The sequence below is a fragment of the Nostoc sp. FACHB-152 genome (assembly GCF_014697475.1).
In the GTDB taxonomy this organism is placed as follows: domain Bacteria; phylum Cyanobacteriota; class Cyanobacteriia; order Cyanobacteriales; family Nostocaceae; genus Nostoc_B.
Window position 1 is genome coordinate 1 of record NZ_JACJRV010000055.1, and the last position, 47,081, is coordinate 47,081.

39 protein-coding genes and 1 pseudogene are annotated in these 47,081 nt (G+C 39.7%); 21 read left to right on the top strand and 19 right to left on the bottom strand.

What is annotated here, in order from left to right; all coding sequences use genetic code 11:
* Positions 1–20: 20 nt before the first annotated feature.
* The gene (locus tag H6G76_RS25770; RefSeq protein ID WP_190707496.1) at positions 21–4,742 is read right to left on the bottom strand and encodes a hypothetical protein; all 4,722 of its coding nucleotides are present in this window, start codon (positions 4,740–4,742) and stop codon (positions 21–23) included.
* A gap of 61 nt (positions 4,743–4,803) precedes the next feature.
* Between H6G76_RS25770 and H6G76_RS25775 the strand changes: the two genes are divergently transcribed.
* The gene (locus H6G76_RS25775; protein WP_190707499.1) at positions 4,804–5,340 is read left to right on the top strand and encodes a hypothetical protein; all 537 of its coding nucleotides are present in this window, start codon (positions 4,804–4,806) and stop codon (positions 5,338–5,340) included.
* On the opposite strand, the gene H6G76_RS38130 is transcribed toward H6G76_RS25775, so the two are convergent.
* From H6G76_RS38130 to H6G76_RS25815, 8 genes are all read right to left on the bottom strand, one after another.
* Positions 5,337–5,930, bottom strand: coding sequence for a restriction endonuclease (locus tag H6G76_RS38130; RefSeq protein WP_190707503.1), 594 nt, complete (start codon positions 5,928–5,930; stop codon positions 5,337–5,339). The genes H6G76_RS25775 and H6G76_RS38130 overlap by 4 nt on opposite strands.
* Before the next feature lie 38 nt (positions 5,931–5,968).
* A complete protein-coding gene (locus tag H6G76_RS25785) occupies positions 5,969–6,415 on the bottom strand; it encodes a hypothetical protein (protein WP_190707506.1) in 447 nt (148 codons plus the stop codon).
* A gap of 205 nt (positions 6,416–6,620) precedes the next feature.
* A complete protein-coding gene (locus H6G76_RS25790) occupies positions 6,621–7,016 on the bottom strand; it encodes a hypothetical protein (RefSeq protein WP_190707510.1) in 396 nt (131 codons plus the stop codon).
* A 5-nt stretch (positions 7,017–7,021) separates the two neighbouring features.
* Positions 7,022–8,221, bottom strand: a complete 1,200-nt coding sequence (locus tag H6G76_RS25795) for an AIPR family protein (protein ID WP_190707512.1) — start codon at positions 8,219–8,221, stop codon at positions 7,022–7,024.
* Between the two features lie 170 nt (positions 8,222–8,391).
* Positions 8,392–10,590, bottom strand: coding sequence for an ATP-binding cassette domain-containing protein (locus H6G76_RS25800; protein WP_190707515.1), 2,199 nt, complete (start codon positions 10,588–10,590; stop codon positions 8,392–8,394).
* Between the two features lie 197 nt (positions 10,591–10,787).
* On the bottom strand, positions 10,788–12,029 hold the full coding sequence (locus H6G76_RS25805) for a ParM/StbA family protein (protein WP_190707518.1): 1,242 nt from the start codon (positions 12,027–12,029) through the stop codon (positions 10,788–10,790).
* A 15-nt stretch (positions 12,030–12,044) separates the two neighbouring features.
* Positions 12,045–12,515 (bottom strand): hypothetical protein, encoded by a 471-nt coding sequence (locus H6G76_RS25810; RefSeq protein WP_190707521.1) that lies wholly within the window; start codon positions 12,513–12,515, stop codon positions 12,045–12,047.
* Positions 12,516–13,294: 779 nt separating this feature from the next.
* Positions 13,295–13,432, bottom strand: a complete 138-nt coding sequence (locus H6G76_RS25815; RefSeq protein WP_190707522.1) for a hypothetical protein — start codon at positions 13,430–13,432, stop codon at positions 13,295–13,297.
* Positions 13,433–13,563: 131 nt separating this feature from the next.
* On the opposite strand from H6G76_RS25815, the gene mobV reads away from it, so the two are divergent.
* The 17 genes from mobV to H6G76_RS25900 all read left to right on the top strand — a co-directional run bounded on the left by mobV (position 13,564) and on the right by H6G76_RS25900 (position 36,641).
* The gene (mobV, locus tag H6G76_RS25820; RefSeq protein ID WP_190707525.1) at positions 13,564–15,288 is read left to right on the top strand and encodes a MobV family relaxase; all 1,725 of its coding nucleotides are present in this window, start codon (positions 13,564–13,566) and stop codon (positions 15,286–15,288) included.
* Between the two features lie 107 nt (positions 15,289–15,395).
* Entirely contained in the window at positions 15,396–17,012 is a 1,617-nt protein-coding gene (locus H6G76_RS25825; protein ID WP_190707528.1) for an ATP-binding protein, read from the top strand.
* A gap of 3 nt (positions 17,013–17,015) precedes the next feature.
* Positions 17,016–17,570 carry a DUF192 domain-containing protein gene (locus H6G76_RS25830; RefSeq protein ID WP_190707531.1) on the top strand — a complete coding sequence of 185 codons (555 nt, stop codon included), beginning with the start codon at positions 17,016–17,018 and terminating at the stop codon, positions 17,568–17,570.
* 542 nt (positions 17,571–18,112) lie between these two features.
* On the top strand, positions 18,113–19,072 hold the full coding sequence (locus H6G76_RS25835; protein WP_190707533.1) for a site-specific integrase: 960 nt from the start codon (positions 18,113–18,115) through the stop codon (positions 19,070–19,072).
* 271 nt (positions 19,073–19,343) lie between these two features.
* A complete protein-coding gene (locus H6G76_RS25840) occupies positions 19,344–19,952 on the top strand; it encodes a hypothetical protein (RefSeq protein ID WP_190707536.1) in 609 nt (202 codons plus the stop codon).
* Positions 19,953–20,079: 127 nt separating this feature from the next.
* Entirely contained in the window at positions 20,080–20,382 is a 303-nt protein-coding gene (locus tag H6G76_RS25845; RefSeq protein WP_190707539.1) for a hypothetical protein, read from the top strand.
* Positions 20,383–20,587: 205 nt separating this feature from the next.
* Positions 20,588–23,392, top strand: coding sequence for a hypothetical protein (locus tag H6G76_RS25850; protein ID WP_190707543.1), 2,805 nt, complete (start codon positions 20,588–20,590; stop codon positions 23,390–23,392).
* Complete coding sequence (locus H6G76_RS25855; protein ID WP_190707546.1) at positions 23,389–24,069, top strand: hypothetical protein; 681 nt, start codon at positions 23,389–23,391, stop codon at positions 24,067–24,069. Before H6G76_RS25850 ends, H6G76_RS25855 begins: the two co-directional genes overlap by 4 nt.
* A gap of 86 nt (positions 24,070–24,155) precedes the next feature.
* A complete protein-coding gene (locus H6G76_RS25860) occupies positions 24,156–25,256 on the top strand; it encodes a hypothetical protein (protein WP_190707548.1) in 1,101 nt (366 codons plus the stop codon).
* An 83-nt stretch (positions 25,257–25,339) separates the two neighbouring features.
* Positions 25,340–26,134, top strand: a complete 795-nt coding sequence (locus tag H6G76_RS25865) for a hypothetical protein (RefSeq protein WP_190707551.1) — start codon at positions 25,340–25,342, stop codon at positions 26,132–26,134.
* Positions 26,131–27,738 (top strand): TrbI/VirB10 family protein, encoded by a 1,608-nt coding sequence (locus H6G76_RS25870; protein WP_190707554.1) that lies wholly within the window; start codon positions 26,131–26,133, stop codon positions 27,736–27,738. The genes H6G76_RS25865 and H6G76_RS25870 overlap by 4 nt, the downstream gene beginning before the upstream one ends.
* Positions 27,735–28,448, top strand: coding sequence for a hypothetical protein (locus tag H6G76_RS25875; RefSeq protein ID WP_190707557.1), 714 nt, complete (start codon positions 27,735–27,737; stop codon positions 28,446–28,448). Before H6G76_RS25870 ends, H6G76_RS25875 begins: the two co-directional genes overlap by 4 nt.
* Positions 28,449–28,478: 30 nt before the next feature.
* Complete coding sequence (locus H6G76_RS25880; protein WP_190707560.1) at positions 28,479–29,684, top strand: hypothetical protein; 1,206 nt, start codon at positions 28,479–28,481, stop codon at positions 29,682–29,684.
* Between the two features lie 50 nt (positions 29,685–29,734).
* A complete protein-coding gene (locus tag H6G76_RS25885; protein WP_190707563.1) occupies positions 29,735–31,519 on the top strand; it encodes a type IV secretory system conjugative DNA transfer family protein in 1,785 nt (594 codons plus the stop codon).
* Positions 31,520–31,553: 34 nt separating this feature from the next.
* A complete protein-coding gene (locus H6G76_RS25890; protein WP_190707566.1) occupies positions 31,554–32,030 on the top strand; it encodes a relaxase/mobilization nuclease domain-containing protein in 477 nt (158 codons plus the stop codon).
* Positions 32,031–32,104: 74 nt separating this feature from the next.
* The gene (locus H6G76_RS25895) at positions 32,105–35,779 is read left to right on the top strand and encodes a DUF3854 domain-containing protein (protein WP_190707569.1); all 3,675 of its coding nucleotides are present in this window, start codon (positions 32,105–32,107) and stop codon (positions 35,777–35,779) included.
* A 58-nt stretch (positions 35,780–35,837) separates the two neighbouring features.
* Positions 35,838–36,641, top strand: a complete 804-nt coding sequence (locus H6G76_RS25900; protein ID WP_190707571.1) for a hypothetical protein — start codon at positions 35,838–35,840, stop codon at positions 36,639–36,641.
* Here H6G76_RS25900 and H6G76_RS25905 read toward each other — a convergent pair.
* Together H6G76_RS25905 and H6G76_RS25910 are read right to left on the bottom strand one after the other, a co-directional pair.
* Complete coding sequence (locus tag H6G76_RS25905) at positions 36,638–36,880, bottom strand: hypothetical protein (RefSeq protein ID WP_190707574.1); 243 nt, start codon at positions 36,878–36,880, stop codon at positions 36,638–36,640. The genes H6G76_RS25900 and H6G76_RS25905 overlap by 4 nt on opposite strands.
* A complete protein-coding gene (locus H6G76_RS25910) occupies positions 36,868–37,632 on the bottom strand; it encodes a HAMP domain-containing sensor histidine kinase (protein WP_190707577.1) in 765 nt (254 codons plus the stop codon). The genes H6G76_RS25905 and H6G76_RS25910 overlap by 13 nt, the downstream gene beginning before the upstream one ends.
* A 438-nt stretch (positions 37,633–38,070) precedes the next feature.
* Here H6G76_RS25910 and H6G76_RS25915 point away from each other — a divergent pair, with 438 nt between their 5' ends.
* The gene (locus tag H6G76_RS25915; RefSeq protein WP_190707580.1) at positions 38,071–38,727 is read left to right on the top strand and encodes a response regulator transcription factor; all 657 of its coding nucleotides are present in this window, start codon (positions 38,071–38,073) and stop codon (positions 38,725–38,727) included.
* On the opposite strand, the gene H6G76_RS25920 is transcribed toward H6G76_RS25915, so the two are convergent.
* From H6G76_RS25920 to H6G76_RS25935, 4 genes are read right to left on the bottom strand one after another with little or no spacing between them, the layout of a single operon-like run.
* Positions 38,728–39,330, bottom strand: a complete 603-nt coding sequence (locus H6G76_RS25920) for a DUF6753 family protein (protein WP_190707582.1) — start codon at positions 39,328–39,330, stop codon at positions 38,728–38,730. It lies immediately after the preceding gene.
* Positions 39,327–40,229, bottom strand: coding sequence for a hypothetical protein (locus tag H6G76_RS25925; protein WP_242056518.1), 903 nt, complete (start codon positions 40,227–40,229; stop codon positions 39,327–39,329). The genes H6G76_RS25920 and H6G76_RS25925 overlap by 4 nt, the downstream gene beginning before the upstream one ends.
* Positions 40,213–41,070, bottom strand: a complete 858-nt coding sequence (locus H6G76_RS25930) for a hypothetical protein (protein WP_190707584.1) — start codon at positions 41,068–41,070, stop codon at positions 40,213–40,215. Before H6G76_RS25930 ends, H6G76_RS25925 begins: the two co-directional genes overlap by 17 nt.
* Before the next feature lie 36 nt (positions 41,071–41,106).
* On the bottom strand, positions 41,107–41,439 hold the full coding sequence (locus H6G76_RS25935) for a hypothetical protein (protein ID WP_190707587.1): 333 nt from the start codon (positions 41,437–41,439) through the stop codon (positions 41,107–41,109).
* Between the two features lie 383 nt (positions 41,440–41,822).
* Here H6G76_RS25935 and arr point away from each other — a divergent pair, with 383 nt between their 5' ends.
* Positions 41,823–42,542 carry an NAD(+)--rifampin ADP-ribosyltransferase gene (gene arr, locus H6G76_RS38290; protein ID WP_190707590.1) on the top strand — a complete coding sequence of 240 codons (720 nt, stop codon included), beginning with the start codon at positions 41,823–41,825 and terminating at the stop codon, positions 42,540–42,542.
* Positions 42,543–43,032: 490 nt separating this feature from the next.
* Here arr and H6G76_RS25945 read toward each other — a convergent pair whose 3' ends face one another.
* Positions 43,033–43,191: a hypothetical protein gene (locus tag H6G76_RS25945; protein WP_190707592.1), complete on the bottom strand. Its 159-nt coding sequence runs from the start codon at positions 43,189–43,191 to the stop codon at positions 43,033–43,035.
* 313 nt (positions 43,192–43,504) lie between these two features.
* On the opposite strand from H6G76_RS25945, the gene H6G76_RS25950 reads away from it, so the two are divergent.
* Positions 43,505–43,669: a hypothetical protein gene (locus H6G76_RS25950; protein ID WP_190707595.1), complete on the top strand. Its 165-nt coding sequence runs from the start codon at positions 43,505–43,507 to the stop codon at positions 43,667–43,669.
* Between the two features lie 134 nt (positions 43,670–43,803).
* On the opposite strand, the gene H6G76_RS25955 is transcribed toward H6G76_RS25950, so the two are convergent.
* The 3 genes and pseudogenes from H6G76_RS25955 to H6G76_RS25965 form a co-directional block, all read right to left on the bottom strand.
* A complete protein-coding gene (locus H6G76_RS25955; protein ID WP_190707598.1) occupies positions 43,804–44,370 on the bottom strand; it encodes a hypothetical protein in 567 nt (188 codons plus the stop codon).
* Between the two features lie 575 nt (positions 44,371–44,945).
* Positions 44,946–45,446 (bottom strand): GNAT family N-acetyltransferase, encoded by a 501-nt coding sequence (locus tag H6G76_RS25960; RefSeq protein ID WP_190707601.1) that lies wholly within the window; start codon positions 45,444–45,446, stop codon positions 44,946–44,948.
* Positions 45,447–45,542: 96 nt separating this feature from the next.
* Positions 45,543–47,081: pseudogene (locus tag H6G76_RS25965) on the bottom strand (bifunctional DNA primase/helicase); the annotation flags it as partial.

The window sequence follows — 47,081 nt, forward strand, 5'->3', positions numbered from 1 at the left end:
ATTTTTTCTCTTCAATTTATTTATCTTTGTATTCCTGCCGTTTGTTTTTTACTTTCTAAAGCCTCATCAAGTTTAGTGTTGGCACTCTCGAAGTCTTGCAAAACTTGAGGAGTAACTTTATTAATTTGCACTTGCCCAGCCTGCACACGCAAAATTACATCGCCATTTTTGTGTGCGATCACTAAATCTTGGCGTTCAGAATTCAAAGACAAATCATAGATTTTCCCGGCGACACGGGTAGTACCATCTTCTCCACGCTGACCCAAGTTTGATGCTATTTTCTGAGAAATTTGGGCAACTCGGCTGAGTGTATCTTGTTCCATTGCAGCCAGAGCTTTTGCTGATAATTGATTGGTAGCTTTAAATTCATTCGCAATTTCGACAATTCGTTGTTTGTATTCTTCAGGTTTACCCAGGTTGTTAGCCGCAATGTACCACGAGCGCAGATGGTCGATGGTTACGGTTTGAGATTCTTGGCTAGGTGGGGCAAAGTTTTGCTGCTGTGGTGGCGTTTGGGATAACGTTACTGAATGACGTGACTGTAGCGGTTTGAGATGCTTTGGTCTATCTGGCAGACTACGCACTTTCTGTTGATATTGTTCGGAAGACTCAATCACTTCCCCAAATTTTAGGGTCATCGCCTCAAAAACTGGTTCTGGGATGGACGAGTTAGCCAAGGTAAAAACAGCCAATCCCTTCTTAGTTTCTAGTGGGACTTCCTCTGGTGGCACTTGGGCAGTCGCTATGTTTTTGTCAGTCAGCCACTTAGTTACAGTCTCAACTTTATGATTATCGACTACCAATTGAGTTAGCCCCAGCATTTTATCTTCTGGCGTAGCAAACAACATAGTTGGACGTTCTTTGATTTGGTACAAAATCGCCGCAGTTTTTTCGATTTCTCTTTGTTGTTCTTGATTAGCTATCTGTTGACCAAACACTTGGTTTTCTTTCACCCAAACTTCAGGATATTCAATAGTAGTTGGGTCAATCTGAACCATCATTGTTGTTGAGATATTACTTTGCAATGTGGCTGGTACTAGAGTTAGCTTTCCAAAATTGAGAACCCCTAATTGTTTGAGTGCTTCTTTATCTTTCTTGAAATGTAAAACTCCTAGTGGTTCCCCATCCAAAAACACTGCATCTCTTATTTGAGATTGCGGTACATCTAAGGTAAGTCTTCGGAAATCAGTATCGTTAAATTTCTGGTCTTTAAAATTGTAAGAATTAGTTTTATCAATCTTTAGTAAATTGCCATTTGGAGATTCGGCAATCACAAAAGCATTATACTTGTCTGATATAGTTGTCAGTTTTAGGTTGAGTGGATTGCCATCTTTAATGTAATTTACTGCCTGAAGTTGTTTAATCGAATCTGCGTCTAGTTCACCTAAAGTTTTACCATCCAGTTGGATTTTCACTACCCCTGTGGGTACTGGTACTTTACCAATCTCTAAGGTCACAAATTCACCATGAAATATCCTGTCTGAGTGGGAGAATTTCTTGATTTCTCTGATAGTAAACTCTACTGGCTCTGTCCCTGTCAGAGAAATTGTTGCATTGGCTGTGTAAGTTTCCCCTGGTAACACATTAGCGATGGCCTTTGTCCCAATTGGTAATTGTCCCGTTCTTGGTTCTAGTGGCGCGAACTCTTTATATTCCCCATCCTTATCGGCAACAAACACTAATCTTAAGCCGTGGCGTTCATGTTCAGGTGGGTGGTGCGATGCCCTAATTTCAATTGAGCATTTCTCATCCTGATTCCACTCTTTGCCTTTGAAGTTGTTCGCCTCATTGCTTAAAGTCCCAACTCTTAGGTCGGTAAATTGCATTTCCCCTAACCGGGAGACAATCTCATCACCAAACGCCGCGAACACAAAGTTAGGATTTTTTTTGTAAATAGGGCTTTTATCAGACTGTCTATCCTCTAATTCATCTTGTCGTGCCGCCCCAACACTCCACGCTGCTGCCGCCGCCGACAATCTATCTTGCTCTGGTATGTTTTCTCGATATGCTTGGGCAAATTGGTACGCTTGCTGGAACATTAGTTTCGTCTGCCCTCGGCTGAGTTGGGGTTTAAATTCAACCAATGAAGCGTTGTTGGCCTTTGTACCTGGCTTGAAGTTGTATTCTTCAACCGACTGAAGGCTAAGAGTACCTAACTTACGGTATTGGGGTTGTCCATCATTCCCAACTTCATTATTTATTTGGGCGAGTGCCAATAATTTTGAGGAGCGCTTGTCCACCTCTAGTTTCAAATTAATAGTTTGAGCTTTCCACATGAGAGGATGCTCGTATCTAATTAAGTTTGTCATCTCCAGTTTTGACCCTTGCGGCGTTTGAATAATTGCACTGGGGCCACGCTCACTGTCCCTCCGCCGCTCCATTGCTACGGCAGCGTTGTACAAGCGGTCAAATTCGTACTTGGCAGCGATCGCACTAAATCTCTGCTGTGGAGTAAACTCGACCCCTTTAAATAAATCACCAAATTGAACTATGGGGCGTGATTCCAGTTTTGATTCTTGGAAATATTTATTTGTTTGGTTAATTAATAATTCTACTGGGGAATAGCCCTCAGTTTTTATTCCAGAATTTAAATACGCTGTCGGGGATTTTTTATCTTTAATATAATCAACTTGGCGATATAAATAACGGTTATTTTCTCTAATTAAACCCATTGCTGGCTTTTTAGAACTTTTAAATAAATCCACAGCAATTTGGTTGTGGTAACAAGCCTCCTCAATCATGCTCCTGTACATCAAGCGATTCTTATCCATTGCCTGAAAAATAATTTCAGGATTTCTGTTAGGATTTTGAGCCAATGCTACAAACTCTTGTATATATGGCTTATATTCTTCTCTAATTGGCTTGGGGTGTTCGTAATTTTCAGCTGATAATAGTTTTTGATAATGTGCTAATACTCGGTCTAAATATTGGGATTTCTGCTCAGGTGTTCCGTAAGTTTTTAAAATCTCAATTTCCGATTCTAATGCCTCTAATGCGGTCACTTGATTATTAATCACGCCCACGCTGATACTATCGCTCATGTGTATGGCGATTTCTTCAAATGGTGGTTGTTTACCATTTATATAAAATGATTGTTTCTTTTCTTTGACAGTAGGAAGATAAGCGTTGGCTGGCAGAGTCCTATACTCTGCTTCGGCTGTGAAGTTGGGATACTTACTCGCAAGTGCTACCCCTATACAATCACCATCAAAATCGCGTCCTTGGCGTTGGGATTCTGTTTCTAGTAGTGCTGTTTCATTTGCTTGTAATCTTGCTTTGATACGTTTATGGTCTTCATCATTGACAACAATAATTCCTTCTAGACGTGTACCATCTGGGCCTAAACAATCATCAATAAGTTTATTAGTAGATACACACAAACCATTAGAGTTAAGAAACGGAGAGCGGAAGTTTAAAACTTTCTCTCCTTCATCCAACCAAGGCACACAAATTTCTCCATTCTTCAAGTCCTTGGATGGAATAATCATGGCTCGGTCAAAACTCAGCGTCCGCCCCAGGGAAATATCACGCCACTCGCCTTGGACAAATTTACTAAGTTCTTTCCTAACTTTCTCCGTTTCTAAAAGCTGATTATGCCCTCCAACTAAATCAGCCTTAATCAGTTTATACATTAATAAATCATCTTTTTCTAATTTCTCATCTGAGTCATCACTTGCTTCAAATTGTTCTTCAGCGTGATTCCTAATGAGTAATTCTAATTGTTTAACAAGTGAACCATCAGCAACTTGCTCAAAAATCTCTGCTTTTAAAGATGATTTCTGTTCTTCAGTAAAAGCTTTGCGCTGTTCATACTTCTGACAGTAAGCTAAAGCAACTTTTCTAGGGTCATTTTGGGATTCGGCTAATTTTTGGGCTTGGGCTTCTAGTTCCTCCGCAAAGTCTTTAATTCCTTGAGGGAATGATGCTAATAGTTGTGAAATTGCTGTTTTACCACGCTCTGATTGTGATTTTTCGCCTAACCAGATTTTCTGTCTGTAGAGTCCTGGCTGAATTTGGGGTTTAATGGCTCCACCTGGGCGATCCTTATCTGTGCCTTTGAAGCTGGAGAGAGGGAGAATTAGGTCAATTTTAGGTTTATTATTTGAATCTAAATATTCTACATTACTTAAATTATTGGGGCGTAATGTCCCTTTACCAAACCTATACTTACTATCTTCTCTATCTCCTTCTTTCCAGCCAAAGCGATGCTGAATGACACGATAACTTTTGTCTTGCTGTTCTTCCCTTTTAGTTAATTTGTCATATAATTGAGTTGAAATTTGCCCATAACAGTCGCCTACTAATTTAAAGGCATCTTCCCTTTTAATTATTCCTCCATTTTCACCCGCTTCATCTGGTTCTGAATCATCATTAACCACTAGAATGTTTAGGGTTTCGTTAATAGAACTCTTACAAGACCCTAAAAATATTGAACCATAAGCACCCCGGTCTTTTCTATCAGGACATAACTTGTTAATTACTTCTAAACATTCTGGCAAACCATACAGTAATCTGGTTTTAGAAGATAATAAAAGAGTATATCCATCTGGATGATTTTTTAAGTCTTTTGGTGTACTATATTCATCTAAATGTCCAAAAGAAAATTTCTTGCCAGGAAAATAAAATTCTAGTAGAGTATTGTCCAGCTTTTCAGTTAAAATTGATTGAGGATTCTTGCTATCTCCATCCACATGAATCCAAGTATTCAATCTAGTGTCGAAGTGTTTAAATTCTAGAGTCATTTATCTTCAAATATTAAAAATTTATCAATTTTGCGAGATGTTACTTATGTCGAAAATAAATATGTCCAGAACCAAGCGATGGTTTAATATGCACAAAAAAGAATTTTTACCTGATGGGACAATGAGGGATGAAGTCAGGCAACAAAAAATATCTTCAGGGAGAAATCCGGCAGCTGTTGATGACTATGCTCATAGATTGAAGGCAGAATTTGATGAATGGAAACACCTAGACGAAACACAACCAGAAGAATGGATAGAGTACACTGCTTACGATTTCTTCACTCCTACAGAAAAACAACAGTTCAACCCTGATGGTTCTCTTAGAGCCGAATACCTTGAATCTGAACTTATAAAGGGGACTAGTCAAAGCTGGCTAGAAGAAATGGAAAGGCGCAAGAAAATTGATGTTGATAACTATAATCGGGTATCAGAGCGAGAAGCAGCAATCGGCATCAATTTTGGTCAGCAAGAAATGAATAGGTTACGTGCCTCAAGTCGAACCTACAAACAACGTCTAGAACAAATGCAGGTAGACTTGAGAAATAATGAAGAACTTAGCAGTTTGCCCTTCGATTTAGACACACCACCTTTCATCTAAATATCTTGAGATAACAGTGAGGTTGATGTTATTTTGATAGGCTTACCTAAAACAAAATCAACCAACCTCTGACCACTCACTAGAATTACTTGGGGACAGTCATTAATCATTTGTTTTGATTTGTCCCCAGTTTTTCCAGTATGAATAAAGAATCCACCACTAGCACTCCTTTGCTGAATAATTTGTTGAAACTGTTGGATGTGTTGTGAATTTATATAATCTGCATACCGTTTGGCTTGAATCAGATATAAACTGTCCGCAATCCAAACCCGACCGTCAACGCCACCATCGCCGCTATACTTAAGATTGCGTTCAATTTGCCAGCCTTGTTCTTGGCAGCAAGCCAACAGTAATTCTTCAAAAACGTAAGGATCAATCTTACGTAATGTCGCTATTACTGTTGGTAATTCAGCTTCAGGGTTTTTGCTGCGAAGCCATTGCCTAATAGCATTAGCGTGGTTAATATTACGCTGGTGTTTTGTTTGATTCTTAGGTGATTTCTTCCTCTTAGCTCGTCGTTTAAAGTTCTTGTTTGGACTTAATGCCCAAATAAGAACTACTACAACAATGATGGAAACGATTATTTCCACTTATCAACCTTCAACTTGATATTCACTATGGCAATTGATTAATGCGATCGTTCAACCCCAGATGGAGCATTGAAGGATGACGATGGCTTTGCATCTTTGAATGCCCCATGAAACAATGCAATCATTCCTAAGATGGAAAAGGCGGTGATAGCTACTCTTTGAAGAGCGTTAAACACTGACTTTTCTTTTACTGTTTGATTCCAAACCTTGGTTAATGTGTCACAGTCTCTGTGCTTATAAAGAAAGTAATACAAGGCCTCGGTACATCCAGAGACATCTTCTCCTTGTTGGGCTTTCTGACACAACAAGATTTCTAATTGTTCTTGACGTTCTTGGGATGTTGATGTTAAGAAGTCTACTTTGGCTAACTTTTGTGAATTAGTGCCATTTAATGTGTTGTTAAGTAGTTGTGTCATATTTTTCTCAATTTTGAGTAAAGGTGCAGAAGATTTTTCTGCACCTATGATCCTTGAGGGTGGAGCCACACAATACTGTTAGACGAGGATATCTGTTTGTTGAAGAAGCCTGACATTCTCAAACAAACTTTTTCTCCTAACCGTACTATGAGGGGAACACGTATCTGTATTTACATTCCAGCCAGAGTTTAAATGTTCTATCCTGACAAAATCAATAAACTATCGTACTGAAAAAATCAGTACGATAGTTTCTGGAAAAATTATTGATTTTATGCTAAATTTCTAGCTCAAAATCTTGGTCTTGAGAGTTATCAAAGTATTTTTGTGCTGCTGAGACTCCTGATGTATCTGCCTCGAAAGGATCTGTGCCATCCTGAAAGATTTTCTGTGCCAGAGTTCTACCATCGCCATCAATATCAGACTGCATAATATATTCCAAAACCTGGGATGGCATACCTTGTTGAATAGCTTGAAGCAACCATGCTTTGACAAATTCAACGGACGCTTCACTATCAGACAAAACCTGCATAGTACGCTCGGCATCTTTCATAGTCATTTTGGAAATATCTTCCACCTCAGCTTCTCGCCACACATCCCCAAAATATTCTAGATAACGCTCATCAAAATTCTGTTCTTGGGCGAATTTTACGAGTTCTTGAGCTTGTGTCATATAAATTACCGTGCAAGTTTCAATTCTTCGCGTTTAGTGTTGGAGCTAACCATTTTCATCAACTGTTGATTCAGGTAACTTTGGGCGCAAACATAGAGGTTATCCCAAATCACCGGATTGCGACAGATTTTGCTGCCGATTGTATTTCCTGCCAGCTTCTCTGATATCAAATACTTACGGTAATAATTCGTCCATAAATGCTGTAGAAAATCTTCGGCAAACTCCTCAAACGGTATTATCCAGTTGTATTTTTCATCCAAGAACACTCGGTAAGCGGCGATGATTGGCATAGCAATATCCGCAGGCGCACCAAACCCAAATGAATACCGGCTATCAGGCAAGAGTGTATTTTTGCGTGGGTCAATTGAGGCCAGGTCAACTATTCCTTTCTTCCTTCTGGGGTTGGTAATATGTTCTTCAATTGTTTTAAACAGTCGTTGCTCAATCCACAAAGCTTTGGGCAGTAACGGCAGTAATGAGGATAGCCTTTGCCTTTCCGCCTCACTCAAGGACGGTGTATTACTAACAGGAGGGTGTTTAGTTCTGCTTTTTGAGTCTGGGTTGTATTTATTTCTATCCAGGCAGTTCATCAACTTAATTAAATGGTTAACGTTACACTGGGGACTTTTCGGCGCACCGCTTTGGTTTTGGTAATAGGCAATGCGAAATTTTATGTCTTCTTCATGCTCTAGTTGAGCTAAAAACCGCTTGATAAATTTGTAATCACCCCTAGCATTTACTTTAGAACGCGCATCGACTGGGGCTGATGTGTTTGATGCTAGGGCTATGTCTTTGGCATCGTCTTCATTTAGCCCTATGTGAATTGTGACTTTAACACGCGCTTTGGATAGGTCATATTTGTTATTTCTAGCTTCTTCAAACGCTCTTACTGTATGTCCACCATTAACAATACCGTCGTTGCCACCTTCACAAGCTTCCAAAATTTCAAGTTCTAATTCAGTCTTATTTGCCTTAACTTTGTTGACACACAATACAATTCCGTTACTTCGCCCAAAGAACTTTTCAGGTTCACCCGTCAATGATTCAAAGATTTGTTTGTATGTTGTACTTTTACGGTTAGGTTCCCGAATATTTGGTTCTAGCGGCAAGTCGGCAGGAAAACTATCTACATGAGCAGTAGCAATAATACAGTTGGAATTTGCATGAAAAAACTGGTCTACTTTTAATGTCCAATTCTTAGGCATAGTCTTCTTGTTTGAGTCGTATTTTGGATGTTAACCATTTAACCTACTTCGGTTTATTTTTAGTAATAAATACCTGATAAACCAGAAGTAAAGTTCAATTTTATCTGCCACATTTCAGGATATTTATTTCTAGCAAATCTTGTTAATTATATTTAAACTATTTTCTATTTCTAATTTATTTTCATTAACAAAACTACAAATATAATACCAATCATCGCCGTAGCCAGCTTAATCAGGGCAAAGTTATTTTCATTAACATCGGTATAAAATACACTTTCATATCCATCTAAAATTCCCTGAATTAACAAGTTTACTTTCAAAAAATCATTATTCAATGATGATGACCTTTTGAATCTTCCTATCCCCGGAAATTTGCATTTGGTAAACACATTCTTTCCGTAACATTTACATTGTGCTATTTGCGCCAAAGGTAATGATTTTCTCTGATACTCTGATTTCTGCCAGCAGACATCATCTGCCACATCAGTACCTAATCCTGATAGCGATACCAAAGATTCAAACGAATATTTTGATACCATTAATTGGCTGAAAGATTTGGCATTATCATCTAAGTGATCTGTTGCTTTAATTCCACCGCCAAACACAATTTGCAACACTAAAGCAATCAGAATTAACAACGGGGCAACGCTTTGATTGGGAGCGATCGCAGAAATAATTAACCCCATCACACAGCTACTAAATGACGCTAAAAACAAGGTGAAGTACATCCCAGTTATGTTTGTAGCTGCACCCGGAATTTCTACTGCTGCCAGCATAAACCACAGCAATACTGCGGATTGGTAAATTGCTAATATCAATGCCACAAACAATTTTGATGCTAAGTATGGTGCTACCTCCAAACCAACACTTCGCTCTCTTTTGTAGATGGGTCTTTCTTTTGCTATCTCTGACATAGTGGCCAGTGAACCAGACATGACCGCCATGATTACCACCACAAATAGCATCGAGATTGCTTGTCCTGCATTCCCTGATTTGGTGCTGAATAAATCTGATTTCCACAATGCGAAATTCAGTGACCCTAAAATTGGCGCACCTAAAATCATCAATGCCAAACTCATCTTATTTTTGAGCAAAATCGCTAAATTGCGTCTGCATAAAACCGATACCTGCTGCATGAAGGAGAGCTTGAGAGCCGATGGTATGCTACTTCTTGGCGGCAACCCTTCAATGCGCTCACTAATAAATCTTTCGTAGTATGGCGATACGCGAAAATAATTTTCCCACTGCTGAGGAGTGCGTTGTCGCTCTACCTTGTCGTAAATGGCATCAAAATCCTGCACTTGGAAATATTTAAATGCTAATTTCGGTGGCCCTACGTATGCCAGCCGTCCACCCTTTGCTAAAAACACGACTAAATTCGCCAGTGCTACATTCTTGGTGGCATGAGTTATCAAAATTACTGTACTGCCAGCATCAGCTACATATCGCAGCACTTCCATAATTTGGCGTTCTGTACCAGGGTCTAGCCCAGTTGTCGCCTCATCTAGAAAAAATAAACTGGGATGGCTAATAAGTTCTACTCCAATGCTGACTCGCTTTCTCTGACCACCGCTAAGTCGTGCAATTGGCAGATTTTTTTGCACTGTTAATTGTAGTTGTTCAATTACTTCTTTTACACGCTCTTGTTGAAGATTAGTAGATGCAAAAGGGAGCCTCAGTTGGACAGCATAATTGAGTGCTTCTGATACCGTTAGGTCGAGATGAACAATGTCATCTTGCGGCACATAGCCTATTCTATTTTTGAATGCGTTGTAATTTTTATATAAGTCAGTACCATCAATCAAAACTTTTCCTTTAGCCCGACGTTGCCCATTGAGCGCGTTCATCAATGTTGACTTGCCACCGCCGCTAACTCCCGCAATTACGACAAATTCTCTCGGTAAGAACGACAGTGAGATATCGTTGAGTAAAGTCGTGCCAAACATCGGTCTAGAGCTTTTATTCAGCCCGATTGCATCTAACCTTAGCCCTGATGTTGTGATAAATGGTGAGCGCATTTTTACTTGGGCTGAACTGGGTTGTTGTAATGCTGGGGTGATAATTTCTACTTCAATAATTACATTGCCGACTTGTATTAAAGTTCCATGCGACAAGAGATAACCTTGCTTGGGTTGGAGTCTAATTCTTCCAATTCTTGTTCCCTGCCCACTGTCAAGATCCGCCAAATAGTATTTATTGTCTTGTCTGGCAACGATCGCGTGAAGTACATCCACACTCGGATCGTCTATCACTAAATTACAAGCTTTACCACTACCAATTACATAAGATTTATTATCCGCAAAACAAGCATTATCAATTGAATATTCTTGGACGGGATTCTTGTGGACGAGCAGATGTAGAGTCTCCATATATAGTTGGGGAGTATTTCTGTTTTTGTCCTCTGCCGATAATACAGCAACTCAAGCCATAAATCATCTATTGCCTAATTAAAAGGTCTTCAAATTTTAAAACTCCTACAGCAACAGCCTTTGAGGATGTTAGACAGAGCTTCTGTCTAACATCCCTATCTTGCGGTTTTAGATTTTTCGCACAACTACAAAGTTTTTCAAGTCTTTGAAGCTCTTTGTTTAGCTACTGAATACCTATTTTTTGGTAAAATCTCAGTCGGGGCAGCAGCATTGATTGGTTGAACATAATAGTCAGGAACTAAAGGTTTGCCCTTACGGTCGTATTTGAAACTCCCATCCAACATCTTGATATGACTGATATGAGATCCCCAAACATCAGCTACTCTATCGCCTAATCCTTTTGTATCTAGATATTTAGGAAGCTCCATACCTCCATTCCAACAGATGGGAATTCCTTCTTCTTCAAAATGTTGAGTTAACTCTTTACGTACAAATGTAGCTGTCCCACCGCAGATTATTACCTCATCCATGATGGCTATATTTTTCACCCATCTTAGTAAAGCACGGGTGTATTCTTCACGAACTACAGGTAAAACTTTGCGAAACAACTCTACATCCTGCTTAATTTCTTCCGGTTTAGTTTTGCGTGACAAACGGCGTAATGAATCATAATTCCCATTTCCGGCTTCGACTATTGCTGCAATTAAGCGTGAATCTTCTTTAGATAACCCTACAGCAGTTCGCTCTACAAACTGATCCACTACCCAATTCATCCCTAAATCTGTAGATTCAGCTTTTGATGAATTACCTTTGACAGCTAGTGTGAAACTAGCATTACGATAACCTAACATTAGCATTCCTACATTCTTTTGGAAATAGTTTATATTCTCGTTCCGACTGCGATATGCCAACAGTCCAGACCCTTCCAACGCAGCGTTATAACTTCGTACTTTGCATTTGAATTTCCCTGTTGGTGTTTTTACACCTGCTTTTAGCAACTGCGTCAGTTGTTTTCCTAAATTATTGGCAGTAGCTATTTCTCCTGGTGGTAGCAATATTTGTACATAAACTTCCAAATCATTTTTCACTCCTAAGCGTCGGATTGCCAGCCAAGTCAATGCTGCTATTTTTGGTAAAGCATACTTGTATTTCAAATCTCGAATCGCTGATGACCCAGCAAACATACTTCTTGATAGCGATCCCAAGACATAATATTCTTCCCCAATTCCAATCCACACTGTATTGTCTTGCAGAAGTTGACTCGATAAATACTCAATCGTCCCAGCCCCTACATCTGCTATCTCCGGCTCCATTGTTACTACTATTGGTACTCCGTCTGGATATATTTGGGCTATCTCTTTTGCTGTACTTGCTCCCAAATCCAGCGTCAGCACAACTTTTGTGTACTCTTTAGGAGCAGCATTAATACTTTTATTCATCTTTTTACCCTTCGTTTAACCGTTCCATCCCAACATCTGATTAGCCTGTTTCACTTCTTCTGGTACTTCCATTTCCATCCATTCATCATCCTCATCATCTTGATGCTCTCTAGAATTGAATTGCTCTTGGGACATATTTCCTAAGACAGGTACGTTTTCCGATGATGTCGTGATGGAAATTTGAGGCTTGAGTAACGATGTTATAGCTACTGGGTCTTGCTCGATTCCACAAATTCGTCTGATAGAGCTAATTTGTGCTTCCAATTGCCCAATTGCCCAAATCCCTGTTTGTCTAAGCTGTTCATCTCTCACCCCTAACGAAAGCATTACCAGAGGTAGCCAATATACTTTGAGCGTGAACATTACTAATTCGGGAAAATCCATTCCTATTTCAAATGGATGAGATTGTAAATAGTTAATTGTTTTCCCGTCTATACTCTCATTTGGTCGTTTAATTGAAATTACTTTCTGTTTCGGTTCGCCCATAGGTTATCAATTTCTAACTACCGCAACACAGATATTTAATAATTATGGCATTATTTATTCTTTAGCTTGGCTGCAATTAATTACTCTCTTATTAAAAGTTTTCAACTTTCTAACTTTAGCCGAACTAGTATTCAAAATTCTAACTGATTATTTAACTCTTTTTTTATCGAACAATTGTTATATATTATTTGGTTTCATAGCTTGAAAATTTTACTTTCAACTTTTTCGCAATCGTTACTAGCTCAAAACTTTTTTCATCATCTTAATTAGAGTTTATAAACACCACTTATTTACTGGTGTTTGTGTAGTTTTAAGTGTTGATTTTGTAGCTTTAATCACCCTATAAAAAAGGTCAGAAATAGCACCCCTGTAGGTGTTGTTCAACACCTTTCTTGGACTTTCAAAGTTGCTTTGTTATCTTTTCGTGACTTTTTTGAAAGTCCAAAATAGGTGTGGACAAACTGTTGTCTAGCACCTATTTTGGACGCTCTTTTTTGCTAACTGAATCGACATAAACCTTGTCAATAATACGCTGGAGCTACTTTTTTTGCTCTTTTTCATTCTCAATAACTCGAAAATTATTGAGAATGAATAATACAAAAGTGTTGCAAACATAATTCAAAAAACTGATTTTTGATTTTTTGTAATGCTACACACTACTAAAAGTTACAAATCAACACTAATTAACTTGATTAATTCTCATTAATTATTGCTTGTTGATAATAAAATAGCCCAAAGCCCTTGATTTTACGTTGTTCTTCTGTCGAAAACCTCAAAAACTAGCCTTTGTGTACGTAAGTGTTAGCCGTGCTGAAAACGACTAATTTGCTAGTGGTATTTAGGGTTAGCTGGTGAATTGCTGCTGGTTGGCTGTGGAATGTTTTAGAATAACCGTACTTACTACGGTTATTTTGCATTTTTTGTGTTTGAGCGATTTGTCTTTGAAAACAGGGATAACTAAAGGGAAACTGGTAATAAATTAGGTAGTAATTATTGCCGTGTAGCAAAGTCAGAAAGCTGTAATTTCAGATTTTAGCTTAGTAGAAAAATGGCATACGCGATCGCCAGATTAAAAAAATTAAAGCGGAGTAATATTACGGGAAGTGCATCTCATACAGCCCGTGAGAGAGAAACGCCCAACGCTGACCCGACCAAAGAGAATATTAGGTTCATTGGTAGTCTTGACTCTGAAGAAAGGCTAGAAGATTTGGTATTAGCCAAAATCACTGAACATGAGCAGAAGCGGAAGATTCGCACGGATGGAGTGTACTGTGTAGAGTTTTTGCTCTCAGCCTCGCCCAGTTACTTCCGCCCAGATTGCCCAACCCAAGCAGGATATTATGAACCCCAGAAGTTAAATGATTGGCTAGAAGCAACACACCAGTGGTTAGCTGATGAGTATGGAGAGCGCATAGTTCGGGCAGAGTTGCACTTAGATGAAGCCACACCCCATATTCATGCTTACTTTGTCCCGCTTGATGATGAGGGACAATTACGCTGTAGTCATTTTTTTGATGGCAGGCAGAAAATCCAACAATTTCAAGATTCTTACTCCCAGAGAATGCGCTCTGTTGGGCTAGAACGCGGTCTAAAAGGTAGCAGAGCGCAACACCTGGACATTAAAGACTTTTACCGCATTGTAGAACAAGGACGAGATTTAGATGTTGATACCCTCAATCCTCAACAGTTGAAAGCCAAAGCCGCTGACCGAGACAGGGCTACTCGCTTCCTTGAAGAAATGGAGGCCACTGCCAAAGCTTTAGCTCAAGAAAACGAACTGTTACAACAACGTATTCGGCAACTACAGCAAGATAACCAGAAATTAAGACAGCTTGCCGAATCCAGAATGGATTTATCACTTGTTGATGTCGCCTGGGAGTTAGGGCTATGGCGTGAGCAGCATGGTTGGGTTGGGCAGAATCACATCATTAATATAGATGGCGACAAATTTACTGACCTCGATCCTGGTTCTCCTTTGGGGGGCAATGGTGCGATTGATTTAGTGAAACACGTTAATGAGTGTAACGAAGCTCAAGCTTACGCATGGTTACGTGACCGATTTGGTGAAGCTGGCGCACAAAAAGCCGCGATTGCCCACGCTCGAAAGATAACTACTCTTATTATCCAAACCCAAGCGCGTCCCCAATTCCAGCGACCAGTTGAGGATAAAGCCCAATGGACAACAGTTTCTAACTACCTTACCCAAAAACGGAGCATCCCTAAAGATTTTGTGGAGGTTCTGCACAACGCTGGACTGGTTTATGCTGATCAACGAAAAAATGCTGTGTTTGTGATGCGGAATCTTGAGGGGATTCCTCAAGGAGCCTTCTTGCAAGGGACACAGAACAATACTTTTAAAGGCTATGTGAAAGGGACTTTTAGGCGTGATAGCTGGTTTCATTTTCACTTAGGCGGACAGCCGACTGATGAAGTCAAAAAAGTAGTTCTGTGTCAGTCTCCGATTGATGTTATCTCCTTTGCCATGCTGGAATATCAAGCTCAGGGTGATGTGCCTCCCAATAGAACCCTGTATATGGCTGTTGATGATCCCAATTGCTTGCCTGTAAAACAATTACAAAATATTTCTCATATACAAGTGGCATTTGGTAACGATAAAACCCAACAAGCTGCGGCACAGACTGTTAAGGAATTGTTGCCACAGTCCAAAAAGCTTAAGTGCAAAGCTAGTAATTGGAATGAGGAATTAGTTAATTTTTCTCCTCAATTGCAACATAATCATTCCTCAAATCAAAACCATGAATTAGAGTTGTAAATCACCAAAAGTCAAGCAACTTTAGTACGGAAATTTTCAGTACCAAAGTTTGTGAGAAATTTTTGGGATGCCATTTATTATCTGATTGATGTTGTATGACTAAAACCATGAATTCAACATTGATCACCCAAGTATTTGACCTGATAAACCTAAATAATAAGTTGATTGCTGTAGAATCTCCCTTGCAAGAAAGGCTAAAATTACTCAACAACATCGCCAATCAATGCTTTATACAAAATATCCCTTGCTACCTGTGGACATTAGAAGATGATGCGTTGAACCAGTTAATCATTAATGGGCAAGATTTAGATTTACAACCTGTAACACAATATCAGGCGATCGCCAAAAATCAACGCGAACATTATTTTGAGATTCTACGTTTTTGGAAAACAACGCATTTACAAGGCATTTTGATATTAGAGGGGATATTTCCCTGGTTAGGAGAAACCTCCGACCCCGATTTTTTCTTAACTGCTGAGTGGATCAAGTCTGCACTCATTAACCTCAAACTCTACAACCGTAACGAAGAGAAGACTGCTATCCTTCTAGGGTCAAACGCTTCTGTGTCATCTGACATTGCAGCAGAAATACCAATTGTCATTCAACAACTACCAACTGTTGAAGAAATTAGCTTGAGCTTGTCTAGTCATCTGCCCAATTACAGCCAAACAGAAATTTACTCTCTAGCGATCGCATCTGCTGGGATGTACTTGGCGGATATTGAGTATGGTATTAGTCAAGCTATCTCTTCTGGGTTTTCTAATACTCAAGAACTGACCCAAAAACTCTCCGCTTATAAAATCAGCTTGTTCAAGCGAGTTTACAATATCGAGTTTCTACAGCCACCAAACATCTCAGTTGGTGGATTAGAACTGATGCAGGAGGCATTTAAAAAATACAAACGCCTTTTGACTCCACTGGCGAAAGCTTATAATCTTCGGCTTCCCAAAGGGATTTTACTGATAGGCCCTCCCGGTACAGGTAAATCTTACTCGGCTAAAGCTTGTTCTTTCCGTTTGGGTCTGCCATTGATTATTTTGGAGTGGGGCAGCTTCCGCAGTTATGGCAATGAGGCGGAATATAAGCTCAAGAATTTACTCGCCCTGGTTGATCGGCTTAATCGTATTATTTTATACCTTGACGACTTTGATAAGGGGTTCGCCGGAGATGATGATTTATCTAGGCGACTGGCGGGGATGTTATTAACCTGGATGCAGGAGCGAACTAGTGAAGTTTTAATTCTGGCATCAGTCAACCGCTTGGATTGGCTACCACCCGAATTGACTAGAAGCGGTCGCTTTGATGACATTTTTAAAGTTGACTTGCCTAATCATGGAGAACGCCACTCCATCTTCAAAATTTACCTAGCCAAATTTGACAAGCGTTTTTGTAATGGAGATGGCTTTACCGAAGACGAATGGCGCAGATTGCTCAAAGCCACACATCGCTGTGTTGGTGCTGAGATTCAAGCACTTGTAGAACGAGCCGCTATTTCAACTTTCTGCAAAATGTTCCCTGACGATGTTCTACCACAAGGCGAACTACCTCCACTATCCATTACATTGTCGGCATTACTGGATGCGAGAAAGAATATGAATCCTTTGGCCATCCGTGAAGCTGACCGGATTGAAAGCATAAGAAATAAAGCTGATCTACAGGGTCTACCATCCAGCCCGATTGATTCTTCTATATATAGTGTTGGCAATGTCGATATTTTTGGGTAATTTATGCAGGTAATAAAATCTCACAACGATTTATACTCTGGGGTGTTTAAATTCCTCAACATAGCTGGGCCAATCGCTGGCATCTCAATTATTGTCGCTTCATCCCTCATGAGTTACTTGCAAACTCGACCCCAGCATTTACCCGTTACCCATACACTCACCCATAACAACCAAACATGGATGCTGGAAGTTGCTCGTACACCAGAAGAATTAGAGAAGGGACTAAAATTTCGCTCATCTTTGCCCAAAGATCGCGGAATGTTATTTGTTCTCGGCAGAGAATACAAAGATGTTCCTTTCTGGATGTCCCAAGTCAAAATCCCTCTCGATATTATTTTTCTCAAGGATAATGTAGTAACTACAGTAATTCACAACGCGCCACCTTGTACCAAAAATCCTTGTCCCATCTACAAAGGTAGTGTTGCGACTCATGTTTTGGAACTTACCCCCGGTGTTGCCAGTATCCGAGTTGGTGACAGGCTCAACATCCAGTCGTTTCCTGGTTTGTCGAAGAATGCTATCGGTTTTGATAGCAAATCATCATTACTCTGGAAATAGCTTGTTGGTTATCACCCTAGTTCTAATATCAGTATCGCTATCGCTATTGTCTATAAATCAGTATGTGGCTTGGCTCACAAAATGAGCTTAATTTTAAAAACAGCAATGACTCAATTGTGATTACGCTTGGCCCTTCAGATGAGATCGCTGAGGTCTGGTTAAGAAAAATTGATTTAATCAAGCAGATAAATATTAGTTTTATTTGTCACACTAATTATAAATCTTACGGAGAAAATCGGTTTTAGTTGGGGAAATTGCCAAAATAGGTCAAAATTTTGGCTTTATGCCTAACCTATGAATGCTGAGGCTTTGGAAGAGTAAACTAAAAAATAGTTTATGAAAATGTAAATTTACCAAAACTATTTTTGAGAAGTAGGCAGTTTGCGTAGGAGGGTGTCAATTGATAGAGAAAGCTTACGGATACTCCTGAGTAAGCTGATAGCAGGAAAACCTCTGCGCGAGGACTGGGTGATCTGTTGGTCGATTGGTGAGAAGATAATGATCTGAGCTATCTGTATTAATCAGGTAGCGCATAACAGATCATGGGAGAGCGATCGGCAAGACAAATTGATTTAGTTCTGTCCACACCGCTACCGTTGACCCAACACCCAGCGGCAGTATATTTGTCGAGCTTGAGTTTAAGTTCACGACGAACAATGCAAAAGGCATTGAATGTAATTGCTCGGTTGCTAATTGCCTCGGAATGCGATGCACTGTCTTTAGATTGGTCAAAGCTACGCTACCAGCACACAGCAGCAATCAGAGCCATATTTATGGAGCAATACTCTCCAGCAACAGCCAACCGAATGCTTTCGGCTCTGCGAGGAGTGCTAAAAGAAAGTTTACGGTTGCGGCTAATTAGTGCAGAGGATTACCATAGTGCGATAGATATCAAGAACGTGCGTGGTGATTCCCAGTTGCGGGGACGACTATTAAAACCTACTGAAATTGCCGCACTTGTTGACGACTGCAAGCAAGATAATGTAATTGGGCTAAGAGATGCGGCATTGATAGCAATTTTGAGTGGTTGTGGTCTGCGAAGGTCTGAGGTAGTAGCTCTAGAAACAAGAGATTTCAACCGTGAGGATTTTTCTTTAAAGGTGCGGCATGGCAAAGGAAGAAAATCACGCACGGTGTATTTGCCTCCAAGGGCAGTTAATTTTTTGGATGAATGGCTAAGTATTAGAGGTAAAGTGCCTGGAGCTTTAATTTGTCCGGTTAGGCGTGGCGGACACATTCAGATTCATCAAATGACCGACCAAGCGGTGATGGCAATTTTACAAAAACGTGCTTTAAGTGCTGGGATAGAAAGTTTCAGCCCCCATGATTTTCGCCGCACCTTTATTACTCGACTACTCGAATCCGGTGTGGATGTTTTAACAGTCTGTGAACTAGCGGGTCATGCCGACCCAGCCACAACTAAAAAATATGATTTACGTTCTGAAACTGCCAAGCGTCAAGCTGTTCAATTGTTGAACTTTATTTATGAAAATTCTTTTTAATACAAAAAATCCGAAAAAAGTCAATAGTCTTTGAATGATGACACTGAGGACGTTGCTGAGATATTTATACTTGCACTTAATTACAGATATCTTTACAGTAGCTTAAAAGCTTGATATTAGAGTATCTTTTTCAGGTATACGTAGGCAAATAAAGTAATAAATAACATCCAGTACGAAAGTACTGTTTTTTTCAGTACGAAAGTAGGTCGATTTTGATATTAACAGACCCAATAATGTGCTTATTAACAACAACATCGTTCAGGAGAACGAGATGCTCCCTTCCCACTACGATACCGAAAGCATTCCTCAGACAGCAACACTTTCTGACAGCAAAAATTCTAACAGGATGAAAAACAGCACACTCTCTTTAATGGGGGTAACGGGTGCGCTAATGATAGCATCCATGTCAATCCACAATATATTATTAGGTGGATTTATGATTACAACTGCTATCATTATCGCTCTACCAAAGCAATCTCAAGCATTGTTCACAAACTTTGATAAATTACAACGCAAATATGGAGCGAATTTATATGCAATATTATTTGCTATTTTGACCATCATTTGTGTCTTAGATTTTGCCACCGTTCCGGCTGATGCTCAATTTTTCAATAACGCTCAAACATGGATGAATGGGGCTTTTGGCAATGGTAATAATGGGCAAACAACTGCCGTCATCGAATTGTTTTTCAACGTACTTAGAGGCTTATTCCTGCTATATGTCGGTATCAGTTTAGTACGGATTATTCAAGCTGCCCGAAATGATGAAGATTGGCAGTCTCTTGCAAGAACTCCGCTAATTATTGTATTAGCAGTTTTTGTGGGAGATTTAGTCACAGGTTTAATTATCGGGCCAGGGCAAGGCGGCAATGTAGGTTAGAGAGGTAAATTTAATTCAAAAACTAGACCCTCAAGACAATTGTTTTGGTTAAGTGCATCTGGGGGAAAAATTTGGGGAGAAAATTTCTTTCCCCTACCCAACTCAAGTTGTCCTGATTTTTCAAATTATGAGAAATGAACATAGATTTAGAACTGTAAATAGAATTTTGGGGGATAGACCTAGACTAGGGCCTTTTCCTGCTGACCAAATATTTCCTTGGTCAGTCATTGCAATACTCAATATATTTGTCTTCAACTATCTGCTTAAAGCAAGTTGGTTAGGTACTGGCTTGAGTATTGCTTGGGGATGGGCTACTTGGTGGGTTTTATCTACAAATAAAGATTTCTTTGGCAAGTTTGTTAGCGTCCCTCGAATTACTAGAGGCTATATGCCTTATCAAACATTAAACAATAAACCAAGTCGCAAGTAACAAGTCGCAAGTCGCAAGTAAAAATAGTCTGATGCCCCCTAATTTACTCTTAAAAAACTAACAAGAAATTTTGTCGAGACACAAGCGTGTGAGACAACAAGTGTCTTTACTTCAATCCTCTAACTTCACTTATCGGGTATTACTTCCAACTTCCAACTTCCGACTTGCGACTTCGATAAATAAAATTAGCCCTTCCTCAATACCAATGAAATCTCGTCAGTCAAAAAATTCCGATAAATTAGGCAAGAAGTCTCTAGAGAGCGAACAGATTGGCGTTGCTAAAACGCTAACTCCTTTTGAGGACGTTATTCATCTTGCGGGAATAGCTAATTTAAACTTAGGTGGTCGAAAAGGCATTGGTGCATTAATCCTCAAAAAAGGTGAAGACATCCAAATTAAATTCTGTTTTGACTGCTTAGGAATTCACCCTAATTTACCCTCCCAGCAGATTCTCCCTATATTTGATGGTATAGAAGCGGGGTTAAAAGAAATTCCTGAAAGAGAATTTCTCACTATACATTTGGGTTCGTTTACTTCTGACTACGCTAGACAGCAAGAATTAAAAAGTCTAGAGCATAATTGTGTAATTGACTCTCTTAAACTCTTGATTCGCTCTGAGAGATTACGTACCCAAGAGCTTACTAAATCTGGAACTCGGAAAAATAAATTCTTAAGGTTGTGGTGTACTTATACTGTTGCTGATGATGATAACAAGAATCCTGATTTTATTGAATCTTTAATTAGAAGGTTAGAAAAAGGTTGGTATAGCTTTACTGGCGAAATTCATGCTTTCAATAATACCCGCATTGAAAACATCCTGCTCAATTCCTTTAATGATGGGTTCTTGCAGTGGGAATCCATACTCAGCAATAAGATGAAGTTGGCTCTAAGAGTTTTAAGTGCAGAGGAAGTATGGTCTGTGCTTTGGCAGCAGTTTAATGCTTCCTCACCTACAGCCATTCCTAACCCTTTAACCCTTGATGAAGTACATGGTCTTGTCGAAACCCAAACCAGTGACTTTCACATCCGACATCATCTTTTAGAAAACGAGCATTCTGTTCCTTTCTTTGATCGAAAATGGGTCAAGCTGCAAGATAAATATATCGGTGCGCTTAACTTTAGCCAGAAGCCAGGGGGTTGGATTGATGAATTTTCACAACTGCGATACCTCTGGGAATTAATCTCTAGGGATAGTATTTTCGACACCGAAATCTTTTGTCAACTTACTAAGGCTAACCAAAGTATCACCAAAACTAACTTACAACGCATTACAAAGCAATCAATTACAAGCACAACTTTATCTGGTGAGAAAGGTAATATTGATGTCAAATCAGGTTTAAACATTGAAGAAGCCGTCGAAGCACAAAAGACAATCTACAAAGGTAATGTTGTTGTTCACTTAGGCGTGGTTTTTCTCGTACACCGCCTCACTACACGAGAGCTAGACGAAGCCTGCCGTTACTTAGCTAGTTATTTCTTGCGTCCGGCAGTTGTGGATCGTGAAACAGAATATGCCTGGAAGGTATGGTTGCAGTGCTGTCCTATGGTGTGGGAGCCACTATTAACAAAACCCTTTAACCGCCGACTGCCTTATTTTAGTTCTGAAGCCCCTGGACTGATGCCATTGATCCGCACTGCCACAGGAGATCGCACAGGGTTTGAATTGATTGCCTCAGAAGGTGGCACTCCCGTACATCTTGATTTGTACTCTGAGCATAAGAATTTAGCCGTCTTTGGGGCTACTCGCTCTGGTAAATCCGTCTTGGTCGCTGGAATTTTAACCCCTGCCTTAGCACAAGATATTCCAGTCGTTGCGCTCGACTACCCCAAACCAGACGGCACATCCACTTTTACCGACTATACAAAATTACTCGGAAACGAAGGGGCTTACTTTGACATTTCCAAGGAATCAAATAATTTGTTTGAACTGCCTGACTTGCGGGGGATGGAAACAGAACTTATCAATGAACGACTCAATGACTTTAAGGAGTTTCTTAAAGGTGTACTCATGACGATGATCGTTGGCACTAGCACTCTCGGTGTCAGCCCTTCAATGATTACAAATATTGAATCCATTCTGGCTTTGTCTCTCCTCACTTTTTTTAATGATGATGAAATTAAACTCCGCTATAAAGCAGCATTATCAGCGGGAGTTGGGACTAAAGCCTGGGCAGATACTCCCACGTTACATGATTTTTATCAATACTGTTCTCCTGCCTTTATTAAGCTAGACTCCATTGCTAGTAATAGTCGAGATATTTTAGAAGCACTAGAGCAAATTCGCCTTAGACTCAACTATTGGTTAACTACTAGAGTTGGTGGGTCTATTTCTCGTCCTTCTTCTTTTAAAACTGATGCAAAACTATTAGTCTTTGCACTCAGAAATTTATCTAGTGAAGCTGATGCTGCTATCCTCGCGCTTTCTGCTTATGCTGCTGCTTTACGTCGTGCTTTATCATCCAAAGCTAGTATTTTCTTCCTAGATGAAGCACCTATTTTATTTCAGTTTGATTCTATTGCTGAACTGATTGGTAGGCTCTGTGCCAATGGTGCAAAAGCTGGGATTCGCGTCATCTTGTCTGCACAGGAACCAGAAAGTATCTACCAAAGTAAAGCAGCAGCGAAGATCTTTGCCAACATTACTACACGCTTGATTGGCCGAATTCAATCTAGTGCCGTTGACCCTTTTATTACACGATTTAAGTATCCCCAAGAAATTATCCACGTCAATAGTACCGAATCTTTTTATCCTAAAAAATCTGGGATTTATTCTCAGTGGTTATTAGACGATAATGGCAAACTTACTTTCTGCCGTTATTATCCAGCCTACTGTTTATTAGCCTCTGTTGCTAATAACCCCAATGAACAAGAATTACGTACTCTTTTTCTCAAGAAATATCACGATAATCCGCTACTAGGTATGGTGAAATTCTCCGATGATTACATCAGAATGATTCGCTCTGAAGAACTTTCTTTAGAAGCTCAAAAATTATTAGTAGGTGTCGCATGAAAACTAAAAGAATTATTGCCATTACAGCTATTACTTTAACTTTGAGTGGGACTTTTTTAGTAGCCCCCAGCTATGGATTACAACTTGACAAGAATTTTCAAAGAATTATTACTCTCATTAGCCAACTCAAGCAAGCTTGGGGCGAACAAGGGCAAGATGCTGAATCTTCGGCATCTAATTCTGTAGGTGACATGAGCGAACCAGACCCAGTAGCTGCCAGTGAAACTTTAAAGCAGAAAACTGCTGATGCCGAATCTTTACCTACTGCCCAAGAAAAAGGTGAGGCTTTAAGTCGTGCGATCGCTCGGCTCAAAATTTCTCAAGCTTTAGGTAAAGATGGGCAAGCCCAAACAAAAGCAATTATTGACGAGAATGATGAAATCGCCCAACAAGCACAAGTTCTTGCTGATGAAGCACAGAATATGGATGCTTCTCAGAATATTTTGAAAGTCATAGCTGCTCAAAATGCACAAATTGTCAGTATGTTGTCTAATGGGCGCTCTGATTCACTGCAACAACAGTACGATACTGTGCATTCAAATATGTTACTAACTCAAGTTGCAGACAATTTAGCAACTCAACGCCAGCAAAAGAACACCGAACAAGAAGGCTTACTGTCTTTGCTACATGAAGTCGCCCTTAATGCTAGATTAGACCCTGCTTCTGCTAACCAATAAATGCTTAAGAATCCAAGATACCAAATTCTCTTAATCAAATAATTTGGCATTTTGACTAAGTTAGTTAACATCAATCAAGATTTTTTATGTATTATTTATTAGCTAAATTAGATGGCAGCGGACTAGCCCAAGAAGCCAACAATAATGCTGTGGCAGTTAGCCAAGGATTTAACGATTTATGGAATAAAATTATCGCTGGAGAAGTCTACTCCTCCATGTGTACAGTTGGAGCTTTATTTGCCATTGCCACTTTAACTTTTTTCCTAATTGAGTGGACAAAAAAGATGATGAGTGGAGATGAGCAACGTGCTTACACTGATTTCATCTGGCCTGCACTGGTAGTACTTTTACTATCTAATAATGGAAAACTTTTGGGGGAGTCTACATTAGCAATTAGAAACTATATCAATAATGTAAATACCTTAGTTTTAACCAGTACTGCTGCTGGAATTAACCTGAGAGAAGCATATCAGCAAGCATTAGGAACAGAAGCCGCGCGTAGTGCTATTGGCATAGCAGTTAATCGATGTCAAAATTCATCTTTAACTCCTCAAGAAGAAGTAGCTTGTTTAGAGCAAGCCAAACAAGATCTAACTCAAAAATACCCAGATAAAATTCAAAATAATAGATTATCTTCTTGGTTTATTGATGCAATTGTGGGGACAATTGATGCTTATAAAGATTTAACGCAAGGTAATGCTAACCCAAGGGATTTTTTGTTATCTCCTATTAATTCCTTCATTGGCTCTAGTATCACTGACATTATCTCCATAATATTAATTGGTATGAATGGCGCTTATCAGTGGGGAATTGAACTCACCTTGCTGGTAACAGCACTTCTTGGGCCTATGGCGGTTGGTGGTTCATTATTACCCTATGGAGCCAAATCTCTTTACACTTGGCTTGTTGGCTATTTTAGTGTTGGGATAGGAAAACTCTGTTTCAACATTATTGTTGGCTTTGCTGCTCAATTAATTGCTGATTCTAAAACTTATCAGCCAATGTTTTTCTTATTTACTATTGGTATCATAGCTCCATTTCTAGCTACTGGTTTGGCAGCAGGTGGTGGCTTGGCTGTACTTTCACAAATCAATAAAGCTGCTGAAACCTATAGCAGTATTGCTATTGATGTTAGTAAGGCAGTCATTACTAAAGGTGGTAGTTTAGCCGGAAAATTATCTCGATAAATTTCTATTTATTAAGAAAATTATCTGGCGAATTCTGAATTTTTATATTTTCTCAATTTCTCCTCTGCATCCTGAAGCCAAAAATGTTGAATACAAAAGATAAAAATGGTTCTAAACAGCCACGAGAACCTTTACAATTACTCAAATACAATAAATCTGTCCCAACTAGAGTAGGAATAATTTCTCTAGCTGGTTTCTCAATGGCAACAATTTCCTTGATTTTGCAACTTTTAAATTATGGAGCCATTAGCGTTTTAGGACAAAAACAATTAGCTTTAGTACAACTTGTCAATGGAGATACTATTTATGCTCAAGCTGTAGAACCTCAAGAACGTTCTGATGAAGTCATTAAAAAATTTGTCTCTGATACTTTTATTAGGATGTTTAACTGGGATGGACTAATAAAAGCATTCAACGCCAAAGGGGAGCCAATCACTAAAGCTGATCCAGGGATTGAAGTAGGTCAACTTAATTCTAAATCCAATAGCAGAGTTACTACTTCTGCTTACGATGCGGCATTTGCCCTGAGTGAGAAGCAAAATTTTCGCGCCGCTTTTTTACGTAAGTTAGCCAGCATAACTCCCTTCGGTATCTTCACTGGAGAACAACAAATTTCTTTAATTCCGCGATTTATCTCTCAACCTCGACAAGTTAAAAACGGTCGCTGGGAAATTGATTTCATTGGTACTCTTGTTACTTTTAATCGCTCTAATAATGCCGGAGCAGGTATCCCCTTTAATAAAACTGTTACTGTTGAAGCAATTAGTACGCCCCAAGCTATCAATACTACTGAGCTATCTCAGAAAATTTATGCTGCCCGTCGTGCCGGACTCGAAATTATTGAAATTGTTGACTTAGATTTGAGGAAAAGAAGATGAGTGAAGTTCATCCAAATAATTATAATGGGTCTTTATCAGGCATCGACAATCTTCTGGCTATAGATGACGATACTGCTAATAATTCGCTACCACATCAGGACTCCCAAACACAAATCCAACCTGAGTCTTTATTATTAACTAAACACACATTAGTTACTTCTCCTTGGTCGAGATTGTTAATAATTTCTGTTCCTTTTGGATTTGGCTTTTTAGCGATATTTTTTCTGTTAAATGGAGTTTTTCATCCGCAACAAGATAAAACTGCCCAACAACCTCAACAACAGTCCCAACTTACAGAACAAGCACAAGTCCAGGATGATAACGACGGAGATGCTCGTGCAAAACTTGCACTCTCGGATCAAGCTGATGAATTAGGCAAAATGAACCATCCAGATCAAGACACTCAATCTTTACCATCCACTCCACCTCAAAAAGTGGTTTCTACACCAACAGTCCCACAAACTACACCATATCCTTCTCCACGCCCAACTTATCGCCCTTCACCGCGGACTGTTGAGCAACCTACCCCAGCTATCAAGGTCAACTCTACTCCAAAACCATCACGCACCTATTCTTCTTTTCAACCTGCTACGGTTACTCGACCACTCACCCCTGTAGATCCTACTGCTGAATTTAACCGACTCCGCACTATTGGTTCTTATGGTGTCATAGCTTACGCAAGTACCGAAAATACTGATGTGAATACCAATTTACCCGTATCCACCTTAGATCCATTAGACCCTGCCGGAAGTAATGGAGCAAATTCTAATTTACAACAGCCGGGTGATTCAACACCTCATCTGAATGCAGATATCTCAAACCCCACGCCAGTCGTTACAACAGACGGTATTGAGCAAATCCGTCCACGCTGGCAAGTCTGGGACAAAAATTACAAACCCGACAAATATCTAGCTCAAGAAAACCTAATCCTCAATGAACAACTTCTTCGTTATCTCACCGTTGGAGAAGAGGCTAGTGGTGTTTTAGTTACCCCTGTTATCAAACAACAAACCCATACCAATCACACCCAACAACAAACCGAAGATGGTAAACGTTTTGTGGCGCGATTAACCCAAGACTTGCACGACAACTATGGTGATGTCGCTATTCCCGTTAGGAGCTTATTGGCTGTGGAATTAGTATCTGTTGACGCTGGTAATTATGCGATCGCTTCCGTCAAGAGCATTATCAAAGACAACACGGAATATCCTATTCCAGATGGTGCAATTTCTGTACATGGTAAAGCAGGTCAACCTTTAATTGCTCAGAAGTTCCACTCATTAGGTGGCGAGATTGCACAGTACGACATGACTGTGGGATTAGTTGGGGGGCTGGCCAAAGTAGGTGAGATTATTAATCAACCCGATGTTCAGCAATCTATACAAACTGCCTTTGGCGGTGGTTACTCCAACACTACTGTTCAAAATAATCGCCGTAATCTTGGTGCTGCTTTTTTAGAAGGTGCTTTTGGCAAGCTAGGCGATATTGTAAGCGAGCGCGCTGCTCGTTCCACTCAAGAAATACTCTCTCGACCCAATGTTTGGTATATCCCACAAGGAACAAAAGTTTCTTTTATCGTTAACCGTACTTTAGAACTGCCATGAAAAACATGATTATTGGCTGTGCTGTTGCGGTTGTTTGTCTGTCTCCAGCAATCTCCCTAGCTGCACCTGTAGTTCGTACCATTAGGCAATCTCAAGCGTCGGGACAGACAGCTAAACTCCAAACGATCAACGTCTGGAATGGTCATGGTGTGGTGGTTTCATTTTATGAAGTAGGTGAAACAATACAACGAGTCTGGTTAGATGATCCATCTCAAATCTTGGTTGATACTGATGGCTGCTTGGAGGGCATCAACCCTAATTGTCAAAATTCAGGTGCGGGACTAATTCATCTGCGGCGCATCAAAAAAGTTAATATCCCAGGTCTACCACAAACCCCAAGCACTCTGTTAACAGTGATCACACAGACCAATACAGGTGAGCGTAAGGCTTACAGTTTTCGCGTCATAGCTTCTAACGGCACTCCTAAATACAGCCAAGTAGTCATCAGTAATGATGTTGCTGTTGATAGCAAGAAAACACCACACCCTCAACTGCAACCATTACTTACCACTATTAAAACAGTTAATAGCTTGAGGAATGGCATGGCTGTTGCTATTAGGAAGAAATGGCTTACCTCTAATGATGATTTGCATCAACGTCTGCAAAAATTAATTACCTATTTACAGCAAGGTGATGACCTGAATGCTGCTGCTGATAAAGCTGTTGTCTCCACACAATTAGTCAACAAACTCATTACTCTTGGTTCATAAGAATTTTTCACTTCAGGAAACAATTAACCTATGAAAATTACTAAACATTCTCCTGATGATCATACTTTACGTTATCTTATTTTATTTGGTTTACTAGGAAGTTTATTTCTTCATAGTTTTATCAAATACGGCTTACTCAATCAAGTTGTCGGTTTTTTAATGACTCCTGCTTACTCACAAGTTCCTTTAGTTAAATCACCTAATGGCTTTATACCTGATTGGTCACGCTTACGCTTTCAAGATATGATTATCTACTCTGATGGTAGTGTTACTTACCAAGCCACTAGAGGTAGAGAAACTAGAACTTGGAAAGCCGGACAAAGCATTGCCGAATTCATGGAACTCGGAGATTTTGAAACTCCCCATTTAGCTATTGAAAAATTAAACCTTTCTACAATCTCTCAAACGCAAAATTTAAGTTTAAGTCGCCTGAAGCTGATTGACTTTGAACCCACTAAATGGCAAACTTTACCTGATTTAGTTAACGCAATTCCTACTTTACGAAATCGATCTATAACTAGTGTCAAACCTCTGGGTGATTTTTTGAATAAATTCGGGATTGCCAATGGCACAATTGGTAATGCTAGCACTAATCCCCGGCTTCAGAATATTCCCTTGATGAGAGTAATTAATTTACAAAATTACTCCCTCACTTCTATCCCTAACATTCAAAATACTGCCATCAATCGTTTTGCTAATTGGCAAAATAGTAAAGTTAATGGTGTGCCTGGACTCGACACTTTAACCTGGGATTATTTTCCCGGTTTACGTACTCTTGACCTCAATTTTGTTGGCAAAGTCGATATTGTTTTTCGAGATGTTGAAGCTAACCGGACTCGCTCTATCTCCGGTAGTTATCAACAAGGATTTAACGTACCCTGTTTGCAAAATAATTGCGCTCATGCAGAGATGTCTGGTGTTGGCAGCACAACAGGTTTGCAGTGGATTTCCGGCAAAGTTCAGAAGGTTAGGGGTGGATTTGGGATTTTACAATCCCTCAACCGTGGGCAGGAACCTACAGGCCGACATCCTTTTGGTTCTGCTTTTAAACAAGTCATTTGGGATATTGATGAAGCTAGTGGTTCTCTGGAAACTGCTATGTTTTTTAGAATCTGCAAAACTATCCCTTTTATTGGGCGTACTTGCTCTCCTTTTTTTATTGGGCCTGTACCTTTCATTGAATACAAAGAAAAAGACCCAATTATTTTTGGTCAACCCTCAACACTTCCAGATTAATTTTCTAGAAACAGCAGGAAATTTATAGACTTTCCATTTCCAATATCTTTATGAATAAGTCTTTGGGAACGGCTAACAAAACTGATAGCCAAGAATTTCGGTTTGAGCAGTTGCAAAACCCTCACGATAGCATCGGCAGATACACCAATCATTTATTTACTCCATCAGGGTTAGCACTTTTGAGTCTTCTTGGTTCTTATTTGTTGATGAGGGTCGTTTTTGGCGATGCTTCTCATAAAAAGAAAATTGCTACTAGCTACTGGGGCGGAAGCAAGGAAACTACTACTGCACTTAAAAAAGCCCTTAAACAAATTAAACAGCCTCAATGTGACAGTGCTGCACTTTATATTGGTCAGCATTCTTCTTCGCATCAAGGTACTAATACTACTTTTTATATTCCTGATGTCCAGAGAGGAACAGCCGCAATTGGCACTACTGGTAGTGGCAAAACTGCTAGTGCTATCAACCCCATGATTTACTCCGCTATTGAGCAAGGTTTTGGGATCATTGCTTATGATTTCAAATATCCCTCACAAGCCAAAATCGTGGCTTATGCTAAGTATCACGGCTATGATGTCCATATATTTGCTCCCGGTTTCCCTGAATCCGAAGTCTGCAATCCTTTAGATTTTCTGCGTGATAGTAGTGATGCGGAAACTGCTCGTCAAATTTCGACTGTTATCAATAAAAACTTCCGCCTGTTGAACAACAGTAATGAAGATGGTTTCTTCGGCCCATCTGGCGATCAGTTAACTCAAGCCATCCTCATGCTCACTAAAGAGTTTGGTGAATTAGCTGATGTCATGACTGCTGCTGCCATTCTCTCTAGTGAACAGATGGTTAAACGCTTGATGGCGGCTGACCTCAATCCTTGGATTAAAATTGCTTTTGGTCAGTTGTTTAGTTCCGCCGCTAGTGAAAAAACTGTTGCCGGGATTGTGGCGACTGCCAGCATCATGTTCACTCGCTTCATGGCTAAGAATACTCTTGGTTGTTTCATCGGTAAAACCACTTTACCTTTGGAGATTCAAGGTAAGCAGATGATTATCTTTGGATTAGATCGTGAGCGACGAGATGCGATCGCGCCTTTAATGACTAGCATCTTGCACATGACTATCGCCCGTAACATTGCTAAAAAGCGTAAAGATCCATTAATCGTTGCATTAGACGAACTGCCTTCGATTTACCTGCCGGATTTATATAAGTGGCTCAATGAATCTCGAAGTGAAGGATTCTGCGGCATTTTGGGCTGGCAGAATATGGGGCAGTTGGAGAAGAACTATGGTAGAGAAGTCGCTAAAACTATCTTGGGGGCTTGTAGCACAAAATTCATCTTTAACCCTGGTGAGAATGACTCGGCTCAATTGTTCTCCAGCTTTTTAGGTGATGAAGAAATTAAGTACAAGCATAAGAGTCGCTCAACCGGAGGCGGCAAAGCTAACACTACCACCAGCGACCAAGAGAAAACTAAAAAGCTGTTTGAATCGGCTCAGTTTCTTAAGCTTGTAGCTGGTAAATGTGTCTTTATCAATCCTGCGTATTCTAATAAAACTGAGGGGTCTGTTCCTTTACTTAAAAAGATTAAAATCTCTCAGCCTTTAGAGAACATTGATACCTACAATCAACTCAAATGGCATGAGCTTGTCAGTTTATTAGCTAGAAAGAGTACACAAAAATTTCCTGACCAACAAGATTTAGCTCTTCGAGTTGCTCAAATCGAGCAACGTTTTCCTATCCCCAGCAATCCTGATTCTGCTCCTAAAAATCCTAGCAAATTGAAAATATCTGATGTTCATACTTTAATTAACCAAGAAGAACCTAATTTACCAATCTAACTTTTTCCGGAAATTTATATCATCTGTAACAGCCATGAAAATGACTATTCAAGAATCTGCTATTGATGATTTCAATATGATTCACCAACTCTCTCAAAATAGAAAGATAGGTATGAGCAGCTTCCCGGAAATTGAGCCGACTATTTCTCAAGTTATTACTAATTTTCAGAATTTAGCGCAAAAAAGACCAAAACTTAGAAAGCCGGGAATTTATACCCAAATCAGTTTAAAGAATATTTACTTTCATGTATCTTATGAATCCTGCCATCAAATTGTTACTCAATATATCCAAGGCATCTGTTGGCATGATTTACAGTATGTTTGTTTTTTTGATATTCAGCATCATAATATTTACATTCATATTATCTTTAATCGAGTTACTCCTGAAGGCAATCTCATTGACATTAGATGCCTTGGTGCTACATGGCAACAATATGAAGTTTTGCGTAAATCCTGTTCTCAGATATTTAATAGTTCTCAGAGTTTTTGTTTTCAAAATCCCTGCTTTTGACTGATTTGGCTCTCTTGCCTAATTTTAGGTAATTAGGTAACTACATATTCTTAAATTTTTTAGTTTTAATAATTATGTTTGATGAGCGACATTTACAACTAACTTCTGCTTACGCTAGAAGCACTCAACACTTTGTTAGAGCAGTTATTTATCCTCTGGCTAACTTTCTCTATAAATCAATTGAAGAAGCTATTGATTTAAAATGCAAAATTGAACTAGGGCAAGATACTTATGCATTGACTCCTGATGGTAATAATGGCTGGAAATGGTCAAAGCTTGAGCGAGAAGTTGTTGAGGAGGAATTTGCCGAACTCGAAGAATTATTAGAAGATTTATTACCGCCTCTTTTACCAGGGAATAATACAACACCTCCTAATTTTCCTCCCTATGATTCCCCGCCTCTTTTGTCAGGGAATAATACAACACCTCCTAACTTTCCTCCCTATGATTCCCCTCCACTTGTACCAACTCCCGATTCTCCACTTAATATTCCCCCTGCTGCTACATCGCTTGAGTTCATGGCTGTACCATTAGAACGTCAAAATGCTTGGTTTTACGCACAAAACAATTACCAACCACTGGAAGAAAAGCAAGATATTACAGATTCACCCCCAGTTAATAATAGTTTTCATTTAGATGAAGTTGCAGAGGAAGTTGAACCTCCATCTAAACTAGAACTTGAAGCAGCCAAAGAATTTGACAAAGCAGAGGAAGTCGCACCTTCATCCGAATTAGAGCCTCATGATGAATCATCTTCTTTACTTGCCCAGCCAACTTTTAGTACCTCTGTTTCCCCTGCTGTAATTGAGGTTTGTCCACCTCACATAGACTTAAATCATTGGCAAGAGCTAATCAACGGTAGTGCGATCGCGCCATCTATTGCCGAGTTGAATTTCAAAAGTCTGCACTTCGACGCAATAGAGCAAGAGCATGAAGCGTGGGAATATTTATTGTACAGCACTCAGTTAGAACGTCTTAACACCGGACGGCTCAAGCAAGAATTACTTTATACATACGCTCATATTGAGCATGGGGGTTGGTGGTGCAGTGGTGGGGTTAACCCGACTTCCTTTGCCGATTTAAAAGAGGGAGAACAACCAGCACAGAAAATTTGGGGTTGCTACAAACCTAACCAGCCAAGAGAAAAAATTGAGAAAAAAAACAGTTCCAAGGGCTATTTCAAATTTCTTCAAGATAGGAATACTCCTCAAGAGCCAAAAAAGACAATCGCTCAACCCAAGAAGTTTATCAAATATGAACATCCACCAAAAACGGAAACTAGTTTTTTTCTGTTAGAAGTCCCAAATGGCATTGCCGAACAAATTTACCTCAAATCTGAAGTTAGCCCCAGTGATAGCGATCGCGCCAGTGGATTTTGGTATTGCGTCTGGAAGCACAATATCCCCATTACAATCACTGAAGGAGCCAAAAAAGCTGCTTGTTTACTGAGTCAAGGTGAAGCTGCTATTGGTGTGCCAGGGATTTACAACGGCTATCGTAAGCAAGATGATGGTTTCAATCTAGCTTTACATCCTGAGTTAGCTGTCTTTGCAACTAAAGATCGCCACTTCAAAATCTGTTTTGACTACGAAACCAAACCCAAAACCAAACGCAATATCAATATTGCTACTTACCGCACTGGTCAACTTTTAGAAATGGCTGGGTCTACGGTTAGTGTCGTTCAATTACCAGGGCCTCCTAAAGGTGTTGATGATTTGATTGTGGCGCATGGGGCAGATGCTTACTTTAAAATCTCTGCTGCTTCTGTACCTCTTGACCAATGGTGGCAAAACAATACTCCGCCTGATTTTCGTTTAACGATTATCAAGAAGGATGGCACTGTCAAAACGCTTTATGAACAAAAAGGAGACGGTACTGTGACAGCAACTCCTGACAATCTAACAGAGCAGCCCATTGATGAATTTCTGAAACTTCCTCCTGCTAAATCGCCTACACATTTCCTAGTTCCTACTACACCAATCATAGATGCAGAATTTGTTGATACTGATCTATTTGAAAGTGAAATCCCCTCTATCCCTCAAACACTAGAACAGACTGCCTCTTGGTCTAGGAAACAAGAGGTTACGCTTTACCAACAGAATTTTTTTAGAAAAAATTTAGAGGCTAAAGAAAATCAACAAATAGCTTCTGCCGCTTATGCACTGCTGAAGAAATATGGAACTGAGCCACCTGATATTATTAATGAACAGGCTGAAGGTAAAACTTATCAAGCTGATGCTTTTATTATTAAAAATCATGGAGACAAGTACAGTATTTATCGTCGCCATGATCAACAACAGTTGATGACTTTTCAAGCAGATCAGTGGGGTCATGTTGGTAATATTAAACTTTCTGACGCTAATTCCTATGAGCAAAAGTCGAAACAGCAAATTAGTATTTTACCTATTGAAAGACAAGAGTTTTTATTAGTTGCTGATTATCTTAAAAGCGGAAAACCATTACCTTCTGTCGATGAAGACCCGCGCACTATCGCTTCAAGCCTTGCCTCACTCTCTCCTGGTGGTACACACAATCTTTTAGAAAGTTTCAAACAAGCCGAGGTTCTCAAAATTCTTACTCAGACTTTGACAACTTTTCAGCGTGATGAGTTAACTCTCAGCAATTATCACATCCGTTACCAAGATAACTTTAGTGAGCATACATCTATCTTACAACTCTTCAAAACTGAACATGATGGCACTGGTAGAGAAGCGGTTCGGTTTGAACTCAAACAAACTGACACTGGCATCACTCACCAAGTTATGAAAATGGCCATTACTGAAGCTGACTTAAATAAATTAAGGTTATTAGCACAAAAGCTTGATATTCAACGAACTTTAGCAACAATGGCTGCCAATTTCTCCAATGCTACTCGTGATGTTGACTTACCTGTTCATCCTCATATCTCAAAACAATGGCAGAACTTAGATAATCGCCAACCATCACCGGACTTTTCCACACCAAATACTCAATCCTCAGCATCAGTAGAGCGACCGATAAAACGTCGTTCTAACGCTCAAGATACTCCTGACGTTCAACCTCAAAACCACCAATCTCAACTTGATAATCTTGCTATTCCTATTCATCCTCAACTTGCCGACTACTGGCAACAGCTAGAGTCAAACAATTCTTGGGCAACTGTAGCCCTGCATGGTCATGCTCAATTGCAAGAAAAAATTCAACTGTCTGGAAAGCTGACCATTGGTGAACAACGCGAACTCTATCAAAAAATCCAGAATCAAGCTTGGTATGAAATACAACAAAATGGACAAACCTCGATTACACTTCCTCCTTTAGCTGGGATTATTCATGATTTACGCACACACTTAGCAGGGCAAACTGATGTACAAACCTACGATTCTGATCCAGTTCGTGATCCTCATCTGCCTCTGCATCAGGACATTGCCACTCATTGGCACAACTTAGAACAGAATAAAGCTTGGAAGAGTGTTGCAAATCAATATAATTACCCTCTGCGCGACAAACTTGAAAAAACTGGTAAACTCTCTATTGGCGAACAACGCGAACTTTATTACAAGATTTTGCTTCAAAGTCAAGTTGAACAACATAATCAGGGCAAGACTGATATTTCTCTCCCTCCACTTGAGGATATTCTTCAAGATTTGATGGCACAGCGTCGTCAATTTATTGACAATACTTATACACCCAAAACCGAAATTTATTCTCAACAATCAACAGCCCAGTCATACGAGCCGAATCAGTCTACTTCTGATGACATCCAGTTGTGAGCTTAACAATTAAAATTAATAGATATTAACTCATGCAATCTCAGATTGAATTTTTACTATGCAGCATCATTCATCTTCTTCAATCTTAGAAACCATTAGCAGTATTAATCGTGATACTAATATTTCCCATAACATGATGGCCTACAGATTAGGGCTACTCATGGAAAAGCATTCTTCACACATACAACCGACTGTTAGCCTCGACACCAATGAACGCGAACATCTTTTAAAAGAAGCCAGAACAATATTTTCTTTATCTAATACTACTCAAAACATCGAAGATTACAGGCAGTCTCTTAAAGATAAATACTACAAAGAATATCTCCAAAAATTTGAGATTAATCAACCAATCTCAGATGCTTCAGCACTCAATAATTCCATTAGAGTTGATAATTTAATTGCTGATAAGAAAAAAGTATTTTTACATCAAATAATTGAAAGGGAGCAACGCCAATTACCTAAAGATACCGAACCCAAAATCCAAAGTGAAAATCACGCTTCTACACCTGCTGAGGGTGAAGCTATCAATAAGTCTATTATTGGGTCAATTTTGAATACCCTAGTCAATATGGGTCAGGATACTGATAACCAAGGGCGTATTTATGACGGCATTGCTTACCAATTACAGTTGTGGATGAAAGAAGGAATTCAGCTTCTAAATGTTAACCGCAAAAACGGCTCTCCTTATAATGCTTTTACTGCTGTCAAACAAGACACTCAAGCACAGTTCCAAATTCTCCAAAACAATCTTTCGCAAGAAGAATCACAACGAATTATCAACTTTGATCGCGTCCATAATACTCAACAATCACATATTCACCCTACTATTGACCCAGATGACAATGCCGAACTGGGTGATTAACGAAAGTACCCGGCTACTAGCCCTAGAAAGAACATTCCTCCGATTAGATAACGCTTAAGCATTCTTCCTAATCCTGAAAATGGTGCAATTATTGCCGCTAAAACTATATAGAACATCACTTGATAAATATCTTGACTACCAAGTTTGATGATGGCTGCAATCACTAAACAAGCAAAAATTAACCATTCTACTACTGCTTCTATCTTGTCCCAAAGCTTGACATCATCTAGATAGCGCATCTTCTAGCCTCTGGTATTTTTGGACAAATCTTACCATCCCCTAAGCCATAAACACCGTTATTATACGGGAATACAATACTAAACTTTGTTCCTTGCCCTACTATTGAATTCACTTTCATCTTCAATCCATGTGCATGAGCTACCATCAGAGCAATATATAACCCTAATCCCATTCCTGATTGATTTCTTACTTCATTTTCTCTTGCTCTCCAAAATGGCAGGAATATTGTAGATATTTGTTCGGCAGCAATCCCAATTCCTGTATCTTCAATTTCTATAAGCAAATCATCTCCTTGAGCCAGCAAACGTAAGAACACTTCTCCCCTATTGGTATACTTGATAGCGTTCTGTAATAAATTACTTATCATCCTACTTATATTTACCATGTCGCCTCTGACTTGCGTTCCGTGTTTATATGACGAACTGGCCTCATAATGTAGTTTTAAAGATTGAGATTGAGCTATCGGACAAAACTCTATACTCATTTTTTTTAGAAATACTAACATATCAAACTGCGTAACCATTGAGGAGTTAATCTCATAGAAAGCTGTGCTTTTAGCCTCTATCAGATTAGCTCCCCTATTATTCCTTTCTAATATTGCTATCAATAATGGTCTAATCTCATCTAATGATCCCCCGTACAACCCATCAATTAATTGATCCAGAATTATAGATGTCCCCTTGAAAACGTTATGAATATCATGGAGCAAAGCTGATAAATTCGGATCTCTAGCGAGACTTTCTGTTTGCATAACTATGATTCCACATCAATTTATGTTCTTGCATCTCTTGGCAGTGAGCTTAGATTTTATTTTTTGTAAGAATTCAGGAGTCAGAATCCAGGTGGTCACTGAGCTTAGTCGAAGTGAGCCAGAAGGGTTAAAGAATAAGGAGAAATATTTGATAAATCAATTTCCTAATCTACTAGATACGTCTAAATTCTGACTTCTGACTTCTGGGTGCTGAATTCTTACTATTTTTTAAATTAATTTTTATTATATTGTTATTTTAAATCAATGAATCTTCGCTGACTATCTACTTTTGGTATTAATACTTTTTGGGTTTTTGATCTGGCTCCACACTCCTGATTAACTTTTTTAAACTTCTATTTATTTGTGAACAAATTAAAATATTTAATATTACCGATTATGTTATAAATATTGAGATGGCTTACACTTGAAGTAATCTATATGATTCGGTTAGTAATTATTGAAGATGAAGAACTAATCCGCCTGGGCATTTCTACAGCTGTCAATCGAGAATCGAACATGACAATGGTTGGTGCTGCTTCTACTGGTTCTGAAGGTATCCAACTTATTGAGCAGTTAAATCCTGATCTAGTTTTAGTTGATATTGGTTTGCCTGACATTACTGGCTTAGATGTTATTGACCAAATCAAGCACCACGCTAATCTGAAAATTATTGTCTTGTCTTCTCATTCCTCTCAAGATATTGTTCAGGCTGCTTTAGAAAAAGGTGCTAACTCTTATATCCTCAAAAAAAATAATGCAGGGCTAATTATTGAAGCCATTAAATCTACTTATGACAACAAAAACTTTTTTGACCCTGACATTGCTAAAAGAAGTTTTCAAAGTTTTTTTCAGCCTCAGAGAATTAAAGGTAAATGTTATCAAGATCGCCTCACTAGAACCGAAATCAAAATCATCCGCCTTATGTCCGGCGGCTTATCTAATAAAAAGATAGGCGAACAGATGTTTATTACTGAAAGTACCGTTAAAGGTCATAGCACTAACATTTTTTCTAAACTTGGTGTTGGCGATCGCGTTAATGCCATTATCAAAGCTAAAGAGCTTGGCTATATCGAAGACTCTTTAAAAGTCAGTTAGCTACTTTCTCCTGCGCTGCATTTGGATCAGGCAGTAACCTTGCAATTTATTCTCCTGCTGGCAAGCTTCTATCGCTTGTTCATTTTTTAAGATTAATTGATACATTTGTTTACCTCTTGGGGATTTTGCCCATTCTAAAATGCTTAAATCTTGCGTTGATACTACTACTGACTGGCTTGTTCCTACATTCGATACGATATTCCACGTTGTTAGAGAACCTAATAATGCTCCAACTGCCATCACTACTCCACACACAGCTGATACTGGCCCTATTCCCCAGCCGTTCATATCTATCTTTAACCCTGATGCTTTAGGCTTTAACTTTTTAACTTCATCTCGCACAGCCGAAGAGACTACTGTATAGTGCATTGATTGTGCTGTTTTAGTTGTCTTTTCCAACTTCTGATCTATCAATGTCGCCCAAGCTTCCACCATTGCCTCCATTCTTGCCTGGAGGTCAATCATTGTCTCCTCATATCTGCCCATTGTTGCCATCACTTGAAACATCGGATCATCTTTAGTAATCCCTATGTCATGGCACAGTTGTGCTATCCGCTTTTGCTCTGCTTCTGAATATCCTTTTAATATTTCCTTGGCCGTCATCTAGTCATCCCCAAATATTTGCTGGCTGAAGAATTATCTACTGAATCAAAGAAATGTTTAAGCCATCTATATATATAACTTCTGTAAATCACATATATTGATGTATCTTGATAGCAACTAGAATAAGGTTTTCCTAATTCTTCCATCGCTTGATAATGATCTCGATGCAGGGCTGTCAGTTCTACCTCCGCACCCCCTATGAAAGGCAGTTTACTCTGCATTGTCCGGCAGTATTCTCTAAAACTACAGTCAAAATGTTGATTTTTTACTACTACATAGTTGGCGTTATTTGTGGCTGTATCTATTAATTGTTGCAAATAATCTAGACAGTCTTTCCTGTGAGAAATTGGTTGGACAAATGTTAATCTCCATCCATATACAACTAGTAAATCTAACAATTGGCTTTTGTCGATATACTCGCAGATTTTATCTACATACTGCCCTGGCATATCCACCAGAATAATTTTTAAATCCTGATTATTTAAATCTTTGAGAATTGTGTCTGTCTCACCTCCAAAAAAGTCTAGATTTTTAATTGGCACTAAATTTTCATACGCTTTTAATCTATTGCGTTGGTCGTGATTATACAACTGAATTTTCTGCCCTTGGGCTTGGTAACGCTCAACCAGTAATTTAGTTACTGTAGACTTTCCTACACGAGAATCACCTACTGTCATAATCATTCTTTTGTCATGAATAGGGTATGGGGTGTAGGGGGTTGGGGGTAGTGTTGGCGTAGCCTCTCGTAGAGAAGACTGCATTGGTGAGGGTGACAAGGCTCCTCCAATGTTATCGTCTTGAAAAGATGGGGCTTGTATCCCAAGGGTGCTTGGAGCTATCTCTTCACCTACACCCCACACCCTGCCCCCTACACCCTGTTCTTCACAGTTCAACTTCATCTAGCCCTAATATTCCTTTTACTGGTTTAAGTTGTTCTTTGAAATCTTTGAGCCAGTATGATACTCTTCCTTTGACAGCCGGATATTCTATCTGTTCTGTCCCTTGCCTAAATGTTAGGTCATTTGCATCCAAGTGATCGTAGGCGTGTTCTATTAAATCCGGCATATTTATATCGTAAAATTTTAGACTTTGAGATTTTAATTTTTTCTTAATATCTTTGATTTCTTCTGATTTATCGTATCTGGTAAATTGCTGTTCTTTTCCAAAAAATAAGTTTTTTACTACTAGATAATCTACTTTATTATCGCAAAATTCATAGAGATTAATTAGCTGCTTTACTGAATCACTTATCCGGCTAATAACTACTACCATCGTTACTCTTGTATCGTAATCTTCCTCTAGTATCCTCAGAAACTCCATTCTTTCTATAAACTCTTGTAATATTCTTCTAGATTGTGGAGGTAATTCTAGTAAAAATAGTTTCTCCGGTTGTGCTTGTTTCCCATCTACTATTTTGGGAAATATTTTTCCTCTTAAGTCATTGAAAAATATATCTATACTTCCACTTTCAAAAATATCTAAAGCTTCCAGGTTACACTGTTCTCCGTAAAATCTTAATAATTGGGAATTAGAACTGTCTGCATCAAATCCTATAAATTTTACGCCTCCATCTATATAAGTTTGAACTAATCCTCTAGCAAATGTAGATTTTCCTACCCCTCCTTTATCTCCCGTTACAATTATTAATCTTCGCTGATATTTTTTTAGACTTACTATGGTTGCATCCTTATTTTCCTGCCCTTGATTATTTGTTTCTGTTTTATTAATAGCATCTGTCATTTTTTTATCTCTCCTTTTCATAACATCTGTCAAAATCTAAATAAACTCTTGCTGAAAAATTGGCATAACTTTACTTCTTACCCATTGCATAAATTGTCTAACTAAAACGGGTTCTACTATACTTGTTAAGTTATAAATAGCCAGAGAGTTTAAAGTCTCAATCGTTACTATCCCCGAATTACAATTTAAAACAACTGACCTTTTTTTCGACTTGATTTTTAAAGGTATTATTTTTTCTTGTTTCAGTTCTGGTATAAGTATTTGAAATACATCTTTAGCAAATATTTCTAGCCCTTCAGGTGTCGCTATCACACGGACAGTATTATTTGATGGATGTTCAAATTCCCAAAACTGCCATACTTTTGTCATTGACCTTATTCATAGATTTTTATCTATAAATATCTAGCTATATCCTCACCATTTTTCAGATTCAGCAATTTGTTTTGAGTTTTTTAGCTTCTAGATTTTTATAGCGTTATTACTATGTATGACATATCTAGCCATTTCCCAGGAATCGCTAAAAGTACTGTTTTTTTCCGTACTAAAGTCTCTTGATTTTTATTAGCCGTTAGTTCTACAATATTCGGTTAAATTTCTATCATCTCTAAGTCTTATCAATTACCAACGTAAGTTCTCATGACAATAAAAGCCACCAACTTTTGATCGGCTATTGGAAAGATGTATTAGTCCCCTGGGAGAGTTATAACTATCCCGTGATTTCAATGCAGTCGAACAGTAAAAGGAGCAAGCCGATGGCAGCTATCCACGATCTGAGGAAGCAGCAGTTCTACTACGGTACAAAGGCAGACCTGAAGCTAGGAGACCTGATCGAGTCCGGCAATCCCCCGGATGTGAGTGAGCAGGATAGGATGGCAACCTATGTTTACCTAACCCCCAACTTGGATGCGGCTATCTGGGGGGCAGAACTAGCTCTCGGCGAAGGTCACGGTAGAGTCTACATCGTAGAGCCGCTCGGTCAGATTGAAAATGCCCCCGAACCCACCCAGCAGAAGTCTCCGAAGCATCTGTTGATGTCATACCGCTCCCGCGAACCGTTGCGGGTCACAGGAGTAGTCACGCAGTTGACTCTTTATCATGGCACAAGAGCAGACCTGAAGCCAGGAGACCTAATCAAACCCGGTTATCACTCTAACTACGGTCAGCGCAAGAAGGCGACCTACGTTTATCTGGCTGCCACTTTGGATGCCGCAACCTGGGGGGCTGAACTAGCTCTCGGCGAGGGACGCGGCCGGATCTACATCGTGGAACCGCTCGGCCCTATCGAGAATGACCCCAATGTGACCGACAAAAAATTCCCAGGTAATCCAACGAAGTCATACCGTTCGAGGGAGCCACTGCGGGTCATGGGCGAGGTCATGGATTGGCAGGGACACTCCCCAGAAGCGATCAACACCATGAAGGATAACCTTGAGCGACTGAAGCAACTTGGTGTTGAGGCGATCGAGGACTAAATATTTTTCCTCTAAAGCTGGTCAGCGATACTGTTGTACTTCTCCACCCAGAATATCTGCTCCTGTAACAACAGCGATCGCTGTTTTACATCCCGGATCTTTGTATTATATGTACTACATTTTAATACAAACCGCCCCAACACAAAATAACATACCCTTATCTTTTGTCCGATAAAAACTACGATAAAAATCTAGTTTTTTGATAGCACAAATTTTTCGACATTCCCCATGCCGATTGCCGACCTATTGCAATTTTCTTAAGCTTTGATTTGGTTGTAGCACAGTTGATCTATTGGAGCGTTTCTTATACAACTGCTCATAATTAATCTTAGCTTTTCCTTAGCATTAATCTCTCAGTTTTAGTCCATCATTTACATAACTTATTATGGATAGCTTTAGGACGGCAGTACCTAAACTTGAAACGGGAGCAACGCGATTTTCTGAAGTCGCAAACGCAACAGCTTTAACTAATTAACCTGCGCCTCTAAGATCACCCATTACCTTCCCCAACATCAATCATCAAAGCAAGTGCTTCAGCATCAAATCTTGTAAGTGCTTCCGCTAATTGCTGAAAATATTGGTATTGCTGATCTGCATACTCGCTGGGTTCCAATTCCAACAACTCGCAAAACTTCACATAATCTACCATCCAGTTAAACTCTTCAATTGCTGCGTGAAAATCGACGGGCCAGCTGTAGTGATTCTTGAGTTGGGCTTGTGGTACTGGCGTTGTGGGAGTGGGTGCTAGCAGGTTCAGTCATAAAAACAATAGTAGTATACTTGTATTGGTGATTCTAGCATTGCTGTGAGTTCTCCCTCTTCTTGAGTAGCGTTCGCACTCGACGGAAAATAGAGTTATCTCGACATTCAAGGGGCGATCTCACTTCCGAAAAAAATGGTACTATCTCAGCATTCTGTCTAGGACAATATTCGTGAAAAATACAAAGCTAGAAAAGAAAAGTTTGTTCACTGTCATAGATGATGTCGAAGCTATAGAAATAACAGGCAGTCTCAAGAGTGTTGAAATTAAAATCAAATGTCGATTTAATGCAAAACCTATATTTGATGCACAGCCGTTTCCATCAGACGGTGTACTCACCGATGTTATACCTTCGACGGTAGCCTAAATACTCTTCTTACCGCAAGGAGCGCTCGCCGCTCGTGCTTCCTTTGTTGAAACCCTTTTCTTGTGACCATCAAATATTTTCCCCTTTGTCCGATTTTGAGATCAGCAACAGGCAAGTGCCATTGTTCCATTTTGTCAATTTACTGGGTAATAAAGCCCATCTTTCTCATTAAAACGCCAAGGACGATTACCCAAATCGCGGTCTTGTGTCCAGCGTTCAAAGTCCTTCGGGCGCATAGTTGCACGTTTTTGTTCGACGGTCGATACAGTAGTGCCAAGACGCGAGGCTAATTGTTCTGCATTCCGGGGTTCAAGCTTGACTGGTGCTTGAGCTTGGTAGGGGTAAGTGCTTGATTTGCTGCGTGACCTTGATGTGTTAATGGTATTTTGCATTTGGATCAATACCCCTTCAAATCGTGCCACTTTAATAGATAGTTCTTCCACTTTAGTTTCAATATTGCTTTGATTGGGTTGAGAAAGCTTGTCAATCTGAGCTTGTAAAAGGAGAATTTCTTGTTCAAGTTTGTGCAAGCGATTTTCTACAGTTTCTTTTGTACTTGGTGCATCGCCTAAAACCTGCTGTATACCAAGGATCACCAACTGTGTGACGGTTGTTTTACGTTCTCGTGCCGCTTTACGAAGTGCTTTGATCAGGGTTTTGGGTAGTCGGAAATTAATCGATTCACGTTCTACATTTGTCATATTTGTATCCTTTAACCCTGGTATAGACAGCTTACCGCGTTTAAGCCCAATTATTTCCCGGATTTATAAGCATTTGGGGCTACTGTACAGAAAATTATTACTAGCTCTATAGCTTTCCCAGTAACGACTCTGTTCATTATGTACATACGATTGGAGCTAATTGTATAGAAAGCCTTACTCTACCTTGTTTTTAATCTTCGCCAGGAAGTGAACAGCGTGTGTAGATATGGTACAGAAATTGTATATACAGTAAAAATTTATTTTAGTACGCTGCTAGCTGGGCGATTGTAGAACAGAGAAAGCTAAAAACCTTCTTGGCTTGGGGTGAAATTTTTTCAATTAGTCCGCGAACCCAACCCAATAAGGTTCGGATAAGAAACTTACTTGTGTAGGCAAGCAGGGTCGCAGGGGAGAATAAACAGTAACCTCTCCTCTGCGCCTCTGCGATTTTAACGAAGAGATATCTTAACCGAACGGTATTGTCCGCGAACCGAACGAACGGTGTTTGTTAAAGCTGTTGCTTTTTTTAATGGCTCTCCCTGATCTACCGGAATTTAGCTAATTATGGAAAGCGTTCACAGAAATCTTTCGATCATAATTTCATCTATATATATTCCGTTAATTTTTGCGTGTCTTCGTGCTGTACCAATACGGTAAAACCCTTGGCTGAGGTAGGTTGCCAATGCTGCTGCATTATCTGCACGCACAAATGAAAACAGTTTCTCGTATCCTTTGTCACGTGCAGCTTCAAATGTAGCTGGAAATAAACTTTTAGCTACTCCTTGCCGCCGATGTGAAAGATCGACAAAAGTTCCAATGACTCCAACATGAGCAAATGCTGGAGAGTAGGTGGCAAACGGTTCTACGTTTTGACAGCCCACAATCTTCTGCTGTTCACGCCAGACCGCGACCAGAAAAATACCCTGCCGAGGAAAGTTAGAAATAAACTCTTGTTCAGCTTCAATGGAGAATGGGGTAGTGAGTGCAGTATATACTCCAGCTTCAATAATCGGGTTGAGTAAATTGACAATCGCTTCGGCATCATCGATTTGAGCTTCTCGAACAAACAAATCCATGTGACTACCTCTTCACATCAGCAAATGCTTGAAACTAGAAATCTCATTGTATCGAGGTTGCCATAGCAACAATTTGAAATTCACTCTCACCAATAACTAATACCCAGCACTACCCTCCATTGGCAACACCAATTCATCTAACCAGGAGTAAAATTCCGGTACTAATGTCTCAACCGAACGTAGTTCATTCGCCGCTAAAGCATCCAACTCCAGCACCACCTCCCATCGCCAATCACTGGCCCATCGCTTGAGAATTCCTTTGATGGCTTCGGCTCCTAAAGCGATGCCAGAGCGAAGCATTTCTACACAATGAAGTAGAGTGGTGCGATCGCACTCGGAGGCTTCGGGGCAAGAATCTTTCTCCTTTACTTCTAAAGAAGGCGTAGTATCCGCCCCCTCAATTAAGGGATTCTCTATACCATTTATGGGGGGGGCGGATACGGGAAAAGAAACAGGCTCAAACCCTTGTAAGGACTGGGTTTGAGCGTAATCAGCGCGTTGCTGTTGACGATGAGCGATAACTTGTAATGCAAAATCCAATTCGGATTTTGACAGCGAAAATAGTTTAACCTGCATTCCACGTGGCCCAGATTTACGAAAATCTAAACTTAGCCCCAACTGCTGGACTAGGGTGGCCAACAGCCAAATCGGTTGACAATCAGGCGGGACAGTAAAACCAAGAATTGCCTTAATGTGAGCAGCGCATTCTTTAGCTCTGTGGGTCAGATTTAATAGTTGTTCGTCGGCAGCAGTAATTTCTTCTCCTGTGACTAATCGTTTGAGAATGTCATGCAGTCCTAAGTTAAATCTAGCCAGCCACTTAGCAGAGTAATTTCCCCAATCTGTACAGAAAGGTAATTTATTTCGCTCTTGCAAGTCTTTAGCACTGACAAATTCTGGTGGTGCGGGGTATTGTTGGTTAGTCCGAGAATCAAGGAGCCTCTCTTGGGATGGAGATAAGATGGACTCTAAAGATGCGATCGCACCTATTAACCGACCGCCGTTATCTTTCTCGACTAGAGATTCGGTGACTTCCATACCGTAGGAATCCCAAATACGGAACTTCTCACATTCAAAAAATTCATCAGGCGAAAGATAATCCTGACTTTGCCGTGCGCGGTACTCACTTCTGGAGATGGTATTTGCTTTGGCAACGGACTGATGATGATCTGCATCTAGAGCATCAGCCGCATATTTTAAGGATTCCCAAGCCTCAACATCAATATGATCTCCCTTTGGGACGATAGTATTGCCCATATCGGACAACAGCGATCGCAGATCAGCCCGAAGATTGTTAATTGATTGATGACGAGAAGCTTGAATTTGACAGTAAGCGTCCAAAGCCCAATCTTTCTCAACCCCACGTTTACCAGTCTCGCGGTCGATTTTGATTAAGAAAGCAGTAATTTCGTTGGTTTGGAGTAAACGTTCCTTGATTTTGGTAGGGTTGGTTTCTTTGTAACCGAATGGTGGCTTGGGAGCCACCCACACATGAATCGGCACTTTCGGGCGATAGCGATACAGCTGTTGAGCACATTCGGTGGCGGTTTGACTGACGGCATGGAAGACACCGAATACTAAATCAAAATGATATTGTGAGATGTCAACACCAGTACCCAGACTAGGCGAAGTTAA

Bases quoted from the DNA above. Each gene is read 5' to 3' on its own strand.
- H6G76_RS25850 (WP_190707543.1), top strand. From the start codon at position 20,588: ATGAAATCTCGTCAGTCAAAAAATTCCGATAAATTAGGCAAGAAGTCT.
- H6G76_RS25840 (WP_190707536.1), top strand. From the start codon at position 19,344: ATGCTCCCTTCCCACTACGATACCGAAAGCATTCCTCAGACAGCAACA.
- H6G76_RS25865 (WP_190707551.1), top strand. From the start codon at position 25,340: ATGTTGAATACAAAAGATAAAAATGGTTCTAAACAGCCACGAGAACCT.
- H6G76_RS25875 (WP_190707557.1), top strand. From the start codon at position 27,735: ATGAAAAACATGATTATTGGCTGTGCTGTTGCGGTTGTTTGTCTGTCT.
- H6G76_RS25810 (WP_190707521.1), bottom strand. From the start codon at position 12,515: ATGGGCGAACCGAAACAGAAAGTAATTTCAATTAAACGACCAAATGAG.
- H6G76_RS25935 (WP_190707587.1), bottom strand. From the start codon at position 41,439: ATGACAAAAGTATGGCAGTTTTGGGAATTTGAACATCCATCAAATAAT.
- H6G76_RS25955 (WP_190707598.1), bottom strand. From the start codon at position 44,370: ATGACAAATGTAGAACGTGAATCGATTAATTTCCGACTACCCAAAACC.
- H6G76_RS25830 (WP_190707531.1), top strand. From the start codon at position 17,016: ATGCAGGTAATAAAATCTCACAACGATTTATACTCTGGGGTGTTTAAA.
- H6G76_RS25855 (WP_190707546.1), top strand. From the start codon at position 23,389: ATGAAAACTAAAAGAATTATTGCCATTACAGCTATTACTTTAACTTTG.
- H6G76_RS25910 (WP_190707577.1), bottom strand. From the start codon at position 37,632: ATGCAAACAGAAAGTCTCGCTAGAGATCCGAATTTATCAGCTTTGCTC.
- H6G76_RS25900 (WP_190707571.1), top strand. From the start codon at position 35,838: ATGCAGCATCATTCATCTTCTTCAATCTTAGAAACCATTAGCAGTATT.
- H6G76_RS25790 (WP_190707510.1), bottom strand. From the start codon at position 7,016: ATGACACAAGCTCAAGAACTCGTAAAATTCGCCCAAGAACAGAATTTT.
- H6G76_RS25905 (WP_190707574.1), bottom strand. From the start codon at position 36,880: ATGCGCTATCTAGATGATGTCAAGCTTTGGGACAAGATAGAAGCAGTA.
- H6G76_RS25825 (WP_190707528.1), top strand. From the start codon at position 15,396: ATGAATTCAACATTGATCACCCAAGTATTTGACCTGATAAACCTAAAT.
- H6G76_RS25770 (WP_190707496.1), bottom strand. From the start codon at position 4,742: ATGACTCTAGAATTTAAACACTTCGACACTAGATTGAATACTTGGATT.
- H6G76_RS25815 (WP_190707522.1), bottom strand. From the start codon at position 13,432: ATGCAAAATAACCGTAGTAAGTACGGTTATTCTAAAACATTCCACAGC.
- H6G76_RS25845 (WP_190707539.1), top strand. From the start codon at position 20,080: ATGAGAAATGAACATAGATTTAGAACTGTAAATAGAATTTTGGGGGAT.
- H6G76_RS25870 (WP_190707554.1), top strand. From the start codon at position 26,131: ATGAGTGAAGTTCATCCAAATAATTATAATGGGTCTTTATCAGGCATC.
- H6G76_RS25805 (WP_190707518.1), bottom strand. From the start codon at position 12,029: ATGAATAAAAGTATTAATGCTGCTCCTAAAGAGTACACAAAAGTTGTG.
- mobV (WP_190707525.1), top strand. From the start codon at position 13,564: ATGGCATACGCGATCGCCAGATTAAAAAAATTAAAGCGGAGTAATATT.
- arr (WP_190707590.1), top strand. From the start codon at position 41,823: ATGGCAGCTATCCACGATCTGAGGAAGCAGCAGTTCTACTACGGTACA.
- H6G76_RS25800 (WP_190707515.1), bottom strand. From the start codon at position 10,590: ATGGAGACTCTACATCTGCTCGTCCACAAGAATCCCGTCCAAGAATAT.
- H6G76_RS25930 (WP_190707584.1), bottom strand. From the start codon at position 41,070: ATGACAGATGCTATTAATAAAACAGAAACAAATAATCAAGGGCAGGAA.
- H6G76_RS25915 (WP_190707580.1), top strand. From the start codon at position 38,071: ATGATTCGGTTAGTAATTATTGAAGATGAAGAACTAATCCGCCTGGGC.
- H6G76_RS25880 (WP_190707560.1), top strand. From the start codon at position 28,479: ATGAAAATTACTAAACATTCTCCTGATGATCATACTTTACGTTATCTT.
- H6G76_RS25885 (WP_190707563.1), top strand. From the start codon at position 29,735: ATGAATAAGTCTTTGGGAACGGCTAACAAAACTGATAGCCAAGAATTT.
- H6G76_RS25960 (WP_190707601.1), bottom strand. From the start codon at position 45,446: ATGGATTTGTTTGTTCGAGAAGCTCAAATCGATGATGCCGAAGCGATT.
- H6G76_RS25835 (WP_190707533.1), top strand. From the start codon at position 18,113: ATGGGAGAGCGATCGGCAAGACAAATTGATTTAGTTCTGTCCACACCG.
- H6G76_RS25890 (WP_190707566.1), top strand. From the start codon at position 31,554: ATGAAAATGACTATTCAAGAATCTGCTATTGATGATTTCAATATGATT.
- H6G76_RS25920 (WP_190707582.1), bottom strand. From the start codon at position 39,330: ATGACGGCCAAGGAAATATTAAAAGGATATTCAGAAGCAGAGCAAAAG.
- H6G76_RS25895 (WP_190707569.1), top strand. From the start codon at position 32,105: ATGTTTGATGAGCGACATTTACAACTAACTTCTGCTTACGCTAGAAGC.
- H6G76_RS25775 (WP_190707499.1), top strand. From the start codon at position 4,804: ATGTCCAGAACCAAGCGATGGTTTAATATGCACAAAAAAGAATTTTTA.
- H6G76_RS25795 (WP_190707512.1), bottom strand. From the start codon at position 8,221: ATGCCTAAGAATTGGACATTAAAAGTAGACCAGTTTTTTCATGCAAAT.
- H6G76_RS25925 (WP_242056518.1), bottom strand. From the start codon at position 40,229: ATGAAGTTGAACTGTGAAGAACAGGGTGTAGGGGGCAGGGTGTGGGGT.
- H6G76_RS25860 (WP_190707548.1), top strand. From the start codon at position 24,156: ATGTATTATTTATTAGCTAAATTAGATGGCAGCGGACTAGCCCAAGAA.
- H6G76_RS25945 (WP_190707592.1), bottom strand. From the start codon at position 43,191: ATGGTAGATTATGTGAAGTTTTGCGAGTTGTTGGAATTGGAACCCAGC.